56 protein-coding genes (2 of these 56 running past the window's edge) are annotated in these 55,105 nt (G+C 66.7%); 27 read left to right on the top strand and 29 right to left on the bottom strand.

All coding sequences use genetic code 11. The annotated features are described in order from the left end of the window. Both ACWIEX_RS14340 and ACWIEX_RS14335 read right to left on the bottom strand, forming a co-directional pair. A protein-coding gene (locus tag ACWIEX_RS14340; protein WP_454033707.1) for a hypothetical protein crosses the window boundary here: on the bottom strand, window positions 1-383 show its 5' portion. 649 nt of this gene lie to the left of the window's left edge; the window shows 383 of its 1,032 coding nt (coding positions 1-383); its start codon is at window positions 381-383; its stop codon lies off the left edge, out of view. Then, a complete protein-coding gene (locus ACWIEX_RS14335) occupies window positions 358-1,731 on the bottom strand; it encodes an MBOAT family O-acyltransferase (protein ID WP_454033706.1) in 1,374 nt (457 codons plus the stop codon). The genes ACWIEX_RS14340 and ACWIEX_RS14335 overlap by 26 nt, the downstream gene beginning before the upstream one ends. A gap of 173 nt (window positions 1,732-1,904) precedes the next feature. Between ACWIEX_RS14335 and ACWIEX_RS14330 the strand changes: the two genes are divergently transcribed. From ACWIEX_RS14330 to ACWIEX_RS14315, 4 genes are read left to right on the top strand one after another with little or no spacing between them, the layout of a single operon-like run. Continuing rightward, window positions 1,905-2,567, top strand: a complete 663-nt coding sequence (locus ACWIEX_RS14330) for a CerR family C-terminal domain-containing protein (protein ID WP_454033705.1) — start codon at window positions 1,905-1,907, stop codon at window positions 2,565-2,567. Next, window positions 2,564-3,523, top strand: coding sequence for an HlyD family secretion protein (locus ACWIEX_RS14325; protein ID WP_454033704.1), 960 nt, complete (start codon window positions 2,564-2,566; stop codon window positions 3,521-3,523). Before ACWIEX_RS14330 ends, ACWIEX_RS14325 begins: the two co-directional genes overlap by 4 nt. Before the next feature lie 29 nt (window positions 3,524-3,552). Next, the gene (locus ACWIEX_RS14320) at window positions 3,553-4,446 is read left to right on the top strand and encodes an ABC transporter ATP-binding protein (protein ID WP_454034794.1); all 894 of its coding nucleotides are present in this window, start codon (window positions 3,553-3,555) and stop codon (window positions 4,444-4,446) included. Beyond that, the gene (locus ACWIEX_RS14315) at window positions 4,443-5,585 is read left to right on the top strand and encodes an ABC transporter permease (RefSeq protein WP_454033703.1); all 1,143 of its coding nucleotides are present in this window, start codon (window positions 4,443-4,445) and stop codon (window positions 5,583-5,585) included. The genes ACWIEX_RS14320 and ACWIEX_RS14315 overlap by 4 nt, the downstream gene beginning before the upstream one ends. A 175-nt stretch (window positions 5,586-5,760) precedes the next feature. On the opposite strand, the gene ACWIEX_RS14310 is transcribed toward ACWIEX_RS14315, so the two are convergent. From ACWIEX_RS14310 to ACWIEX_RS14285, 6 genes are all read right to left on the bottom strand, one after another. Continuing rightward, window positions 5,761-7,290, bottom strand: a complete 1,530-nt coding sequence (locus ACWIEX_RS14310) for an acyl-CoA carboxylase subunit beta (RefSeq protein WP_336814338.1) — start codon at window positions 7,288-7,290, stop codon at window positions 5,761-5,763. Between the two features lie 99 nt (window positions 7,291-7,389). Continuing rightward, window positions 7,390-7,776, bottom strand: a complete 387-nt coding sequence (locus ACWIEX_RS14305; RefSeq protein ID WP_454033702.1) for a DUF1801 domain-containing protein — start codon at window positions 7,774-7,776, stop codon at window positions 7,390-7,392. Window positions 7,777-7,781: 5 nt separating this feature from the next. Further along, the gene (locus tag ACWIEX_RS14300; protein WP_454033701.1) at window positions 7,782-8,570 is read right to left on the bottom strand and encodes an ATP12 family chaperone protein; all 789 of its coding nucleotides are present in this window, start codon (window positions 8,568-8,570) and stop codon (window positions 7,782-7,784) included. A 43-nt stretch (window positions 8,571-8,613) separates the two neighbouring features. After that, entirely contained in the window at window positions 8,614-10,074 is a 1,461-nt protein-coding gene (locus ACWIEX_RS14295) for a methyl-accepting chemotaxis protein (protein ID WP_454033700.1), read from the bottom strand. Next, the gene (locus ACWIEX_RS14290; protein WP_454033699.1) at window positions 10,071-10,385 is read right to left on the bottom strand and encodes a hypothetical protein; all 315 of its coding nucleotides are present in this window, start codon (window positions 10,383-10,385) and stop codon (window positions 10,071-10,073) included. The genes ACWIEX_RS14295 and ACWIEX_RS14290 overlap by 4 nt, the downstream gene beginning before the upstream one ends. A 116-nt stretch (window positions 10,386-10,501) precedes the next feature. Further along, window positions 10,502-11,500: a P1 family peptidase gene (locus tag ACWIEX_RS14285; protein WP_454033698.1), complete on the bottom strand. Its 999-nt coding sequence runs from the start codon at window positions 11,498-11,500 to the stop codon at window positions 10,502-10,504. Window positions 11,501-11,673: 173 nt separating this feature from the next. Here ACWIEX_RS14285 and ACWIEX_RS14280 point away from each other — a divergent pair, with 173 nt between their 5' ends. After that, window positions 11,674-12,306 (top strand): Spy/CpxP family protein refolding chaperone, encoded by a 633-nt coding sequence (locus ACWIEX_RS14280; RefSeq protein WP_454033697.1) that lies wholly within the window; start codon window positions 11,674-11,676, stop codon window positions 12,304-12,306. 95 nt (window positions 12,307-12,401) lie between these two features. Here ACWIEX_RS14280 and ACWIEX_RS14275 read toward each other — a convergent pair whose 3' ends face one another. After that, complete coding sequence (locus ACWIEX_RS14275; RefSeq protein ID WP_454033696.1) at window positions 12,402-12,644, bottom strand: hypothetical protein; 243 nt, start codon at window positions 12,642-12,644, stop codon at window positions 12,402-12,404. A 200-nt stretch (window positions 12,645-12,844) separates the two neighbouring features. On the opposite strand from ACWIEX_RS14275, the gene ACWIEX_RS14270 reads away from it, so the two are divergent. Then, window positions 12,845-12,997, top strand: a complete 153-nt coding sequence (locus ACWIEX_RS14270; protein ID WP_199085883.1) for a hypothetical protein — start codon at window positions 12,845-12,847, stop codon at window positions 12,995-12,997. A 64-nt stretch (window positions 12,998-13,061) separates the two neighbouring features. On the opposite strand, the gene ACWIEX_RS14265 is transcribed toward ACWIEX_RS14270, so the two are convergent. The 4 genes from ACWIEX_RS14265 to murI all read right to left on the bottom strand — a co-directional run bounded on the left by ACWIEX_RS14265 (window position 13,062) and on the right by murI (window position 15,535). Next, the gene (locus ACWIEX_RS14265) at window positions 13,062-13,346 is read right to left on the bottom strand and encodes a hypothetical protein (RefSeq protein WP_454033695.1); all 285 of its coding nucleotides are present in this window, start codon (window positions 13,344-13,346) and stop codon (window positions 13,062-13,064) included. A 132-nt stretch (window positions 13,347-13,478) separates the two neighbouring features. Next, complete coding sequence (gene rpsD / locus ACWIEX_RS14260) at window positions 13,479-14,096, bottom strand: 30S ribosomal protein S4 (protein ID WP_061966947.1); 618 nt, start codon at window positions 14,094-14,096, stop codon at window positions 13,479-13,481. Between the two features lie 270 nt (window positions 14,097-14,366). Beyond that, window positions 14,367-14,606, bottom strand: a complete 240-nt coding sequence (locus ACWIEX_RS14255) for a hypothetical protein (RefSeq protein WP_454033694.1) — start codon at window positions 14,604-14,606, stop codon at window positions 14,367-14,369. Window positions 14,607-14,668: 62 nt separating this feature from the next. Further along, window positions 14,669-15,535 (bottom strand): glutamate racemase, encoded by an 867-nt coding sequence (gene murI, locus ACWIEX_RS14250; protein ID WP_454033693.1) that lies wholly within the window; start codon window positions 15,533-15,535, stop codon window positions 14,669-14,671. 237 nt (window positions 15,536-15,772) lie between these two features. Between murI and ACWIEX_RS14245 the strand changes: the two genes are divergently transcribed. Then, complete coding sequence (locus tag ACWIEX_RS14245) at window positions 15,773-16,711, top strand: bifunctional helix-turn-helix transcriptional regulator/GNAT family N-acetyltransferase (protein WP_454033692.1); 939 nt, start codon at window positions 15,773-15,775, stop codon at window positions 16,709-16,711. A gap of 6 nt (window positions 16,712-16,717) precedes the next feature. Here the strand turns inward: ACWIEX_RS14245 and ACWIEX_RS14240 are convergent, their stop codons facing one another. After that, window positions 16,718-17,995: a flavin monoamine oxidase family protein gene (locus ACWIEX_RS14240; protein ID WP_454033691.1), complete on the bottom strand. Its 1,278-nt coding sequence runs from the start codon at window positions 17,993-17,995 to the stop codon at window positions 16,718-16,720. Between the two features lie 388 nt (window positions 17,996-18,383). Here ACWIEX_RS14240 and ACWIEX_RS14235 point away from each other — a divergent pair, with 388 nt between their 5' ends. After that, entirely contained in the window at window positions 18,384-20,648 is a 2,265-nt protein-coding gene (locus tag ACWIEX_RS14235) for a TonB-dependent hemoglobin/transferrin/lactoferrin family receptor (protein ID WP_454033690.1), read from the top strand. Between the two features lie 211 nt (window positions 20,649-20,859). Here ACWIEX_RS14235 and ACWIEX_RS14230 read toward each other — a convergent pair whose 3' ends face one another. The 3 genes from ACWIEX_RS14230 to ACWIEX_RS14220 all read right to left on the bottom strand — a co-directional run bounded on the left by ACWIEX_RS14230 (window position 20,860) and on the right by ACWIEX_RS14220 (window position 24,627). Next, window positions 20,860-21,687: an RNA methyltransferase gene (locus ACWIEX_RS14230; protein ID WP_454033689.1), complete on the bottom strand. Its 828-nt coding sequence runs from the start codon at window positions 21,685-21,687 to the stop codon at window positions 20,860-20,862. A gap of 305 nt (window positions 21,688-21,992) precedes the next feature. Next, complete coding sequence (locus ACWIEX_RS14225) at window positions 21,993-23,132, bottom strand: dipeptidase (RefSeq protein WP_454033688.1); 1,140 nt, start codon at window positions 23,130-23,132, stop codon at window positions 21,993-21,995. A gap of 244 nt (window positions 23,133-23,376) precedes the next feature. Beyond that, entirely contained in the window at window positions 23,377-24,627 is a 1,251-nt protein-coding gene (locus tag ACWIEX_RS14220) for an NAD(P)/FAD-dependent oxidoreductase (protein WP_454033687.1), read from the bottom strand. A gap of 264 nt (window positions 24,628-24,891) precedes the next feature. Between ACWIEX_RS14220 and ACWIEX_RS14215 the strand changes: the two genes are divergently transcribed. From ACWIEX_RS14215 to ACWIEX_RS14195, 5 genes are all read left to right on the top strand, one after another. Then, window positions 24,892-25,863 (top strand): hypothetical protein, encoded by a 972-nt coding sequence (locus tag ACWIEX_RS14215; protein ID WP_454033686.1) that lies wholly within the window; start codon window positions 24,892-24,894, stop codon window positions 25,861-25,863. A gap of 44 nt (window positions 25,864-25,907) precedes the next feature. Continuing rightward, window positions 25,908-26,591 (top strand): glutathione S-transferase family protein, encoded by a 684-nt coding sequence (locus ACWIEX_RS14210; protein WP_454033685.1) that lies wholly within the window; start codon window positions 25,908-25,910, stop codon window positions 26,589-26,591. Window positions 26,592-26,627: 36 nt separating this feature from the next. Further along, window positions 26,628-27,311: a ribulose-phosphate 3-epimerase gene (rpe, locus tag ACWIEX_RS14205; protein WP_454033684.1), complete on the top strand. Its 684-nt coding sequence runs from the start codon at window positions 26,628-26,630 to the stop codon at window positions 27,309-27,311. A gap of 132 nt (window positions 27,312-27,443) precedes the next feature. Further along, window positions 27,444-28,751: an adenylosuccinate lyase gene (gene purB / locus ACWIEX_RS14200; protein WP_454033683.1), complete on the top strand. Its 1,308-nt coding sequence runs from the start codon at window positions 27,444-27,446 to the stop codon at window positions 28,749-28,751. Window positions 28,752-28,944: 193 nt separating this feature from the next. Beyond that, a complete protein-coding gene (locus ACWIEX_RS14195; RefSeq protein ID WP_454033682.1) occupies window positions 28,945-29,523 on the top strand; it encodes an RBBP9/YdeN family alpha/beta hydrolase in 579 nt (192 codons plus the stop codon). A gap of 155 nt (window positions 29,524-29,678) precedes the next feature. On the opposite strand, the gene ACWIEX_RS14190 is transcribed toward ACWIEX_RS14195, so the two are convergent. The 7 genes from ACWIEX_RS14190 to ACWIEX_RS14160 all read right to left on the bottom strand — a co-directional run bounded on the left by ACWIEX_RS14190 (window position 29,679) and on the right by ACWIEX_RS14160 (window position 36,064). Then, window positions 29,679-30,794 carry a branched-chain amino acid ABC transporter substrate-binding protein gene (locus tag ACWIEX_RS14190; protein ID WP_454033681.1) on the bottom strand — a complete coding sequence of 372 codons (1,116 nt, stop codon included), beginning with the start codon at window positions 30,792-30,794 and terminating at the stop codon, window positions 29,679-29,681. Window positions 30,795-30,924: 130 nt separating this feature from the next. Next, window positions 30,925-31,299 (bottom strand): DUF6867 family protein, encoded by a 375-nt coding sequence (locus tag ACWIEX_RS14185; protein WP_454033680.1) that lies wholly within the window; start codon window positions 31,297-31,299, stop codon window positions 30,925-30,927. Between the two features lie 127 nt (window positions 31,300-31,426). Continuing rightward, window positions 31,427-32,158: an ABC transporter ATP-binding protein gene (locus ACWIEX_RS14180; protein ID WP_454033679.1), complete on the bottom strand. Its 732-nt coding sequence runs from the start codon at window positions 32,156-32,158 to the stop codon at window positions 31,427-31,429. After that, complete coding sequence (locus ACWIEX_RS14175) at window positions 32,155-33,021, bottom strand: ABC transporter ATP-binding protein (protein ID WP_454033678.1); 867 nt, start codon at window positions 33,019-33,021, stop codon at window positions 32,155-32,157. The genes ACWIEX_RS14180 and ACWIEX_RS14175 overlap by 4 nt, the downstream gene beginning before the upstream one ends. Beyond that, on the bottom strand, window positions 33,021-34,406 hold the full coding sequence (gene livM, locus ACWIEX_RS14170; protein WP_454033677.1) for a high-affinity branched-chain amino acid ABC transporter permease LivM: 1,386 nt from the start codon (window positions 34,404-34,406) through the stop codon (window positions 33,021-33,023). Before livM ends, ACWIEX_RS14175 begins: the two co-directional genes overlap by 1 nt. A 4-nt stretch (window positions 34,407-34,410) precedes the next feature. Continuing rightward, the gene (locus tag ACWIEX_RS14165; RefSeq protein WP_061966965.1) at window positions 34,411-35,334 is read right to left on the bottom strand and encodes an ABC transporter permease subunit; all 924 of its coding nucleotides are present in this window, start codon (window positions 35,332-35,334) and stop codon (window positions 34,411-34,413) included. A 403-nt stretch (window positions 35,335-35,737) separates the two neighbouring features. After that, entirely contained in the window at window positions 35,738-36,064 is a 327-nt protein-coding gene (locus tag ACWIEX_RS14160) for a cupin domain-containing protein (protein WP_454033676.1), read from the bottom strand. Window positions 36,065-36,344: 280 nt separating this feature from the next. On the opposite strand from ACWIEX_RS14160, the gene ACWIEX_RS14155 reads away from it, so the two are divergent. Further along, window positions 36,345-36,860 carry a flavin reductase gene (locus tag ACWIEX_RS14155; RefSeq protein ID WP_113587597.1) on the top strand — a complete coding sequence of 172 codons (516 nt, stop codon included), beginning with the start codon at window positions 36,345-36,347 and terminating at the stop codon, window positions 36,858-36,860. Between the two features lie 185 nt (window positions 36,861-37,045). Here the strand turns inward: ACWIEX_RS14155 and ACWIEX_RS14150 are convergent, their stop codons facing one another. Together ACWIEX_RS14150 and ACWIEX_RS14145 are read right to left on the bottom strand one after the other, a co-directional pair. Further along, window positions 37,046-37,465: an aconitase X swivel domain-containing protein gene (locus tag ACWIEX_RS14150; protein WP_454033675.1), complete on the bottom strand. Its 420-nt coding sequence runs from the start codon at window positions 37,463-37,465 to the stop codon at window positions 37,046-37,048. Then, the gene (locus tag ACWIEX_RS14145; protein WP_454033674.1) at window positions 37,456-38,715 is read right to left on the bottom strand and encodes an aconitase X; all 1,260 of its coding nucleotides are present in this window, start codon (window positions 38,713-38,715) and stop codon (window positions 37,456-37,458) included. Before ACWIEX_RS14145 ends, ACWIEX_RS14150 begins: the two co-directional genes overlap by 10 nt. Before the next feature lie 147 nt (window positions 38,716-38,862). On the opposite strand from ACWIEX_RS14145, the gene ACWIEX_RS14140 reads away from it, so the two are divergent. Further along, on the top strand, window positions 38,863-39,315 hold the full coding sequence (locus ACWIEX_RS14140; RefSeq protein ID WP_091856569.1) for a CoxG family protein: 453 nt from the start codon (window positions 38,863-38,865) through the stop codon (window positions 39,313-39,315). 6 nt (window positions 39,316-39,321) lie between these two features. Here the strand turns inward: ACWIEX_RS14140 and ACWIEX_RS14135 are convergent, their stop codons facing one another. Further along, window positions 39,322-40,665, bottom strand: a complete 1,344-nt coding sequence (locus tag ACWIEX_RS14135; RefSeq protein ID WP_454033673.1) for a methyl-accepting chemotaxis protein — start codon at window positions 40,663-40,665, stop codon at window positions 39,322-39,324. A gap of 339 nt (window positions 40,666-41,004) precedes the next feature. Here ACWIEX_RS14135 and ACWIEX_RS14130 point away from each other — a divergent pair, with 339 nt between their 5' ends. The 10 genes from ACWIEX_RS14130 to ACWIEX_RS14085 all read left to right on the top strand — a co-directional run bounded on the left by ACWIEX_RS14130 (window position 41,005) and on the right by ACWIEX_RS14085 (window position 50,734). Beyond that, window positions 41,005-41,505: a (2Fe-2S)-binding protein gene (locus ACWIEX_RS14130; protein ID WP_454033672.1), complete on the top strand. Its 501-nt coding sequence runs from the start codon at window positions 41,005-41,007 to the stop codon at window positions 41,503-41,505. A gap of 96 nt (window positions 41,506-41,601) precedes the next feature. After that, window positions 41,602-43,965: a xanthine dehydrogenase family protein molybdopterin-binding subunit gene (locus ACWIEX_RS14125; RefSeq protein WP_454033671.1), complete on the top strand. Its 2,364-nt coding sequence runs from the start codon at window positions 41,602-41,604 to the stop codon at window positions 43,963-43,965. Between the two features lie 17 nt (window positions 43,966-43,982). Next, a complete protein-coding gene (locus ACWIEX_RS14120) occupies window positions 43,983-44,786 on the top strand; it encodes an FAD binding domain-containing protein (protein ID WP_454033670.1) in 804 nt (267 codons plus the stop codon). Window positions 44,787-44,906: 120 nt separating this feature from the next. Further along, a complete protein-coding gene (locus tag ACWIEX_RS14115; protein WP_454033669.1) occupies window positions 44,907-45,821 on the top strand; it encodes an AAA family ATPase in 915 nt (304 codons plus the stop codon). Window positions 45,822-45,853: 32 nt separating this feature from the next. Continuing rightward, entirely contained in the window at window positions 45,854-46,234 is a 381-nt protein-coding gene (locus ACWIEX_RS14110) for a nuclear transport factor 2 family protein (protein WP_454033668.1), read from the top strand. After that, complete coding sequence (locus ACWIEX_RS14105; RefSeq protein ID WP_454033667.1) at window positions 46,231-47,430, top strand: vWA domain-containing protein; 1,200 nt, start codon at window positions 46,231-46,233, stop codon at window positions 47,428-47,430. The genes ACWIEX_RS14110 and ACWIEX_RS14105 overlap by 4 nt, the downstream gene beginning before the upstream one ends. Before the next feature lie 41 nt (window positions 47,431-47,471). Beyond that, entirely contained in the window at window positions 47,472-47,795 is a 324-nt protein-coding gene (locus tag ACWIEX_RS14100) for an XdhC family protein (RefSeq protein WP_454033666.1), read from the top strand. Between the two features lies 1 nt (window position 47,796). Then, window positions 47,797-48,426, top strand: a complete 630-nt coding sequence (locus ACWIEX_RS14095) for a LysE family translocator (protein WP_454033665.1) — start codon at window positions 47,797-47,799, stop codon at window positions 48,424-48,426. 3 nt (window positions 48,427-48,429) lie between these two features. Then, window positions 48,430-49,122 (top strand): XdhC family protein, encoded by a 693-nt coding sequence (locus ACWIEX_RS14090; protein WP_454033664.1) that lies wholly within the window; start codon window positions 48,430-48,432, stop codon window positions 49,120-49,122. Window positions 49,123-49,132: 10 nt separating this feature from the next. Beyond that, window positions 49,133-50,734, top strand: coding sequence for an NTP transferase domain-containing protein (locus ACWIEX_RS14085; protein ID WP_454033663.1), 1,602 nt, complete (start codon window positions 49,133-49,135; stop codon window positions 50,732-50,734). Window positions 50,735-50,986: 252 nt separating this feature from the next. Here the strand turns inward: ACWIEX_RS14085 and bcsS are convergent, their stop codons facing one another. Further along, window positions 50,987-51,718, bottom strand: coding sequence for a cellulose biosynthesis protein BcsS (gene bcsS, locus ACWIEX_RS14080; RefSeq protein WP_454033662.1), 732 nt, complete (start codon window positions 51,716-51,718; stop codon window positions 50,987-50,989). Between the two features lie 159 nt (window positions 51,719-51,877). Between bcsS and ACWIEX_RS14075 the strand changes: the two genes are divergently transcribed. Both ACWIEX_RS14075 and ACWIEX_RS14070 read left to right on the top strand, forming a co-directional pair. Further along, window positions 51,878-52,147, top strand: coding sequence for an usg protein (locus ACWIEX_RS14075; protein ID WP_454033661.1), 270 nt, complete (start codon window positions 51,878-51,880; stop codon window positions 52,145-52,147). Between the two features lie 119 nt (window positions 52,148-52,266). Then, on the top strand, window positions 52,267-52,866 hold the full coding sequence (locus ACWIEX_RS14070; RefSeq protein ID WP_454033660.1) for an exopolysaccharide biosynthesis protein: 600 nt from the start codon (window positions 52,267-52,269) through the stop codon (window positions 52,864-52,866). Window positions 52,867-52,894: 28 nt separating this feature from the next. Here ACWIEX_RS14070 and ACWIEX_RS14065 read toward each other — a convergent pair whose 3' ends face one another. Next, window positions 52,895-55,105, bottom strand: the 3' portion of a protein-coding gene (locus ACWIEX_RS14065) for a putative bifunctional diguanylate cyclase/phosphodiesterase (RefSeq protein WP_454033659.1). Its footprint extends 21 nt past the window's final position; the window shows 2,211 of its 2,232 coding nt (coding positions 22-2,232); its start codon lies beyond the right edge, outside the window; the stop codon is at window positions 52,895-52,897.

The following is a 55,105-nucleotide window of genomic DNA, read 5'->3' as shown; positions in this document are numbered from 1 at the left end:
TGGCGCAGGAACCAGTCGATCGCCGCGAAGATCTCCTTGGGCTGGGTCGCCGGCGCGATCAACGAGACGAAGGGGATGCCGGTCTTCGCACGCAGCTCCTCCGGAGAGATCAGCTGGATATGCGAGTTTCCGAAGAGGGCGCCGGTGAAGCGCGGGTCGCGCCCGCGGCTCGCCAGCGCCGTGCGCGGGCCCTGCGGGCGTACGCCGTCCCCGAGCTTCAGCGGCGAGCGGCCGGAATCGTAGGGGTCGATCAGGAAGGCGGCCGCGAGGAAGGCGGCCGAGATCAGCACCGCCGCTGCCAGGAAGGTGCCGGTGAAGCCCGTCCATTTCGCCGCCCGGGCGGCCGTGCCGGCCGGCTCAGAACTGGAAGTAGATGAACTCATAATTGGCGTCTTCGCCGATCTTCAGCAGGATGATGACGAACAGGAGCCCGGCGAGGATCGCGAGCCAGCGGGCCGGCGGCAGCTTATGGACGAGGTTCCAGGCGGTGGGGCCGATGATGGCGAAGGCTGCCGCCGGCAGCAAAGCACGCCATTTGAAGCCGGTGCCGATCGGGCCGAGCCCGAACAGGCCCTTGTAGATCGCCAGCGCGGCCTCGAAATTCGTCGCCCGGAACAGCACCCAGCAGAGCATCACGAACAGGAAGGTCAGGATCCAGCCGAGCGCTGCCGGCATCGGCAGGCCGGCGCGGCGCCAGAACAGGGCGACGATCAGCGCCAGTCCATGCGCCACGCCCCAGGCGACGAAGGTGAGACCGGCGCCGTGCCAGAGCCCGCCCAGCGCCATGGTCGCGAACAGCGCCCAGATCTGGGTCGGCAGGCCGCTGCGCGAGCCGCCGAGCGGGATGTAGAGGTAATCGCGCAGGAAGCGCGACAACGTCATGTGCCAGCGGCGCCAGAAATCCTGGATCGAGAGCGAGCGATAGGGCGCTTCGAAATTCTGCGGCAGCACCACGCCGAAGAGCAAAGCGAGGCCCAGCGCCATGTCGGTGTAGCCGGAGAAGTCGAAATAGATCTGGAAGGTGAAGGCGAGCGTCGCCTGCCAGGCTTCCATCAGGCTGATGACCTTGCCGGCCGCCGCGGCCGCGAAGACCGGGTTGGCGTATTCGGCGAGGGGATCGCCGATCAGCACCTTCTTGGCGAGGCCGAAGGTCAGCAGCATCAGGCCGCGCGCGATCCGCTCGGCCGCGTCCGGGCGCTGATAGGGTCGCTCGTCGAGCTGGTGCATGATCTCGCGCCAGCGCACTAGGGGGCCGGCGAGCACCTGCGGGAAGAAGGCGATGTAGAGCGCATAGCGGACGAGATCGTAGCGCGGCGCCTGCCCGCGCCGCAGATCGGTCAGGTACATGATGTGGTGGAAGGTGAAGAAGGAGATGCCGAGCGGCAGCGCGATGTCGAATTTCGGCGCCGGCAATCCCGGAATCATTCCAGCGAGATCGGCGAAGAAGTTGAAGTACTTGAACACCGCGAGAACGGCGAGGTTCAGGACGATCGCAAGCGTGATCAGCGCGCCCGCCTTCGTCTTCTGGAAGGCCTCGGCAATCAGCCAGTTCAGCCCGATCGAGAGCGCCAGCAACGGCAGGAAGCGCCAGTCCCAATAGCCGTAGAAGGCGAAGGACAGCGCCACAAGCACCGGCAGCCTCAAGCGCGGCGCAAAGCGCTCCGCCGCCCAGTGGAGGGCGAGCGCCAGCGGCAGGAAGGCAAGCAGGAAGACGAAGGAGTTGAAAAGCATCGGGCGGGGAGCGGATCAAAGGATGGCTGCCGCCTTAGACCATTATCGGCGGCGAGTCATGTCGGGGCTGGTGCGGCGCGGGAGGGTGAAAGAAGGCAGACGCAGCGGGCTTCTTCCTCCGTTATTTCAATCAATCGATTGATTGAAATAACGGAGAGTGTTATGGAAGCGGCATGAAAGCTATTTCCGACAGCGATGCGGGGACGCGCGAGGCGCTGATTCGCGCTGGGCTCGATCTGTTCGGCCGGCACGGCTTCGAGGCGAGCTCGATCCGCCAGATCGCCCGGGCGGCGGGCGCCAACAGCGCCGGCATCGCCTATCATTTCGGCGGCAAGGACGGCCTGCGCCAGGCCTGTGCCGAGGCCGTGGTCGCGACGATGAAGCAGCGGGTCTTCGGGGCCGCTGCCGCGATGCCGCCATTCGACGGGCTCGCGCCTGAGATGGCGGTGGAGCTGCTGCTCGGCATCGTCGGGCGCGTCACCGCCTTCGCCACGCAGGCGCAGGAGAGCGAGACGATCGCCCGCTTCGTCCTGCGCGAGATGATGGAGCCGACCTCCGCCTTTGAGACGCTCTACGACGGGCTGGTCGGCCCGGTCCATGGGCAGGTCTGCCGGCTCTGGGCGGCGGCGACCGGGATGGAGCCGGAGGCCGAGGCAACCAGGCTCGCAGTCTTCGCGACGATCGGGCAGGTGCTCTATTTCCGATTGGCGCGGCCGGCCGTGATGCGGCGGATGGGCTGGAGCGCGATCGGCCCGGCTGAGAGCGAGGCGATCGCCGGAATCATCCGTGCCAATGTCCGCGCCAGCATCGCCAGCATGCGGGAGAACAGGTCATGATCCTCGGCTTCCTCTGTTCCTTCGGATTGATCGCGGCGAGCTTCTCGGCCTGCGGCGGCGATACGGTCCGGATCGCCGGCTATGTCGAGGGCGAATATGTCCGGCTCGGTCCGATCGACACCGCCCGGATCGAGCATGTCGATGTCCGCCGGGGCGATCGCGTCGAGGCCGGCAAGGTCGTCGCCGGACTGGAGACGACCGATGCGGAGAACGCGGTTCGGGAAAGCGAGGCGCGACTGGTCCAGGCTCAGGCGCAGCTCGACAATCTGCGCATCGGCAGGCGGCCGGAGGAAATCGCAGTGATCGAGGCCAATCTGGCCTCCGCCAAGGCGCAGCAGCGTGAGGCCGAGCGGGCTCTTGATCGCCGGCAGGACCTGCTGCGGCGCGGCGTCTCGACCCAGGCCGATTTCGACCAGGCGGAAACGGCGCGCGATGTCGCCGCGGCGAGCGTCCGCCAGAATGCCGCGAATCTCGATGTCGCGCGCCTGCCGGCACGGCCGGACGAGATCAAGGCGAGCGAGAACGCGGTCGAGCAGGCCAAGGCCGCCCTCGCACAGGCGCAGTGGCGCCTGTCGCAGCGCCAGCTCGTCACGCCCTCGGCCGGGCGGATCAGCGACGTGCTGCGCCGGGTCGGCGAACTCGCCGGGCCGAGCGCGCCGGTGCTGCTGATGCTGCCGGACGGCGCCGCCAAGCTGATGCTCTATGTGCCGGAGATCAGGATCTCGGGTGTGACCACGGGGATGAAACTCGATGTCCGCTGCGACGGCTGCGCCCCCGGGCTGACGGCGACCGTGACCTATGTCTCGCCCGAGCCGGAATTCACACCCCCGGTGATCTATTCGGCGCAGACGCGCCAGAAGCTGGTCTATCTGGTCGAGGCGCGGCCGGATGGCGGCCCGCAATCGGCCCTGCAACCCGGCCAGATCGTCGACGTCACGCTCAGGGGGCAGCGGTGAGCGCGCCGCTTGCCATCGACGTGCATGGGATGACCAAGCGCTTCGGCAAGCGCACGGTGGTCGACGATGTCAATCTCGCGGTGGCGACCGGTGAGATCGTCGGCTTCCTCGGCCCCAACGGCTCGGGCAAGACGACGACGATCCGGATGATCTGCGGCCTGCTCAGGCCCGATGCCGGGGAGGGCACCGTGCTCGGGCTCGACGTCCGCACGCAGAGCGCCGCGATCAAGCGCCAGGTCGGCTACATGACCCAGCGCTTCTCCTTCTACGAAGACCTGACCATCGCCGAGAACCTGACCTTCGTGGCGCGGCTCTACGAGCTCGATCCGGTCGACGAGGCGGTGGCGAAGACGCTCGACGGGCTGGGCCTGACCTCGCGCAAGGACCAGCTTGCCGGCACGCTCTCCGGCGGCTGGAAGCAGCGGCTGGCGCTCGCCGCCTGCATCATGCACCAGCCCAAGCTTTTGCTGCTCGACGAGCCGACCGCCGGCGTCGATCCCAAGGCGCGGCGCGAGTTCTGGGACGAGATCCATCGCCTCGCCGGCGATGGGCTGACCGTGCTCGTCTCGACCCATTACATGGATGAGGCTGAACGCTGCCATCGCATCGGCTACATCGCCTATGGCCGGATGCTGGCGACGGGGACGGTCGAGGAGGTGGTGAAGGGCTCCGGCCTTGTCACCTTCGTCGTCCATGGCGCGCTGAAGCCCGCCCAGATCCGGGCGCTGGAGGCGACTGAGGGCGTCGAGCAGGTGGCGCCCTTCGGCGCGACGCTCCACGTCGTCGGCACCGACCGGAGCAAGCTGGAGGCTGCGCTTGAACCGCTGAAGAGCGAGGCCGGCATCAAGGTCGAGCCCGGCGAGACCAGCCTCGAAGACGTCTTCATCAAGTTCATGACCGGCGCGCAGGAGCGGGCGGCGTGACCGGGCTGTTCTCGCCCCGCCGGCTCGGCGCGATCCTGGCCAAGGAGTTCGTGCAGATGCGGCGCGACCGCATCACCTTCGCGATGATGCTGGCGGTGCCGATCGTCCAGCTCCTGCTCTTCGGCTATGCGATCAACAACGATCCGCGCGGCCTGCCGGCGGCGGTCCTGGCGCTCGGGCAGGATCGCTATACCCGCGCCGTGGTCTCGGCGCTGGAGGTCTCGAACTATTACCGCTTCGGCGAGCGGCCGCAGAGCGCGGCCGAGGCCGAGAGCCTGATGGCGAAGGGCGAGATCTCCTTCCTCGTCACCATTCCCAGCGATTTCGGTGCCCGCGTCGAGCGCGCCGACGAGCCGCGCATCCTGGTCGAGGCCGACGCGACCGATCCGGCGGCGGCGAGCGGGGCGGTCTCGGCGCTCGGCACGATCGCAAGCCGGGCTCTGCTGCGGGCGCAGGGGCGCGAGCCGGTGACCGATCCGGCCGGTGGAGGGGGCGATACCCTCTCCTTCATCGTGCACCGGCGCTACAACCCGGAGAACATCACCCAGTACAACATCGTGCCCGGCCTGCTCGGCGTCATCCTGCAGATGACCATGGTGATGATGACGGCAATGGCGCTGACCCGCGAGATCGAGCGCGGCACGATGGAGAACCTGCTCGCCATGCCGGCGACGGCCGGCGAGATCATGCTCGGCAAGGTTTTACCTTATCTCGCCATCGGCGCGGTGCAGGTGGTGATCGTGCTGGGGGCGGCGAAGCTGCTCTTCGCCGTGCCATTCCTCGGCGGGCTCGGGCTGCTGCTCACCTGCGTGCTGGTCTTCGTGCTGGCGCTGGTGCTGCTCGGCTACACGATCTCGACGGTGGCGCGCACGCAGCTCCAGGCGATGCAGCTGACCTTCTTCTTCTTCCTGCCCTCGCTGATGCTGTCGGGCTTCATGTTCCCCTTCGCCGGCATGCCGGGCTGGGCGCAGACGCTGGGCGAGCTCTTCCCGCTGACGCATTTCCTGCGGATCATCCGCGCGATCATGCTGAAGGGCGCGGGCCTCGGCGATATCGGCGACGAGGTCGTCTATCTCGGCCTGTTCGTGCCGGTTTATGCGGGGCTGGCGCTGATGCGGTTCCGGAGCACGCTGGATTAGGGGCTTTCGTCCGTCGATCGCAATACACCCTTGTCATTCCGGGGCGTGCCGAAGGCACGAACCCGGAACCCACGACTGGGTGAGACATTTTATGCCGCCTTGCGAGCCGCTCACCCAGTCGTGGGTTCCGGGTTCTTCGCTGCGCGAAGCCCCGGAATGACAAGTTCTGCGGAGTTCAGAGCGGAATGTTGTCGTGCTTCCGCCAGGGTCGCTCGACGCTCTTGGTCCTGAGCATGGCGAGCGCGCGGGCGATGCGGCGGCGGGTCGAGTGCGGCATGATCACCTCGTCGATATAGCCGCGCTCGGCCGCGACGAAGGGCGACATGAAGCGGTCCTCGTATTCCTTGGTCTGGCGCGCGATCGTCTCGGCGTCGCCGCCGCGGAAGATGATCTCCACCGCGCCCTTGGCACCCATCACCGCGATCTGCGCCGTCGGCCAGGCATAGTTCACGTCGGCGCCGATATGCTTCGAGGCCATCACGTCATAGGCGCCGCCGAAGGCCTTGCGCGTGATGATCGTGACCAGCGGCACGGTGCATTCCGAATAGGCGAAGAGCAGCTTGGCGCCGTGCTTGATCAGGCCGCCATATTCCTGGGCCGTGCCGGGCAGGAAGCCGGGAACGTCGACGAGCGAGACGATCGGGATCTCGAAGGCGTCGCAATAGCGCACGAAACGGGCGGCCTTGCGCGAGGCGTCGGAGTCGAGCACGCCGGCGAGCACCATCGGCTGGTTGGCGACGATGCCGACGGTGCGGCCCTCGATGCGGCCGAAGCCGGTGACGATATTGCCGGCATAGGCTGCCTGGATCTCGAAGAAATCGCCCTCGTCGACCGTCTTCAGGATCAGCTCCTTGATGTCGTAGGGCTTGTTCGGATTGTCCGGGACGAGCGTGTCCAGGCTCATGTCGACGCGGTCGGGTACGTCGAAGGAGGGCCATTCCGGCACGCCGGCCGTGTTGTTGGCCGGCAGGAAGTCGAGCAGGCGGCGCACCTGCAGGAGTGCCTCGACATCGTTCTCGAAGGAGCCGTCGGCGACCGATGACTTGGAGGTATGGACCTTGGCGCCGCCGAGCTCCTCGGAGGTCACGGTCTCGTTGGTAACGGTCTTCACGACCTCAGGGCCGGTCACGAACATGTAGGAGGTGTCGCGGACCATGAAGATGAAGTCGGTCATCGCCGGGGAATAGACGTCGCCACCGGCGCAGGGCCCCATGATCACCGAGATCTGCGGGATCACGCCGGAAGCCTGGACGTTCCGCTTGAAGACCTCGCCATAGCCGCCGAGCGCCGCGACGCCTTCCTGGATGCGGGCGCCGCCGGCATCGAATAGGCCGACGATGGGCGCGCGCATCTTCAGCGCCATGTCCTGGATCTTGATGATCTTCTGGGCGTGCGTCTCGGAAAGCGAGCCGCCGAAGACGGTGAAGTCCTTCGAGAAGACGAAGACGGTGCGGCCGTTGACCGTGCCCCAGCCGGTGACGACGCCGTCGCCGGGGATCTTCTCAGCCTTGTCCATGCCGAAATCGACGGCGCGGTGCTGCACGAACATGTCGAACTCCTCGAAGGAGTCCTTGTCGAGCAGGAGCTCGATGCGCTCGCGGGCGGTGAGCTTGCCGCGCTTGTGCTGCGCCTCGATGCGGCGCTCGCCGCCGCCCTTGCGGGCGCCCTCGCGGCGGGTTTCGAGCTGTTCGAGGATGTCCTTCATGGCGGCAGGCTCCCGGCGGGCAAAACGCGTCTCGAAAGCCGGCTTAAGCGGCCATCGCGCATGAGTCCATTACGACGTTTGCTGAAGCGGGAACCGCAATCATGCGGAACGCGCGGCGGGATTGCCCACCTCGTCGTTCAGGCGAACCGCTTCCTGAACCAGCCTTGTCAGCAGTGCGGGGTCGACGCTGTCGCCCTCGCGCAATTCCCAGGTCGCCAGCTCGTATTTGCCGCCGGCCTTGAGGCGCGGCGCGAGCTCGCGCAGGCGCTTGCCGCGCCAGAAGCCGAAGAGGACGCGCTTCTCCTCGGCGCGGATGAGCAGAACCGGGCCGTTGGAGAAGTAGACGAGATGGGTCCATTTGATCCGCTCGTCGAGCGGGGCGGCGGCGCGGACCTCGTGTCGCAATTGCTCGACGAGGGCGCGCTGCCAGCCGGAGAGGGTTTCGACGTAAGCATCGGGAGATGTCGCCGCCGGCCCCATTTTCATCGCGCCTAGCCTTTCAGCAGCAACAGCACGGCCGCATCGAACTCGCGGCGGCGGATGACGCGGCGCTCGGCCGCCTCCTCGTCCTGGCCCCAGATGCCGATCTGGTAGTCCTCGTCGAGATGGGCGGCGTCCCAGGCGGCGTCCGGGTCGATCTGCCCGTTCGCCAGCGCCAGCGTCAGGATGGCCGAGCCGGTCAACGTCATGACGTTATGCGCGCCGGCCAGCGCCAGCGGAGCGGGGATCGTCTCGACCCGGCGGGCGATCGCCGCGAGCGTTTCGTGCGGCTGCTCGGCGAAGACGATGCCTTCCGCCAGGAGGAAGCGGGCGCCGATCAGTGCCTCGATGCCCCCGAGAATCGGCTGCCAGACCTGGTTTTGCCGTTCGACAAGCGCCTCGGGCTCGCCCGCGCGGTAGCAGAGCGCGTCGGAGCCGGCATAGCGGACGATCTCGGCGCGCACGGCCTCCTGCTGGTCCTCGACGCCGTCGAGCGCCGAGTTGACGAGGCGGGTCAGCGGCATCCGGGCGGGGTCGACCCGTTCGCCCTGCGCCTGCCATTCGGAGGCGAGGGCCTCGGCAACGGGGCGGGAGGTGACGGCGAGGGGCTTGCGGGCCGGGGTCCGCGCCGTCTTGCCGTCGAGGGCGACATGGAAAAGCCCGTCGCGCTCCAGCACGCCGGCCTCCTTATAGAAGCGGGCGGGCAGGGGATTGCGCATCGCCTGTTGGGCGGCGGCGACGGGGTCCGGCTGGCTGGCGCCGGGGGAGCCGAAACGGGCGAGGAAATCGTCGGTGGACATGGCTCCGCCATAGCGCATTCGCGCCCGGCTGGGAAACCGGGGCTCAGGCAGCGCGAATCCGACCGAGGAACTGAGCGACTTCGGTGTCGAGATGCACCGACTGGCGCGAGAGCTTGTCGGCGGATTCGGCGACATGGCTCGCGGCCTCGTCGGTTTCCGCGGCGATGCGGCTGACGATGTCGATATGGCCGGCGGCGAAGACGGTCTCGTCGGCGGCGCGCCGGATGATCTGGGCGATACCGGCCGCCGCGGCGTTCTGCTGTTCGACCACGGTCGCGACATTGCCCGAGATCTGGTTGAGCGAACCGACCGTCGCGTTCATGGCGTCGATCGCGTCGATCGCCTCCGTGCTGGATTCGCGGATGGCGCCGATCTGGCTCTGGATCTCCTCGGTTGCGCGCCAGGTCTGGTTGGCGAGCGACTTGATCTCCTGGGCGACGACGGTGAAGCCGCCGCCGGAATGGCCGAGCCGGGCGGCTTCGATCGAGGCGTTCAGCGCCAGCAGGTTGGTATGCTTGGCGATGGTGGAGATCGCATCGGTGATGTCGCCGACCTGGCCGGCCTTGCGCGACAATTCGCCGACGGTATCGAGCACGGCGCGGGCCTGCCGCGTGGTCTCTCCGACGACCCGCGTGGTTTCCGCGACCTGGCGGTCGACCTCGGCGAAGGAATGCGCCAGCTCCGCCGTGCCCTGTGTAACGGCGACGACGTTCGAGGAGGTCTGGCGCGAGGATTGCGATGCTGCGCTGGAGCGCTCCGAGACTTCGAGGGCGCCGGTCTTCATCTGCTGCGAGGCAATGCGCAGGGATTGCACGGATGCGATGACGTCGCGGGCGATACCGGCGATCTCGCGTTCGAAATCATCGGCCACGGCGTGCAGGACCTGACGGCGGACGAGGGCACCTCTTTCCATGGTTTCGGCCAGCTCGCGCCGTGCCTCATCGGCCGTCGTGCGGGCGGCATCGGCCTCATGGCGCTCGCGCTCCGAGATTTCGAGAGACTGGCGCAGCGACCAGACCACCCAGCTCAGCGCGACCGACTGCACGGCCACGATCGCGCCATGCAGCAGGACGCGATCGATCTGGTTGCCGTTGAGGAAGACGCCGCCCGGCAGCAACAGGCTGAAGGCGAGGTGGTGCAGGACGATGGCGAGGGTCGCCGGGATGAAGATGCGCCAGTCCAGCCAGCCGGCGAGCACGGCCAGCATGGCGAAGAAATACATGTGCATGTCGGACTGATAGGGATGCCCGGCATAGGCATAGACCAGCAGCATGACCTGGCCCATGGTCACGATGCTGGAAACCTCGCGGGTCACCCAGCCGGTGCGGTCGATGCGCCACACCATCGTTCCCAGCGCGGCCAGCGCGATGCCTGCCAGCGTGATCGCTGGGCCGTGCAGTGGCGAGGCGGCCGGCGTCCCGACTGCCAGCACGGCGGCATTCGCCCAGAGGATCGCGATCAGGAAACGGGAGAAGCGTTCACGAAAGCGTGCGACGGCATTCATCGGCTGCTCCCTGCGATGCTTCCCGTGCAGAGCCGGGCAAAGGCGGCGTCGATGACGAGCCAGGCTCCGGCGCCGTAGAGGGACGAGACGAAGCCGTCGCGCTCGCCCATGGTGAAGGCGACGGCGGCGTTGGTATCAATCTGCAGGAGGCTGCCGCTCGCCTCGGTAACCGCTTGTGCGATATCGGCCGACGCGGTTCCAGCAGGGAAAAAGGCGGCGATCGGCCGTCCTGGCACCGGCCAGGCTGCAATCAGGAGCGCGGCCACCGCCATCACGAGGCCGCAGACCAGGCCGAAGCCGATCTCGCGCATAGGGTCCCCCCGGTTGTCCGATCATGAAACGGAAACCTAGGCGGGCAGATTACGGAGGCTGGCTTTATGCTTGGTAAATTGCTTCGCTAACGTTGCGGCATGTTTCCGGGATCGGCTCAGTGTCCGAACCGATCCCGCCAGGCGGGCCTTGCGCCGTCAAAGGGCAGGGCCGTCGCCGCGTGGACGCCGCGCGCCACCGCGCGGGCCAGCACATCGGCGGCCGTGGCGCAAAGCTCCGTCATCGCGAAGGCGTCCGAGGGGGCGCCGCTGTAACCCGTTGCGGCGGCGAAGACGATGTCGCCGTCCAACGGGGCATGGGCAGGGCGCAAGGCACGGGCGAGGCCATCATGCGCGGCGAGCGCGAGGCGGCGGGCCTGCGGCTTGGTCAGGACGGCGTCGGTCGCGACCAGCGCGATCGTGGTGTTCTGACCGGTGCCGCCCTTGAAGCGCAAAGCGGTGTCGTCAGGCGTGATCGCGGCAGGCCAACCGATGCCGCCGAATTCACCATCCCGCTCATAGGGGGCCGCCCAGAAATGGGGGCCGTCGCCGATCGTGGCCGTGCCGACGGCGTTAACCGCAACCAGTGCGCCGACGATCTGCCCTGTCGCGGCCCGCGCACTGGCCGAGCCGAGACCGCCTTTCAAATTGGCGGTGGTCGCGCCGTAGCCGGCACCGGCGGTTCCGAGCGCGAATCTGGCGGAAGCTGCGGCGGCAGCCTCGGCTCCGAGCCGGGCATAAGGCGTCTCGCCTTCGCCACGGGCCCAGGGCTTCTCGCCGCCATTCATCAGGTCGAACAGGATCGCCTGCGGGACGATCGGTACGCGGAAGGCGCCGACCGGAAAGCCGCGGCCCTCCTTCGCCAACCAGCGCATCACACCATCGGTGGCGCCGAGCCCCCAGGCCGAGCCGCCGGAAAGCACGATGGCGTCGACATGCTCGACGGTCATTTCCGGATCGAGCAGCGCGGTATCGCGGGTGCCGGGCGCGCCGCCAAGCACGGCGGCCGAGGCGACGGTCGGGCGCTCGAAGATCGCGGCGGTGACGCCGGTTGCTGCCGCAGCATCATGCGCCTGGCCGACGAGCAGGCCGCGGACATCGGTGATGAGATTTTGCATTGAAAACCCGATGGCGAACCGAATCGCGCCGAAGGCGTTGTCGCTACATTACGATCTTTTCATCCGCTGGCCATTGCCGGGTCAGGCCGGCAGGATCAGGTTCACGCTATCGCCACTCGGCTTCGAGACCCGCTGCGCGACGCTTCGACTGGACTGTTCCAAGGAGATTGCCCGTGAAACCCATTGCCCTCATCGCCGCATCCTCGATCGCGATGCTCGCCGGCAGCTTCGCTCTGGCGCAGCCGCAGCCGGTTCCGCCCGCGGGCGGCAGCGACCAGAAGCAGGAACGCAGCGAAAGCCGCGAACAGCGCCGGGACGAATGGCGCGAGCGCCGGGCCGAGCGCGCCAGGGAGCGGATGGAAGAGCGCTTGTCCAGGGTACGCGCCGATCTCAAGCTCAGTCCGGAGCAGGCGGCTCTCTTCGACAAGGTCGAGGGGCTGATCAAGCAGCGCAGTTCCGAGCGCGGCGAGCGCTGGCGAGCGATGCGCGAGCGGCGCGAGGCGCTGCGCCATGCCGACCTGATGGAGCGCCTCGATGCCACTGCCAACCGGCAGGGCGAGCGTGCGGCCCGCTCCAAGGAACTGGCCGATGCCGTGCGCCCGCTCTGGACGACGCTCAGCGACGAGCAGAAGACGGTGCTGCGCCGCTCGGTGCGCGAGGCGATGGCGGAGGGGCGCGAGCGCTTCCGCGAGATGCGCGGCTGGCGTGGCGGATGGCATGACAACGATCGGGGCGACCGCTGGGAGCGTGGCGACCGGGGTGGACGCCGGCACTGGCAGGATCGCGACGACCAGAACGAGGATTGAGACCCGGCCTCAACCGATTTCCAGAACTGCACGTGAACAGAGCCGCGCCCTGTCTTGGGCGCGGCTCTTCGCTTATGGCTTGCCGGTGCCGGTCTTCAGGTGCCGACGGCGTCCGAGACGCATTTCTTGGTGAAGCTGTTCTTGGCGGCGCCGGCCAGCTTCCTGTCGGCGGCCTGCTTGTCGCAGGCGGCGCCCGCGTCCTTCTCGCATTTGGTCAGGAAGCTCGTCTTCGCCGCGCCGGCCAGCTTCTTGTCCGAGGCCTGAAGGTTGCAGCTTTGCGCCTGGGCCGCGCCGGCCATGCAGCACACAGCGAACGCGGTCAGCAGAAGTCTTTTCATGCGAATCTCCTCTCAGGGGAGGTGACGCTACGCCAGAGCGCGGCCGGGAGATACGGGGAAGAGCGCTGCCGCCCTGCTTTCGCCAAAAACCCTAACACACGGAATTCAATGGGAATTCAGGCGTTTACCATATCTATTCAGGTTGGATTCACGGCTCGCCATTTACGCTTTGTCAGTGATTGCGATGCGAGAGGTTAGCCATGAAGCAGACATGGTCATGCTGGGCGATGCGGGCCTTCATCGGGTCCGTCTTCATCGTCTGCCTGTTCGGGCCCTATGCGCTGTCGATCCTGATCGGCTGCCTGGGAGTGGGCTGCTATTTCTTCCGACACGAGGTCGGCTCGCATCTCTGAGCCGCCGCTCCGGTCAGGATATTCTCGACCAACACCCCATTAGCGGCCTTGACGCAGGCGGCCTCTACCTGATCCGACGCAGGTGACAGGTCTTCACCTTGCCGCCGCGACCATCCGAGCGCCAGACGCAGCCTGAACGGGCCGGGCTGCGATCGTAGAGATAGATCTCCGCGCGCCGCTTGCGGTCGAAGCGCTGGTTCGAAAAGTCGTGGCCGCCAACCCGGACATTGCGCCCGAAACGGACCTCGGCCGAGGCGGCTGACGGCAGCGCCACGCTCGATATGGCTGGCATTGCGAGCAGGAACGCGGCCGTCGCCAGCGTGCCGAATGCAGCCCTCAGAGCCCTCATCTCATTCTCCGGATCGCGACCAGCGGTCTCATCATGCCGCATCCGCCGTGCCTTCGCAGAACAAAAAAGGGGCGGCCCGAGGGCCGCCCCAAATTCCGGCTCCACCCCGAAGAGCGGAAGCGTTGTCGCCGATCAGCGCGAGTAGAACTCGATGACCAGGTTCGGCTCCATCTGCACCGCGTAGGGCACGTCCGACAGGGTCGGGGTGCGGGTGTAGGTGGCCGAGAACTTGGTGTGGTCGGCGTCGATGTAGTCGGGCACGTCACGCTCGGCCAGGGCGGCCGACTCGATGACGATGGCGAGCTGCTTCGAGCTATCCTTGACCGCGATCACGTCGCCCGGCTTCACCTGGTAGGAGGCGATGTTGACGCGCTTGCCGTTCACGGTGATGTGGCCGTGGTTGACGAACTGGCGGGCCGCGAAGACGGTCGGGACGAACTTGGCGCGGTAGATCACCGCGTCGAGACGACGCTCGAGCAGGCCGACGAGGTTCTCGCCCGAGTCGCCCTTCAGGCGGATCGCCTCGGCGTAGTAGCGGCGGAACTGCTTCTCGGAGATCGAGCCGTAGTAGCCCTTCAGCTTCTGCTTGGCGCGCAGCTGCGTGCCGAAGTCGGACGGCTTGCCCTTGCGGCGCTGGCCGTGCTGGCCGGGGCCGTATTCACGACGGTTGACCGGGGATTTCGGGCGGCCCCAGATGTTCTGACCGAGGCGGCGGTCAATCTTGTACTTCGCCTCATGACGCTTCGACATGTCGCGTGTCCTCTCAGGTTCGCGAGTTGAGGACCGCGCCCTCCTGTCCCAGGCAGCTTTCGCAAGCTGCCCTTTTCTCTGCATCGGATTCGCCCGAAAAGTGGAGGCCACTTTTCGGTCCGATGCACCGGGGCGACAGATCCAGCTTCCGAAGAAGAGCGGATCACGGGTGCGGAAAAAGCCACGCGGCCCCGTGAGGAGCCGCGCGACGAGAGGGCGTATGACGGAAAGCCGGCTTCGAGTCAATTCCGCGACCGCGGAAAGCCGGACTCAGCGCCAGTAACCGTAGGGACGGCTATAATAATGGTGGCGGCGCGGGCGGTGCTTGTACCAGCCATAGTGATGGCCGCGATTCCAGCCGTGATGCCGGCGCGGCCCGTGGCGGTAGAAGCCGTGCTGTCCATGGCCCTTGTGCCAACCATGGGGTTTCGCCTGCGCTTCCGTACTGGTCCCGGCACCGGCAAAGGCGAAGCCGGCGACAAGCGCGAACAGCAAGAGCAGCTTTCTCATGATCTGGTTCCTCTGCGATGGTCGCCTGCAGCGGAACGTTCAGGGCGGAGCCCGGGTTCCCGTCAGTTCGCCAAGGGCATGGGTTCGACGACGACCTGGGCCAGGCCGTAACCGGCCAGCGCGATCCGCAACGGGCCTGTCAGGCCGGAGCCGTTTGTAAAAACCGCCGTGGCGTCATGGCAGGCGAGGGCGGTCTGCCGGGCGCCGGACAGGAGATCGGCGACGCGGCGTGCGATCGCCGGAGCCGGGTCGATCCACTCGACCGGCCAGGGCGCGAGGCGCTTCATCCGCTCCAGCAGCAGGGGATAATGCGTGCAGGAGAGGGTGACGACATCGGTGCGGCGGCCATCCGCCTCGATGAAGCAGGGGGCGATCTCGGCAGCAAGGATCGCGTCGTCCACGGCTTCGCCCTTCAGCGCCTGCTCGGCAAGGCCGGCGAGCCGCGTCGCGCCGACGAGCGTGACGCGGTGGCTGGCCGCATAGGTCTCGATCAGCTCGCGGGTATAGTCGCGCGCCACGGTGCCGGGCGTGGCCAGCACCGAGATCATGCCGCTGCGGGTCGCGGCAGCGGCCGGCTTGATCGCGGGCACGGTGCCGACGAAGGGAATCGCGAAGCGCGCCCTGAGCGCCGGGAGCACCAGCGTCGAGGCCGTGTTGCAGGCGATGATGACGAGATCGGGATGGAAGCGCGCAATGAGGCGCTCCATCACGGCGAGCACGCGGGTGACGAGTTCGCCCTCACCCAGCCGGCCATAGGGAAAGCCGGCATCGTCTGCGGCGTAGACGATATGGGCGCCGGGGCAGGCCTGGGTGGTGCGCGAGAGCACGGTGAGGCCGCCGAGACCGGAATCGAAGACGAGGATCGTGGGCCGGGGCCGGGGGATCGCGAAGGGGCGGTGGCTCGCGCCGGCGAGGAGATCGACTTGCATTGAGAGTGCCGCAAACGCCAAAGCGCGACTCCGCCAGAGACCGGTTAAGGGACGGTCAACGGCAGGTTCAGCGGCTGTCTCGAATTTAGTTGACTCTGTCCACTAAATCGATTGGCATCTGGAGCAGTTCAGCAAAAGTGCGCAGCGGTTTTGCGCCCGGAACTGCGTCGAAACAAAGAGCTGGAGCTTTGGAGGCGAACTTGTGCTCGCCGGAAATGCTCTAGCTGGAGGTGCGCCATGGAAACCACCGAGACCGCCGTCGCCGCGATCCGCCGCTTCAACCGTTTCCATACCCGCTGGGTGGGGGCGCTCGGCGGGAGCCTGCACGGCTCCGGGCTCGCGCTCGCCGAGGCGCGCGTGCTTTACGAGCTGGCGCAGCGCGACGACTGGCAGGCGGCCGAGATGGCCAAGTCGCTCGATCTCGATCCGGCCTATCTCTCCCGCATCCTCAAGCGCTTCGCAGGGCAGGGCTGGCTCGAACGCAGCCGCTCGGCAGCCGATGGCCGGGCCTGGCGCCTGCGGTTGACAGCGAAGGGCAGGGCGGCCTTCCAGCCGCTCGACGCGGCTTCCAGCGTGCAAGCGGGGGCGATCCTGGGGCGGCTGGCACCGTTCGAGCAGGCGAGGCTCGTCGATGCGCTCGCCGATACCGAGCGGCTTCTGTCAGGAGATGTTCGCGATCGTTCGACTCCCGTCATTCGCGAACACCAGGCCGGCGACATGGGTTGGGTCGTCGGCGCTCATGGCCGGCTCTATGCCAAAGATTACGGCTGGGATCTGAGTTTCGAGGCGCTCGTTGCCGAGATTGCTGCGAAGTTCCTGCGCGAGTTCAAGCCGGGCCGTGAGCGCTGCTTCATCGCGGAGCTGGATGGCCGGCCCGTCGGTTCCGCCTTCGTCGTGCAAGAGGACGCGACGACAGCGAAGCTCAGGCTCGTGCTGGTCGAGAAGCGTGCGCACGGGCTCGGGCTGGGCAAGCGCCTCGTCCGCGAGGCGATCGGCTTCGCGCGCGCTGCGGGCTACGAGCGCATGGTGCTCTGGACCAACGACATCCTGCATGCGGCGCGTGGCATCTATGTCGGCGAGGGCTTCAGGCTGGTGGCGGAAGAGAAGCACCATTCCTTCGGGCAGGATCTCGTCGGTCAGAACTGGGAACTGGCGCTTCGGCCGAGCTCGGCCTGATACCCGTCAAGCCTTTAGGCGCGTCAGCGCCGCTGCCGCAGCGCGGCCGGCGAGAGTCGCGCCGCCGACCGTCATGGCGCCACCGCCCGCGGTCGCCTCGCCGGCGATGAAGAGGCGGTTGCCGATCGGCTGGGCGAGGGCGTCGCGCGCCGTCTCGTGGCCGGGGTCGCAGATCGAGTAGGAGCCGCGGGCGAAGGGGTCGGTCCACCAGGCCGGGAACGAGACCTGCTTCACCGTCTTGCGGAAATCGGCGCCGACCATCTTCGCCAGCAGGTCGACGAGATGGGCGCGAGCCTCCTCGGTGCCTGCCTCGGAGAGCTTGCGGGCATAATCGCCGCCACAATAGCCGATGACGATATCCTGGCCGCCGGGGAACATGTCGAGATTCATCAGGCGTTCGGGCGCGGCCGCTTCGAGAAAGCTCGCACCCGGCGTGATGCCGAAGCGATCGCCCTCGACCTTGAGGGCGATCTTGGTCAATGCGCCCATATGCAGGCCGGCAAGGGCGTCGCGCGTCGTTGTCGGCAATTCCGGGATGAAGCGGATCGTGCCGGCCTTCAGCACGCCGACCGGCACCGTCACGATGCAGGCATTAGCGCGCAGCGCGCCGGAGCGCGTGGTGACGGTGATGCCCGGACCATCCCAGCGGACCGTCTCGACCGGCTCGTTCAGGCGGATATCGAGCCCGGCGGCCGAGCGCGCGACGAGATTGCCGTAGCCGGAGGGGACGACGAGATCCTCTCCCGACCACAGGCGCTGATAGTCGCGGGCGGAGATGCGGCTCGATTCCTCGCCGATCGAGAGCAGCAGGCCGGATGCGGCGACGGGCGCGAGCTCCGGGCCGAGATCGCCCAGCAATTCTGCAATCGACATGTCGCGCTGCGTAAGATCGACCGTTTCCAGCCGACGGTCGATCTGGCCGAATGCGCTCCGGCGGCGATTGCGGTCGGAATCCGCCATCGGCTTGCCGTCGGCGAAGATCTTGAAACCGCTGCCCCAGGATTCGGCGGGCGTGGCGATGCCGAGATCGCGGGCGATCTGGACCCATGGGTTCCGCTCGGCCCAATGGATGAACATCGCGCCCGCATCATAGGCCGGGCCGAGCGAGGCATCGGTGAAGGCGCGCCCGCCGATCCGGCCGCGGGCTTCGAGCACGACGGTCTGGCGCCCGGCGGCGCGCAGGGCCTGCGCGGCGGCGATGCCGGCCGCGCCGGCGCCGATCACGACGACGTCAATATCAGCCGCGGCTGCCGTCCGGCCGGCGATGGCGAAGCTCGCGGCCAAGGCGCCTGTTCCCGTCAACATTGTCCGGCGGTCGAGCATCTCTGACGTCCCTTGATGCTGCGCATGTTGGAGCCCTGCCGCTGCATTGCAACGGGAAGCTGGCGGGCGAGGGGCCGGATGCGATCACGAGATCGGGAGCCGGCGCGCCACGGCTGCAGATTCCAGCTTAGAACGATGCGATCAAATATTATTCTTTAGAGAAGTTCTACTATTGTGTTCTTCCTGCATCGGAAGATGTCCTTCGTGTGGCAGGCAATTGACAGTCATCGAGTCGCTCAATATCCGAATATCGTCTTATCAGGGCGGGTAAGACCTTGTTTGTATTAATTTAAAACTATTGAGGCGCGGCGGTTCTGACCCGCAGCGTTCAGAAGGACGGGTCAAGGCCATGGGGATGCATTCCGGTACATTGCGCGAAGGGGTCGCGCTCGGCAGCTTGATGGTGGTTCTGCTGGCATCGCCCGCCATTGCGCAGCAGCAGGGCCGGACTCGCGCCGCGCCCGTCGCGCAGGCCGCCGAAGCCCCCGTTGTCCTCGACCAGATCAACGTGCAGGGCGAGGGGCAGCCGGGCGGCGCGCTGCTGGGCGGCCCGACGACGACGCGTACCACGCGCGAGGAGCTTGACCGCCAGCAGATCCAGAGCATCTCGGAGCTGTCGCAGCGGCTCGAGGCCGGCATCTCCTTCAACCGGGTGAACGGCTCGGTGAACATCCGTGGCCTGGACGGCGCGCGCGTGCTGACCACGGTCGACGGCATCCGCCAGCCCTTCATCCAGGACAACCGGATCGACCGCAGCATCGGCACGGCCTTCGATTTCGACTCGCTGTCGACGCTCGACCTCCTGCGCGGCGGCAGCGGCGGCAGCACGCTCGGCTCGGGCGCGCTCGGCGGTGCGCTGGCGGTGCGCACCCTCGATCCGGAAGACCTGATCCGTCCGGGCAAGACGATCGGCGGTCTTGCGAAGACCGGGTTCGATACGACCGACAAGGCCGTCTTCGGCAGCGGCGCGGTCGCCGGCCGGTTCCACAATACCTGGGTGCTGCTGCAGGGTGGCTTCCGGAAGGGCCACGAGACCGACAACCGCGGCTCGAATCCGACGATCGGCGCCGCTCGCACCGAGCCGAACCCGGCCGATTTCAATCAGTACAGCTTCCTCGCCAAGGTTCACCAGTATGTGAATGAGGTGCATCGCTTCGGGCTGACCGGCGAACTCTTCAAGCGCGACGAGAAGATCCAGACGCGGACGAGCGCGGTCTCGCTCACCGGGAACTACCGCCCCGGCGCGCACCAGACCCAGGAGGACGTTGAGCGCAAGCGCGTTTCGCTGACCTATGACTACAATCAGCCCGGCGGCTTCATCGACGAGGCGCACGCCAATCTCTACTGGCAGGGCGTGAAGCGGAACTCGATCCTCAACGCCTATCGCTACACCAGCGTGGTCGGCCCCTATGCCCGCGACAACGAGGTCGAGGAGAAGTCCTTCGGCTTCAACGGCCACCTGATCAAGAGCTTCATCACCGGTCCTGTCTCGCACAAGCTCACGCTCGGCACCGAACTGAGCTTATCGACGCTCGACCAGTATTCTGCGGGACTAGACAGCTGCCGCCGCCCCTATACCGGCGCTTTCACGGCCTGCAACAACCTGCATACCAACCAGTCCGACACGCCGCGCGTCGAGGGCAATATGGTGGCGTTCTACGCGCATCATCAGTTCGGCTTCCTCAACGACACGCTGCGCCTGACGCCGGGCGTCCGCTTCGATCGGTATGAGGAAAAGCCGAAGGCAACGGCGTCCTATCTCGCGAGCTCGTCCTATGCGGGAATGCCGGCCGCATCCAGCGACGACGCCTGGTCCCCGCGCGTCCGGCTGGAATACGACATCATCAGGAACGCGCCCTATCTGAAGGACGTCACCCTCTTCGCACAATGGTCGAAAGGCTTCCGGGCTCCGACTGCGAGCGAGCTCTATGCGAATTTCGGCGCGGTCGGCACCTATCTGCGCAAGGGCAACCCCGACCTGCGTCCGGAAACCAGCAACGGCATCGATGTCGGCTTCCGCTTCGGCGACAAGGCGTTCGGCGGTTCGGTGACCTTCTTCCACACAAACTACCGCAACTTCATCGAGACGGTGCAGATCGCGCCTCCGGGCGGGCTCTATCCGCAGGGCGGCATCCAGGGCCCGCAGAACGTCGCGCGCGTCGGGATTTCCGGCGTCGAGGCGAACATGCAATACGCTTTCGCGCCGAACTGGCTGGTGCGCGGCTCCTTCGCCTATACCGATGGCAAGAACAAGATCACCGGCATCGGCCTCAACTCGATCCCGCCGGTGCAGGGCATCTTCGCCATCGCCTATGGCAACGAGAGCTGGGGCGGCGAGGTGTCGACCAAGCTGGCCGGCGCCCGCAAGAGCGTCGCCACGACCGGCTCGACGCAGGGCTTCCAGGCGCCGGGTTATGCGATCTTCAACGCCATGGCCTGGTGGCGGCCGATGCCGCAGATCGCAGACCTTGAATTGCAGGTCGGCGTCTACAATATCTTCGACAGGAAATATTGGGATGCCGTGACGGTGCCGACGGGCGTTCTGGCCCAGGCCCGCGACTATTACAGCGAGCCGGGCCGCACCGTGAAGGCGACGCTGAAGTACCAATTCTGACCGGGCGTTTCGAGACCCCCCGACCAGACCAGCCGGCCCTTCAGGGCCGGCTTTTTTTCTTATGGGCCAAAGGCGCATCGTCATGGTCGGGCTTGTCCCGACCATCCACGTCTTTGCCGATCGAGGGCGGTGTTCAAGCCGTGGATGCTCGCCACAAGGGCGAGCATGACGGCGTGAGGCAGACGGAGTGCCTTCCCCGGCAGCGTTCCGGTCAGCTCTCGGCCTCTCCCGCCTCGCTGGCCTGCCGCGCCAGGAGCCGTGCCTTCTTCGGCCCCTCGACCAGCGACTTGAAGACGCCGCGCAGCGTCCGGGCCTCCTGCTCGGTCATGTCGAGCCGGTGCAGGACATCGCGCAGGTTGGCGGTCATCACCGGTTTCTTGCCGGGCGGGAAGAAGCCGCAAAGATCGAGCTCGCCCTCGAGATAGTCGAACATCGACAGGATCATCTCGCGCCTGGCCGGCGGCGAGGGGTTGTTTTCGCGGAAGGGCGGCTCGCCATGGGTCGTCTTGAACCACTCATAGCCGTTGAGCAGCACGGCCTGGGCGAGATTCAGCGAGGCGAAGGCGGGATTGACCGGGAAGGTCAGGATCGCGTCGGCGAGGCTGATCTCCTCGTTGGTCAGGCCGATGCGCTCGCGCCCGAACAGGATGCCGACGCGCTCGCCGGAGCCGATGCGGCCGGCGACCTCGGGCATCGCTTCAGCCGGTGTCAGCACGCGCTTCATCTGGCCACGTTCGCGCGCGGTCGTTGCCAGCACATGGTTGAGGTCGGCGATCGCCTCGGCCGCGCTGTCATAGAGCCGGGCGTTCTCCAGGATGTGCGTCGCGCCGGAGGCTGCCGCGGTTGCGCCCTTCTTGAGGCCGCCGCCGCTCGGCCAGCCATCGCGCGGAGCGACGAGGCGCATCTCGGAGAGGCCGAAATTCGCCATGGCGCGGGCGCACATGCCGATGTTCTCGGCGAGCTGCGGCTCGACCAGGATGACGATGGGGGCGGGGGCCTGGACGGCCGGGCGGGTGCGGTCGGTGCCGGAACCGGTCATGGAATGGGCTTCTGTTGGTGGGGCGCCGCTACCTCATCGGAGGGCTGTTACGCCATGCCATACGTCATGCCAGCGCTTGATGCGAGCCTCGCGATGAGACGGGAGGCTCGGGATCCCCTCTCCCATAGGGAGAGGGTAGGGGTGAGGTGTCGGCCCCTGGACCAGTGGAACCCTGATCCAACCGTAGCTGCGGTCAGGTCACGGCCAAAGCGTCCAGCGGCCGACCCCTCACCCTACCCTCTCCCTATGGGAGAGGGTTCTCTGTCGAGGTACCCACCGCTGGTCGATGACGTTATCGGGGGCCTTCAGCCCGCCGCCTTCTCGACCGCGCGCAGCACGCGCAGCGTGTTGCCGCCGGCGAGCTTGATCAGGTTCTCCTCCGACCAGCCGCGGCGGATCAGCTCGGCGATCACCGACGGGAAGGTCGTGGTGTCCTCGAGCCCGTCCGGATTGATCCAGCCGAAGAAGTCCGAGCCGATGCCGACATGGTCGTGGCCGATGCGCTTGGCGAGATAGTCGACATGATCGCAATACTCCGGCAGCGTCGCCTTCGGACGCGGGCCGGACTTGGCGGCGATCTCGGCCTCGACCTTGTCGTGGTCCACGCCTTCGGGGCTCTTGCCGTACTGGTCCTTGGCCGGGCGGTGCCAGTCGCGGGAAGCCTGGCTGATGAAATCCGGCACGAAGGTCGCCATCACGACGCCGCCATTGCCGGCGACGCGGTCGAGCACGTCGTCGGGGACGTTGCGCGGGTGGTCGCAGAGCGTGAAGGCGTTCGAATGCGACCAGACCAGCGGGGCGCTGGAAACGTCGAGCGCGTCATGCATCACCTTCGGCGCAACATGGGCGAGGTCGATCACCATGCCGAGCTTGTTCATCCGGCGCAGCACGTCCTTGCCGAAACCGGTGAGGCCGTTATGGCGCGGGGCGTCGGTGGCGGAATCACACCAGTCGGTGGTGTCGTTGTGGCAGAGCGTCATCAGGCGCACGCCGAGATCGTAATAGGCGTCGAGCGCGTCGAGCTCGCCATCGACCGCCGAGCCGTTCTCGATGGTCATGAACAGGGCGATGCGCCCCTCGGCCTTCGCGGCCTCGACATCGGCCGCGGACAGGCCCGGACGGAAGGCGTCGGCGTGGCGCTTGAGGATGCCGCGCATCAGCGCGATCTGAGCGAGCGCGAAGCCGGCGGGGTTGGGCTGCTTCGGCGGCACATAGGCCGCGAAGAACTGCGCCGCCATCTTGCCGGCCTGCATGCGCGGGATGTCGGTGTCGCCCTCGGCATGGACCTTGTCGAGGCCGTAGGTGGCGACGTCGCCCTTCGCCTTGGCGTCCTTGCGCATGACATAGGGCAGGTCGTTATGGCCGTCGATCAGCGGGACGCGGTCGAGCAAAGCGAGCGCGGCGGCATAGGCATTGTCCTGGACGGGCGGTTTGGCGAGGGCCATGGCAAGGTCTCGGTCGGGAATCGGGAGCCGGATCGTGGCAGGGAGTGGAGCGGGAGGCGAGGGGGCGGGACGCAGGTCGGTCATCCCGCACGCGCTACGTAGGCGTCATCCCGCACGCGCTGCGGCACGCAGTGCTGCTGCGCAGATGCGGGACCGTCCGCAGAAGGAGGCGCCTTCTCGTCATGCGGTCCCGTGTCTGCGCAGCAGCGTTGCACGCTGCGGCGCGCACGGGATGACAGGTGCTCTATGAAAAACGTGCCGGCGCGAACGGAGCCGGATCCACGAAGACCTTCTGGCCCGTCACCATTTCCGCGATCATGCGGCCGGTGACGGCGGCCAGCGTCAGGCCGTGATGGGCATGGCCGAAGGAGAACCACAGGCCCTTGTGCTTCGGTGCCGGGCCGATGATCGGCATCATATCGGGCGTGCAGGGGCGACGGCCGAGCCAGGGCTCGGCATCGAGACGCTCGCCGAGCGGGAACAGGGCCTTGGCGATCGGCTCGGCGCGGGCGAGCTGCACCGGGGTCTTCGGCGCATCGCGGTCGGCGAACTCGGCGCCGGTGGTCAGGCGCACACCCTGCAGCATCGGGGCGAGGAAATAGCCGCGCTCGGTGTCGAGTACCGGGTGGTTGAGCACGGCGTTGCCCTGCGGCTTGTAATGCATGTGGTAGCCGCGTTTGACCGCGAGCGGCAGCCGATAGCCGAGCTTGTTGCTGAGCACATCGGCCCAGGGGCCGAGCGCGACGACGACGTCCTTGGCCTCGGCCGTGGTGCCGTCGGCGAGCGTGACGGTCCAGCCCGTGCCGGTCTGCTGGAGCGTGCCGGCATCGCCGATGGCGAGCTTCCCGCCGAGCTTCTCGAACAGCGCGACATAGGCCTTGGACAGGCCGAGCGGATCGACGACGGTCGTCGGGTCGGTCCAGTGCAGGCCGCCGATCAGACTGCCATGGTCGAGATGCGGCTCCTCGGCCTTGAGGGTCGCCATGTCGAGCGCACGATAGTTCAGGCCGAACTCCCCGTTCCAGCGGGCGGCCTCGGCGAGGCGGGTGTCGCGCTCCTTCTCGGTGCGGAAGACCTTCATCCAGCCGTCGCGGCGCAGCAGGTTGGTGGCGCCGGCTTCCTGCGCCAGCGCGTCATGCTCGGTGACGCAGTGCTCGATCAGCTTGGCGTATTTATGGGCGATCGCCTCGTGCTGGGAGGCGCGCGAATGCATCCAGTAGGAGAACAGGAACGGGGCGAGCTTCGGGATCGCACTCCAGTGGTAGTGCGCGTCGATGGTGTTGTTCATCGCGTAGCGGATGAGCGCACCGAAATCATGCGGGAAGCCGTAGGGGTAGACGCCTTCGCGCTGGATCAGGCCGGCATTGCCGTAGCTGGTTTCCTCGCCCGGCCCGCGACGGTCGACCAGCAAGGTGGCGCGCCCGGCCTTCTGGAGATGAAGCGCGACCGAAATGCCGACGACACCGGCGCCGAGAACGATCGTATCCACCTTCATGACCTGCTCCTGCCAGCCCCTTTTCCCACAAGGATACCGGTTTGCGCGGGCTTGTCAGCGTCGCGACCGGATTTTGCGCGGAATAGCGCAATCTTTCGCAATTTCTGCGCCTGCTTTCGCGATCTGCCCATGGCGGCTCATGCCTGGCTGTGCAGTGCGCAATTTTATGCCGGCGCAGGACCGGGCTGCCTTCCCCGCAGGTGACGCTGCGCGCGCCTTCAGCCAGTGTGGGTCTGTCTCGCGCGTGATTCCAGAGCCCAATCGATGCATCCTGCCGCCTTCCTCGCTGCCGCGCTCGCGTGGCTCGGCCGTCACGGCACGCAAGGCTTCGCGCTCTCGATCTTCCTCGGTCTGGCGCTGCCGCAATTCTCGGCGATGGCGCGGCCGGCGCTGCCGATCACGATCTTCTGCTTCACCACGGTCGTGTTCATGCGCCTCGACATGCGCGTGACGCTCGGGTTGCTCCGGCGCCCGGCCAAGCTCGCAGTGAGCTGCCTCTGGCTCATCGCCGGCCCGGTGCTGCTGATCGGTGGGGCGCTCCTGCTGGTCGGGCGCGAGAACCTCGATCCGGGCATCGTGCTGGGTCTCGCGATCATGGGCGCGGCGCCGCCGATCATGTCCTCGCCTGCGGTCGCGATCCTCTACGGCTTCGAGCCCTCGCTGATTATTGCCAGCGTCATCCTGACCACGATCGTCAGCCCGATCGTCGCGCCGATCATGGTCGAACTGCTCGCCGGGGGTGCAGTCCCTCTCGATCGCTGGGCGCTGACGCTGCGCCTGCTGATCTTCATCGGCGGCGGCATGGCGGTGGCGAGCGCGATCCGGATGTGGCTTGGCCTCGCGCGCGTCAAGGCGATGAAGGCCAATCTCGATGGCTTCGGCGTGCTGATGTATTTCATCTTCGCCATCGCCGCGATGGACGGCGTGACGAAAGCCGCGCTCGACGATCCCAGGCTCGTACTGTTCGTGCTGGGTTGCGTCTTCGCGGTTTCGGCCGCCGGCCTGATCTCGAGCTGGATTATTCTGCGGCTGCTGCCGGCTTCCGAGCGCTTCATGATCGGCTACGGCGCCGGGCAGCGGAACATGGGCCTGCTGGTCGCCGCGCTGGGGGCGGGCGTTTCGCCGAAGACCTTCCTCTACTTTGCCCTGGCGCAGTTCCCGATCTACCTGCTGCCCTGGCTACTCGGCGGCATCGCGGCCCGCATCCGGCGCCGGGAGGCTGCTGACGGGCGCTGACGCGGGGGCTTGCGAGGCTTTCCCCGTCGCAGGAGAGCCGCGCCATGATCACCCTCTATTCCGGGCCGTTGAGCCTATTCTCACGCAAGGTCGAGATCGCGCTGACCGAGAAGGGGCTGGCTTTCCAGCGTATCGTGGTGCCGTTCAACCAGACGACGGGCTACGATCCCCGGCATCCCGAGGTCTTGGCGCTCAACCCGAAGCGACAAGTGCCGGTGCTGACCGATTGCGGGCTCGTTCTCTACGATTCCACCGTGATCAACGAATATCTCGACGAGGCTTATCCCGAGCCGAAGCTGATGCCGGATTCACCCGTCGAGCGGGCGCGCTGCCGGCTCGACGAGCTCTATGGCGACGAGATCCTGTTCCAGGCCCTGAAGCCGCTGATGCACCGCACGGAGCCGCCCTCGCCGGATCGCGACCGCCGCATCGCGCAGGAGGCCGACGCCCTGATCGCCGAGGAGGGGCTTTTACGCCATTACGACGTGCTGGAGCAGAAGCTGGCGGGTCGTCCGTTCTTCGGTGGCCGGCTTTCGGTGGCGGATATCGCGCTGTTCATGAGCATGCTCTTCATCCGCCGGCTCGGAGGACCGTCGCTCGACGGCTATCCGGGGCTGGCGGAGTGGTATGCGCGGCTGAAGCTGCGTCCGGCCTTCGCGCAGGTGGTGGCGGAAATGGCGGAAGCCGACCGCAGGCTGTCCTTTCCGGTGAAACTGCGCTCCGCCTGATTGCGGCTGGCGGCGTGGGGCGCTAAACCCCCGGCCATGACCAGCCCTATCCGCATCGCCCCGTCGATCCTCTCGGCCGATTTCGCCAAGCTCGGCGAGGAGGTGCGCGCGGTTGATGCCGCCGGTGCCGACTGGATTCATTGCGACGTGATGGACGGGCATTTCGTGCCGAACATCACCTTCGGGCCGGATGTGCTGAAGGCGATCCGCCCGCACAGCAAGAAGTTCTTCGACGTGCATCTGATGATCGCGCCCGTCGATCCCTACATCGAAGCCTTCGCCAAGGCCGGCGCCGACCTGATCTCGTTCCATGTCGAGGCGGGTCCGCATCCGCACCGCACGATCCAGGCGATCAAGGCGCAAGGGAAACAAGCCGGCATCGTGCTCAATCCCGGTACGCCGGCGAGCGCTGCCGAAGCGCTGATTCAGGATGTCGACCTCATCCTGCTGATGACCGTCAATCCCGGCTTCGGCGGGCAGAGCTTCATCCATTCGGTGGTCGAGAAGGTCGCGCAGGTGAAGGCGCTGATCGGCGACCGGCCGATCGCGCTGGAGATCGATGGCGGCATGACGCCCGAGACAGCGCCGCTGGTCGTGAAGGCCGGCGCCAACGCGCTAGTCGCCGGTTCGGCTGTGTTCAAGGGCGGGCCTTCGGCCTATGCCGGCAATATCGAAGCGATCCGCAAGGCGGCTGAAGCCGCGCGCGGGGAATGGGTGTAGTTTCTAACGCGCCGTCATCCCGGACGACCGCAGGGAGACCCGGGATCCATTCCGGAACGGTTCAGGCATGGATCCCGGGTCTGCGCTTCGCTCCGCCCGGGATGACGTTGAGAATGTAGTGAAAGGCTTGCGATGATCCCGCGCTATTCCCGCCCCGAGATGGTCGCCATCTGGGAGCCGCAGACCCGGTTCCGCATCTGGTTCGAGATCGAGGCGCATGCGACCGACAAGCTCGCCGAGCTCGGCGTCGTGCCGAAGGAGGCCGCCGCGACGATCTGGGCCAAGGCCAGGGACGCGGTCTTCGACGTCGCCCGCATCGACGAGATCGAGCGCGTCACCAAGCATGACGTCATCGCCTTCCTGACGCATCTGGCCGAGATCGTCGGACCGGAGGCGCGCTTCGTCCACCAGGGCATGACCTCGTCGGACATTCTCGACACCACGCTCTCGGTCCAGCTCGCGCGCGCCACCGACATTCTGATCGCCGATGTCGATGCGCTGCTCGCGGCGATCAAGCGCCGTGCCTTCGAGCACAAGCTCACCCCGACCATCGGCCGCTCGCACGGCATCCATGCCGAGCCGGTGACTTTCGGGCTCAAGCTGGCGCAGGCCTATGCCGAGTTCGACCGCTGCCGCGCCCGCCTCGTCGCGGCCCGCGCGGAGATCGCAACCTGCGCGATCTCGGGCGCCGTCGGTACCTTCGCCAATATCGACCCGAGCGTGGAAGAATATGTCGCCGCCAAGATGGGGCTGACCGTCGAGCCGGTCTCGACCCAGGTGATCCCGCGCGACCGGCACGCGATGTATTTCGCGACGCTGGGCGTCGTCGCCTCCAGCGTGGAGCGGCTGGCGATCGAGATCCGGCATCTGCAGCGCACCGAGGTCTACGAAGCCGAAGAGTTTTTCTCGCCGGGCCAGAAGGGCTCCTCGGCGATGCCGCACAAGCGCAATCCGGTGCTCACCGAGAACCTGACCGGGCTTGCCCGCCTCGTGCGCGGCATGGTCACGCCGGCGCTGGAGAACGTCGCGCTCTGGCACGAGCGCGACATCTCGCATTCCTCGGTCGAGCGCATGATCGGCCCCGATGCCACCGTGACGCTCGATTTCGCGCTGGCGCGGCTCACGGGCGTCGTCGACAAGCTGCTGGTCTACCCGCAGAACATGCGCAAGAACCTCGACCGGCTCGGCGGGCTGCACAATTCGCAGCGCGTGCTGCTGGCCCTGACGCAGGCCGGCGCCAGCCGCGAGGAAAGCTACTCCCTGGTCCAGCGCAACGCGATGCGGACCTGGGAACATGGCGAGGACTTCCTGACCAACCTGATGGCCGACAAGGACGTCGCGGAAAAGCTCTCGGCCTCGGAGCTCAAGGCGATGTTCGACGAGGGCTATCACTTCAAGCATGTCGACACGATCTTCCGCCGGGTGTTCGGGGACGCTTGAACCGATTGGTCGGCCAACTTACTTTGGCTCGGTATTCAGTGTGTCATCCCGTGCGCGCCGCAGCGTGAAACGCTGCTGCGCAGACACGGGACCGTCTCACGAAGAAGCCGCCTTCCCGCCGCGCGGTCCCGCATCTGCGCCGCAGCACTGACGTGCTGCGGCGCAGATGCGGGATGACAGCCCATGATCCATCATGAAATCCTCCGACGTCGATATCCTCATCGTTCCCGGCTGGTCGGGCTCCGGGCCCGACCATTGGCAGAGCCGCTGGGAGACCCGCCTCAAGACCGCGCGCCGCGTCGAGCAGGCGGACTGGTACAAGCCCTCCCGCCATGTCTGGGCCGATGAGATCGTGAAGGCCGTGCGCAGCGCCACGCGCCCCGTGGTGCTGGTTGGACACTCGGCCGGTTGCAGCGCGATCGCATTCGCCGCCGAGCACCTGCATCCCGGCGAGGTCGCCGGCGCCTTCCTGGTCGCGCCGGCTTCCGAGCGGGCAAAGGGCGCGGTGCCCGGCATGGGACCGGATTTCATCCCGCATCGCCGCGAGAAGCTGCCATTCCCCTCGGTGCTGATCGCCAGCGCCAGCGATCCCTATTGCACGCCGGACGAGGCGAAGGCGCTCGCCGAAGCCTGGGGCTCTGAATTCGTCGATGCCGGCGATAGCGGCCATCTCAATACCGAATCCGGGCATGGTCCCTGGCCGGACGGACTTCTGCGTTTTGCGGGGTTTCTCAAGAGCTTGAGCGTGGTTCCGCAGAAAGTGAATCACTAGCCGGCCTGCGATTTGGCCGTCATCGCGGCTACCTGCCGGGACAACAGCCGGGGGCGGACCGATTTTCCCGCCATGGCGGGTTCGCCAACGAAAAGCCCGCCCCGGACGATCCGGGGCGGGCTCTTTCGTTCGGGAGGCCCGATCAGCCGCCGAGATCAATTCTCGACATAGGTGATCTTGCCGTCGGCCTGCTTCTTCCAGGTGTAGACGGTGTAGTCCGGACGGGTGATGTCGCCCTTCTTGTCGAAGCCGATATCGCCGATCACCGTCTTGACCGGCTGGCCGCCATGCAGCGCGGCGGCGATCTTCTTCGGATCGACCGAGTTCGCGCGCTTGGCGCCTTCCGCCATGATCTGGACCGCGGCGTAGCTGTAGAGCGTGTAGGCTTCCGGCTTGAAGTTCTTGGACGCGAACTTCTTGATGACAGCGGCAGCCTCCGGGCGCTTCTGCGGGTCCGGCGGGAAGGTCATCAGCGTGCCTTCGACGCCGGGGCCGCCGATCGTGGCGAACTCGTCGGTGGTGATGCCGTCGCCGGAGACGAGGATCGTCTTGAGGCCCTGGTCACGCATCTGGCGCACGATCAGGCCGCCTTCGGTGTGCAGGCCGCCCCAGTAGAGGTACTCGGCGCCGGAGGCCTTGATCTTCGAGACGAGGGCCGAGAAATCCTTCTCGCCGGCATTGATGCCTTCGTAGAGCACTTCCTTGACGCCGCCGGCGTTGAGGCCCTTCTTGGTCTCGTCGGCGAGGCCCTGGCCATAGGTCGTCTTGTCGTGGACGACGGCGATCTTCTTGTCCTTGAAGTTTTTCAGCAGATAGGCCGACGCAACGCCGCCCTGCTGGTCGTCACGACCGCAGACACGGAAGGTGTTCCACAGGCCGCGCTCGGTGATCTTCGGGTTGGTGGCCGAAGGCGAGATCATCAGGATGCCGTTCTCGGCATAGACTTCGGACGCCGGCATGGTGACGCCGGAGTTGAAGTGGCCGACCACCCATTTCACGCCGTCGCCGACGAACTTGTTGGCGACCGAGACGCCCTGCTTCGGATCGGAGACGTCGTCGCCGACGCTGACCGCGATCTTCTGGCCGAGGACGCCGCCGGCGGCGTTGATGTCCTCGGCGGCCTGCTCGGCGCCGTTCTTGAGCTGCGCGCCGAACGCGGCGTTCGGGCCGGTGATCGGACCGCCGACGCCGAGCTTGATCTGCGCATTGGCCATGCCGGAGAAGGCGAGGACCGCGCCGAGTGCAATGCCGCCCAACAGCAGTTTCTTCATGTGATGCAACTCCCCTGTATTGATTGATCAACGGGCTGGACGGGCCGCCCGTCTCGGCGCGTTCTGGCCATCGTGAGCCGCAGTCTTGCGCTTTTCCGATGGTCTGTCACGCGACAAGCTCGCAAAGTTCCTAGAGCAGTTCGGGCCGGATCACGGCGCCGGCGCGGGGCTTCCAGCCGAAGGGGCCGGCAGGCTCGAACAGCCAGTGATATTGCCGCGTCATCTGCTTGGCGCGGGTGTAACGCCAGCCGGCATAGCCGAAGGCGACAAGCACGATCGTGTCGACGACGTAGTAGTGGAGGGTCAGCAGCGTCGCCTCGAACAGCGCGAAATGGATGAAGCGCACGAACAGGCCGAGAACCAGCATGTAGACGATGAGCTGCCAGGTCGGCCGCCAGGTCAGCGCGATGGCGCGGCCGGCCATCCAGGCGAGCCAGCCGCCCATGACGACGGTCACCAGCAGGAAGAGCCAGATCGTCGGTTCTTCGTAGAGGATGCCCTGCATCTCGTGCTCCCGGCTTCAGGCGGCTTTGGAAGCGGCTGACATCACCACAGCGATGACATGGGTGGCGTGCGGCCGTCTCTCATCAAAAAGTTGCAGCGGAGGAGAGGTGGTCCTCCGCCGTCTCATGTCAGTGCCGGCCGCCTTCGAGATAGGCGGCGCGCACCTGCGGATTGGCGAGCAGTTCCTTGCCGGTGCCGCTCATCGTGACGACGCCGTTGACCATCACATAGCCGCGATGGGCGAGCTTCAGCGCGTGGAAGGCGTTCTGCTCGACCAGGAAGACGGTCAATCCTTGCGTCTTGTTGAGCTCGCGGATCGCCTCGAAGATCTGCTTCACGATCAGCGGCGCAAGACCGAGCGAGGGCTCGTCCAGCAGCAGGAGCTTGGGGCGCGCCATCAGGGCGCGCGCGATCGCGACCATCTGCTGTTCGCCGCCCGAGAGCGTGCCGCCGCGCTGCTGCAAGCGCTCCTTGATGCGCGGGAAGAGCACGCAGATCTTTTCGAGGTCCTCTTCGAAGTTCTCGAAATTGCGGACGGCGGCGCCCATCTGCAGGTTCTCGTACACCGTCATGCGCGGGAAGATGCGTCTTCCTTCTGGTGATTGAGCGATACCCAGGCGCGCGATCTCATGGCTCGGCATCCGTGTGATGTCACGGCCCTCATAGGTGACCGAGCCTTCGCGGGCCTGCGGATTGCCGAAGATCGTCATCATCAGCGTCGATTTGCCGGCGCCGTTGGCGCCGATCATGGTGACGATCTCGCCGGGATTGACGTCGATGTCGACACCCTTCAGCGCGATGATCTTGCCGTAATAGGTCTTGACGCCGCGGACGGCCAGAAGAGGCTGGGCTTGAGTCACGAGATGCCGACCTCCGCTTCGACCTCTTCGACCTCTTCGTCGTCGACGCCGAGATAGGCGGCGATGACCTTGGGGTCGGCTTGTACTTCGGCCGGCGTGCCGTCGGCGATCTTGGTGCCGTAGTCGAGGACCACGACGTGGTCCGAGATTTCCATGACGACCGACATGTCGTGCTCGATCAGCAGCAGCGCCGTGCCCAGGTCCTTGCGGATCGAGAGCAGGAGATTGTTGAGGTCGAGGCTTTCGCGCGGGTTGAGGCCCGCGGCAGGCTCGTCGAGGCAGAGCAGGACCGGGTCGGTGCACATGGCCCGCGCGATCTCCAGCCGGCGCTGGTCGCCATAGGGCAGATCGGCGGCGGGATCGTCGGCGCGATGGGTCAGGTTGATTTTGTCGAGCCAGAACTTGGCCTTCTCGATCGCCTGCTTCTCGCTGGCCTTGTAGTTGCCGATGCCGAGCACGCCGAGGAAGGTGAAGCCCGAGGCCAGCATCAGCGGGTTGTGCTGGGCGACGAGCAGGTTCTCCAGCACCGTCATGCCGCCGAACAGGCGGATGTTCTGGAAGGTGCGGGCGACCTTGGCCTTCCAGGAGATGCGGAAGTCCGGCATGCGCTCGAGCAGGTAGCTCGTGCCGTCGTCATGGTTGAGCGAGACCATGCCCTGCGTCGGCTTGTAGAAGCCGGTGATGCAGTTGAAGCAGGTGGTCTTGCCGGCGCCGTTGGGGCCGATCAGCGCGGTGATCTCGCCCTTATGGGCCTGGAAGGAGAGGGCGTTGACGGCGGTGAGGCCGCCGAAGCGCATGGTGACCTGCTCGATCTCGAGCAGGGCGCGGCCCTGCGGCGTCGTCCGGGGAGCGATCGGGCCCATCAGCCGTGTCCCTCCTGCACCATGTCGGCGGAGATCGCCTTCTTCTCCTTGAGGAAGGCGGTGGGCTCGCGGGTCGAGATCAGGCCGCGCGGCTTCCAGATCATGATCACCACCATGGCGAAGCCGAAGATCAGCATGCGGTACTTCGTCGGATCGAAGTCGTTGCCGAAAATCTGCTTCATCCATTCGAGCTCGCGCAGGAGCTCGGTGCCCCCGATCATCGCGATCGCCGCGATGGCGCAGCCCCAGAGCGAGCCCATGCCGCCGAGCACGACGATGGCGAGGATCACAGCCGATTCCATGAAGACGAAGGATTCAGGCGAGATGAAGCCCTGCCGCGCCGAGAAGAAGGCGCCGGCGAAGCCGCCGAACATGGCGCCGATCGAGAAGGCGGTGAGCTTGGTGTTGGTGGTGTTGATGCCGAGCGAGCGGCAGGCGATCTCATCCTCGCGCAGCGCCTCCCAGGCGCGCCCGACCGGCAGCCGCCGCAGGCGCAGCGTCACGAAGGCGGTCAGCAACGCCAGACACAGGATGAGATAGTAGAGGAAGATCGTTCGGTAGAGCGGCGTGAACTCCAGACCGAAAACGGCGGCGAACCCATCGTCCGCCGCCGTGAAGGGGATGCCGAAGAAGGTGGGGCGCGGAATGCCGGAAATGCCGGCATAGCCGTTCGAGAAGTCGGTCCAGTTGATCAGGACGAGGCGGATGATCTCGCCGAAGGCCAGCGTCACGATGGCGAGATAGTCGCCACGCAGGCGCAGCACCGGGAAGCCGAGCAGCATGCCCCAGAAGGCGGCGAGGATGCCGGCGAGCGGCAGCAGGAGCCAGAAGGACAGGCCGAAATTCTTGGCCAGCAGCGCGTAGGAATAGGCGCCGACTGCGTAGAAGGCGACATAGCCGAGATCGAGCAGCCCGGCGAGGCCGACGACGATGTTCAGGCCCCAGCCGAGCATGACGTAGATCAGGATCTGGACGCCGAAATTGTCGATCCATTTCAGCGCGCCGCCCCAGCCGGCGAGCCCGATCGCGATCGCCGGGAAGGTGGCGAGGAAGCCGAGCCCGAACAGCGAGAAGACGCGGGAATGGCGCTGGAAGAAAGCGATGGTGCCGTGCGGCAGGAGGCGCACCGCGGCCTTGCCTTCCTGCCGGCCCTGCTTGCGCAGCGCGACCAGGAAGCGGCCGATGAAGACGATGCCCACCGCCCAGGCGACGGCGTCCCAGCGCGGATCCAGAACCAGGACGTTGTCCATGTTCTGGCGCGTGCCCCAGGCGATGATCGGGATGCAGAGGCCGAGCGTCACGAAGGCGGCAAAGCCCGCCTCCTTGAAGGCCGCCTTCAGGTCGCGGCCGGGAGCGGCCGGGTTTGCGGTCGGATTGTTCGCCATGGTCTCAGACCTTCTCGACTTCCGGGCGACCGAGCAGGCCGGAGGGCATGAAGACCAGCACGATCGCCAGGATGGCGAAGGCGGCGACGTCTTTGTAGTCGATGGTGAAATAGGCCGACCACATCACCTCGATCAGGCCGATCAGCAATCCGCCGATCACCGCGCCGGGCAGGGAGCCGATGCCGCCGAGCACCGCTGCCGTGAAGGCCTTCACGCCGGGCACGAAGCCGTCGGCGAAGTTCACGACGCCGTAGAGCACGAGGTACATGACACCGGCCACCGCTGCGAGCGCCGCGCCCATGACGAAGGTGATCGAGATCGTGCGGTCGACGTCGATGCCGAGCAGCGCTGCCATCTTGCGATCCTGCTCGCAGGCGCGCTGGGCCCGGCCGAGCGGCGTCTTCTGCACGATGTACCAGAAGGCCGCGAGCAGCACCGCCGTCGTCAGGATGATGACGATCTGCTTGTACGAGATCTGGACCGAATAGGTCGTGCTCTCGATCAGCGTGATCGACTTGTTGAGCAGCGGCGGGATCGATTTGTTGCGCGGGCCCTGCACGACCTGCACGAAGTTCATCAGGAAGATCGACATGCCGATCGCCGAGATCAGCGGCGCCAGGCGGAAGGAGCCGCGCAAGGGCCGGTAGGCCACCCGCTCGATCGTCCAGTTCCACAGCGAGGTGACGAACATCGCCAGGCCGAGCACCACGACCAGCGCCAGCATCACCATGCCGGCGCCGGTGCCGACCACCGCCGTGATCAGCATGAAGAAGATCAGCGCGATGAAGGCGGAGAGCATGAAAATGTCGCCATGGGCGAAGTTCACCATGCCGATGATGCCGAAGACCATCGTATACCCGATGGCGATGAGACCGTAGATCGATCCCAGTGTCAGCCCGTTGATGAGCTGCTGCAGGAAGACTTCCATTGAAAAACGCCGACCCCTCGAACCAGCTCCCGTTCTCGTCACCGGCATGACGCCGGCGCATGCGGGATGCGATTGCCGTGCAGAGCTACCAACGGCTCGTGCCGGGGACAATCGCTCCGCGCCAAATTTCTGTCAAAAGCAATTACGAACGACGTGCCCTGAAAATGTGCAGAATACTCTGCGGAGAAGCGGCTGTTATGCGCATGATGATTGCGTTGCAGGCTGTGAAAACTCGGCCGGGCAGCACTTTCTGCCGCTGCGGTGATGGCCGGGCGTCATACGTCCGGGGGCAGATCATCCAAAAGACGAATACGAAAAGCCGATCGCTGGATTGGAAAAATGCATGGAATTGCGCCGCGCGCCGCGAGCCCCAGTGGTGCGTGAGGTCGTCATGCGATGGCCATCACGGCACCGAGAGTTCCTTGAGGGCGCCGGGCTGCTTCACCTCGATCTCGACGAAGGCGATCGGATGATCCGAGCCGTTCATGACGTCATGGCGGATGCCGGCCGGGCGCATATAAGCCTGTCCCTGTGCCAGCGGCACGTCGGAGACATCCGTTCCGTTATGGATACGCAGCGTTCCGGCGGTCAGCATGATGACGAAATAGGGCCAGCCATGTTCGTGCCAGCCGGTCACGGCGCCGGCCTCGAAATCCCAGCGGGTGATCCTGATCGTCTCGTCGTCCTGCTGGACGGTCGGCGTGGCGGGAATCGTGCAGGTAAAGGCCATCGGGGTCTCCATGGACGGAACGCCGACATGCCACGTTCCCGATCCGGCTCCGGCCCGGCCGCTGGCAGCCGACATCGCCCCAGCCTGATGGATCGCCATCGCGATATCAAGTTGCAGCGGTGCGGCCGGTTGTGGCGCCCGGCCCGTTAACGGAAGGGTGCTATATCCGGTGGCGTGCTGGAGCGAGGCCGGCTTCGCCCCTGGGTGGCGCCGGCGGTCTCAAGTCTCTACATGGACTGCTGTTCCGCCCGATACCCGGGACATCGAACCGATCGAGCCGATGACGAAGACCGTTCACCCCCTGCCGCCTCTGGACCATCCGGACGCCCATGCGTTCCGCGATGCCATGGCGCGAGTCGCGAGCGCCGTGCATGTCGTGACCACCGACGGGCCAGGCGGGCGCATCGGGCTGACGGCGACGGCCGTTGCCTCCGTCTCCGATTCGCCGCCGACGGTGCTGGTCTGCATCGCCCGCGGCAGCCGCACGCTGGCGGCGATCGAGGCGAGCGGGGTGTTCTGCGTCAACACGTTGCCGGAAAAGCTCGTCGATCTCGCGGAAATCTTCGCCAGCCGGCGCGGCATCGAGGGCGAGGCACGCTTCGACACGGCCCGCTGGGGCCGGCTCGTCACCGGGGCGCCTGTCCTGCTCGACGCGATCTCTGCCTTCGACTGCCGGCTGGTCGCGACGCATGACGCCGCCAGCCATCGCATCGTGATCGGTGAGGTCGCCGGCCTGGGTGGGGCCGGGCACGGGGCGGGGCTGATCTATCGCCACCGCCGCTTCAGCGCGGTGTAGCGGCGCTGCCCGAGCTTCACCCTTGTCATTCCGGGGCTTCGCACAGCGAAGAACCCGGAACCCACGACCGGGTGAGCCATTCGCAACCGAATACTTCGCGCCCCACCCGGTCGTGGGTTCCGGGTTCGCACCTTCGGCGCGCCCCGGAATGACAAAGGGGCGCCTCAGAGTGATCCCGCCATCATTCACATCGTCCAAGCCGCCGTGATCAGACCCGCTGCCGAGATCGTGATCTCGCGATCGGCGAGCCCCTTCTGATCGGCGGCCGGCAGGCGGAAGGCCGGCGGCGCCGGCCAGCCCATCTCGCGGGCGACGACGAGGCCGAGCAGGAGGATGGCGTCCGGCGCATCCATCAGCAGGGCGGCCGGCGCCTTGCCGGCATGGACCAGTTCCAGCAGCACGGCCGAGGCCGAGGACGAGCCGATCGTGCCCGGCAGGGCGAGGACGCGGCCGGCGACGGTCTGCCCGCGCTCGGGATGGCGGGCATCGATGATCGCGCCGCTCGTGGGATCGACGCCACCCCAGAAGCTGATCGGGGCGGTCAGGGCGAGGCAGATGCCGGTGACGGCGTCACCGGGCAGGAGGATCTCCGCTTTCAGCGCCATGCGCGGGCTTCCCTGACGAGCCGGCCGGCGACCGCGCTCTCGACGCATTCGAAAAGCGAGCCATAGGTCACGGCGTAGCCGGTATTGCCCGGCGCGTAATGGGCGAACTTGCCGGAATTGGTCATCAGAACGGCGCCATCCAGTTCCGGCAGGATCGGGGTGACGACGACGCAGGTATCGACGACGAAGATCACGCCGGCCGCTTCGAGCGTTGCGCGCCGGCCCTGTGCTTCGAGCGGGCCGAGGACGTGCCGGCCGGTATTGGCGTAGAGCGGCACGCTCAGCCTGCGTCCGGCCATGAGGCGTTCGAGCACGTCGATCTCGGCGAGCGACAGATGCGGCGAGCCGATGGCGATCGCATCGATGCGCTCCGTCGGCCCGGCTGTCGAGAGGCGGGCGAGGGCGGTCGCGATGTCGGCAGGCGTCAGCACGATCGTCTCGCACGGAGCGATGCCGCCCAGCGCGGTTGGGGCGTCCGGAGCCTCGGGCGTGACACCCGCGACATGGAACAATCCGACGCCGCCCGCCGAGGCGGCGGCGGCGCCGAGCGCCTTGAGGCGGTCCTCGGTGGTGCAGCCTTGCAGGCCGTCGATCACGGCGACGTCGCTGCCGGCGCAGCGGCCGAGAATGGTGCCGAGCACGGGATAGAACACGTCCGATGAACGCAATTCGCGGGAAAGGCCGCCGACATCGATCAGCAGGGTTGCGACCCGGTTCTCCGGGCGGTGCAGGCCGTAATCCGGGGCCCGGCCGCTGATCGCGCAGGCGATGTCGAGGAAGTCGCCATAGCGGTTGGTCCGGGCGCCCAGCACCGAATTGCAGAACACGACCGCGTTGGATTCGCCCCAGGCGACGTCGCTGCCCTGCGCCGGGCGGTGGCCGGCCTGATAGGGCGCGCAGGTCCAGCTCGGCTCGCAGCCCATCGCCTCATAGGCCCGCATCATCCGCCGGGCCATGTCCCGCTCATGCGGCGGCAAACGGATCGCGGCGCAGCCCGCGGGGGCGAGCGAGCCGACATTCAGGCTGGCGCGCACGCCGACGCGGGCACCGCCTGAAACCAGTTTCTCCGCGAAAAGCGTGCCGGAATCGCCATGGTAGAGCGCCCCGTCGATATGGGCGGAGGCGATCGGGATCAGGCGCGGCGCGCCCATCAGGCGGGCGGCTTCGGCGACGATCCGCATCGCCATGGCTGCGCCTTCACCAGCAGAGCCGCCGGCGATCGTCCGTTCGTCTTGGGTGAGTTCCAGCATCGGTCCTCCCGGAAGGGCGCATGTTCCATGCCGGGCGCCTCTTGTGCAGGCGGGGGCTTTGCGACCATGGATAGGGAACTGGATAACCTTCGAACCGCGCCGGCTGCAATCGCCCGCGCCGCGGTCGTGCTGCTCGGGAGATGCGCCATGGCGATGACGATGAACGGCGAGGCGACATTGCCGGCCGCCAAGGACGTGGTCTGGGCCAAGCTGAACGATCCCGAGGTGCTGAAGGCCTGCATCCCCGGCTGCGAGCAGCTCACCATGGACGACGCCACCCATCTCTCGGCCATCGTGAAGGTCAAGCTCGGGCCGGTGAAGGCGACCTTCAAGGGCAAGGTCGAGCTCAGCGAGCTCGATCCGCCGAACGGCTATCGCATCTCCGGTGAGGGCGAGGGCGGCATCGCCGGCTTCGCCAAGGGCGGCGCGCGGGTCCATCTGAGCGACGCGGAAGGCGGCCAGACCCTCTTGCGCTACGAGGTCGAGGCGCAGGTCGGCGGTAAGCTGATGCAGCTCGGCTCGCGTCTGATCGATTCGGTTTCGAAGAAGCTTGCCGACGAGTTCTTCGCCAATTTCGCCAAGGCGGTCAGCGAAGGCTGAGCAACCTCAGGACGCTTCGCGCAGCGTGGCGAGCGCCTGGGTGACGGCGGCCTCGGCCGCCCCGACCTGAAGGGCGATATTGGCCGCGGCGGCGTTGGCCTGCTCCAACGCCGTCTGCGTCATGTCGAGGCTGCCATTGACGGCATTGGCGCTTTCGATCGCTTCGTCCGAGCTATCAGCAACCAGCGCGGCGTCATGCGCGATCGTGGCGGTGACCTTGCTCTGCTGGGTGACGGCTTCCGAGATCGCCTCGGAATCGAGGCGGATGGCATCGACGGTTGCGGCGATGGCGGCGGCGTGCGTGCCGCAGGCCTCGGCGCTCGCCGCGAGTTCGGCGATCTGGCCGGCGATGTCCTGTGTCGCGCTCGCGGTCTGGGTCGCCAGCGACTTCACCTCGGCGGCGACGACGGCGAAGCCGCGCCCCGCCTCACCGGCGCGGGCGGCCTCGATCGTGGCGTTGAGCGCCAGCAGATTGGTCTGCGCGGCGATGTCGGCGATCATCCCGACGACCTTGCCGATATTGCCGGTGGCCTCCCGCAGCCGAACGACGGCCTCGTTCATCTGGCCGGCATCAAGCACGGCCTGATGGGTGATCGACAGGCTTTGCCGGGCGCGCTGGCCGATATCGGCGATATTGGCCGACATCTCCTCGGTCGCGGCGGCGGTCTGCAGCGATTTCTCGCGCACGACCACCGAAGCGCTGGCCACTTTCCCGACGGTGTCCTTGATGAAGCTGGTGGTCTGCCCGGTCTGGTCGGCGGTCGCCACGAATTGCTCGACGGCGTCGCTGATGGTGTGGTCGAGATGGCCGATCCGGGTCCTGAGCTTGACCGCCGCCTCGTCGAGGGTGGAGGTGCGCCGGCGGGCATCAGCTTCCTCGATCTGCTGATTGATCGTGATCGCCGTATTGATATCCATCACCAAGAGGTTCTCGATGATCTCCATGTCGCTTGCGAAACGGCTGGGCGACAGCAGGGTGGTCAGGCGCGGCTTCGTTGCGATCGCCCGAAAAAGAGCGCCAGCAATCGATACGCGCGATCGGGTGCCGACCTTGATCGCGCGCTCCAGCGTGCACACGCGCTCCATCGACTTGTAGTAACGGTCGTCGAAATCGCCTTCAAAGATCAGCCGGAAATGCTGCTCCGTGTCTTCGTAGATGCTCTCGGTCAACGGGCTGATGTTGTCTTTCAGACCGGGATGGATCTGACGGCCGTAAGCGAAGGCATTGGCGACGATCTGTTTGATGACGAGATCGACATGCTTGCGATAACCGCGCAACGCGGCGCGCTTCTGCTCACCGTAGCTCGTCGAGCGCAGGCGTCGCTCGACCTGTTCGGAAATCGACGTCAAGAACGGCTCCCGTGCAGCCGGCAAACAGCGCTCCGCCGCGACATCACCGTGAACGGGCTCGGTTAAAATTTCGGCAATGCGAGGGCAGCCGCGCGGTTTTGCAAATTTTTGGCCACGCTCCAGCCAAACGTGACGAAACGCCCGCAAAACGGTGCAAATTAGCCTAGCTTGTCTTGGTGCCTCCGGCTTGACCCCGGAAAAACGCGGGTCCACATTCATTTTTGAGCTGTTCCAAGGAAAGCCTGCCTGATGAGGCTGGCCGCTCCTTAGGCTTCAGCACGGTCCAGTCCCGGGGAGGGGATGGGCCGGCGTCGGAGACGGGTCACAGGAGATATGCTCATGGCCACTGTTTCGCTGACGGTGAACGGCAAAGCCGTCACCGCCAACATCGACCCGCGCACCCTTCTGGTGCAGTTCCTGCGAGAGAACCTGCGGCTGACCGGAACCCATGTCGGCTGCGACACCAGCCAATGCGGCGCCTGCCTCGTGCATCTCGATGGCAAGGCGGTGAAATCCTGCACCACGCTCGCCGTTTCCGTGGACGGCGCGTCGGTGACGACGATCGAGGGGCTCGCCAACGGCGACACGCTGCATCCGATGCAGGAAGCCTTCCGCGAGCATCACGGCCTGCAATGCGGCTTCTGCACGCCGGGCATGATCATGTCCGCCGTCGACATGGTGAACCGCCGCGGCCACGACCTCGACGAGAAGACGATCCGCGAGGACCTCGACGGCAATATCTGTCGCTGCACCGGCTACCACAACATCGTCAAGGCGATCGCCGCCGGGGCGGAGGCCATGGGCAAGGGCGCTGTGCCGGCTCGCCAGGCCGCCGAATGAGGCGCTCGCCCGCGCCAATCGGTGCGGGCTTTTCATCCTTCATGCGTTCCATGCAGTGAGGCGTCCGCGAGAGGCGCCGTGCGAGGAGGGAACACCATGTCCGCCACCGGAATCGGCGCCGCAGTCCGCCGCAAGGAAGATCACCGTTTCATCACCGGCCAGGGGCGCTATACCGACGATGTCAACCGGCCTGGCCAGGCCCATGCTTATTTCCTGCGCTCGCCGCATGCGCATGCCACGATCAGGTCGATCGACACCAAGGCGGCCGTCGGCATGCCGGGCGTGCTCGGCATCTTCACCGGCGACGATCTCGCCACCGACAAGATCGGCGGTTTGATCTGCGGCTGGATGATCCACAACAAGGACGGCTCGCCGATGCGCGCCGGCCCGCATCCGGCGCTGGCCCAGGGCAAGGTTCGCTATGTCGGCGACCATGTCGCCGTGGTGGTGGCGGAGACGCTGGCGCAGGCTCGCGATGCGGCCGAGGCGATCGCGGTGGATTATCAGGAGCTGCCGGCGGCGGTCGACACGGCCAAGGCGATCGGTGCCAAGACCGTGGTCCATGACGAGGCGCCGGACAACAGCGTGTTCAACTGGCATCTCGGCGACAAGGACGCGACCGAGAAGGCCTTCAAGGCGGCCAGGCACGTCACCAAGATCGATCTCGTCAACAACCGGCTCGTGCCGAACGCGATGGAGCCGCGCGCGGCCGTCGGCGATTACGATGCGGGTGACGGCATCTTCACGCTCTATACCACCAGCCAGAATCCGCATGTGGCGCGGCTCGTGCTCTCCGCCTTCATCGGCATCGCGCCGGAGAACAAGCTGCGCGTGATCGCGCCGGATGTCGGCGGCGGCTTCGGTTCAAAGATCTTCATCTATGCCGAGGAGACGGTCTGCGTCTGGGCGGCGAAGAAGGTCGGGCGGCCGGTGAAATGGACCGCCGACCGGACGGAGGCCTTCCTCTCCGACGCGCACGGCCGCGACCATGTCACCCATGCGGAACTCGCGACCGACGCCGAGGGCAAGATCCTCGGCATGAAGGTGCACACCACCGCCAATCTCGGCGCCTATCTCTCGACCTTCTCCTCCTCGGTGCCGACCTATCTCTACGCGCCGCTGCTGTCGGGCCAGTACGATATCCCGGCGATCTATTGCGAGGTCGATGCGGTCTACACCAATACCGCGCCGGTCGATGCCTATCGCGGTGCCGGACGGCCCGAGGCGACCTTCGTGGTCGAGCGCCTGATCGAGATCACCGCCCGCCAGCTCGGCAAGGACCCGGCCAAGTTCCGGATGCAGAACTACATCAAGAAGTTCCCGCACCAGACGCCGGTCATCATGATGTACGACACCGGCAATTACGGCGCCTCGATGAAGAAGGCGCTGGAGATGATCGACTACAAGGGGCTGGGCAAGCGCAAGCGCGACTCGGCGCGGGCCGGCAAGCTGCGTGGCATCGGCTTCTCCTCCTATATCGAAGCTTGCGGCATCGCGCCTTCGGCCGCGGTGGGATCGCTCGGCGCCGGCGTCGGCTTGTGGGAATCGGCCGAGGTCCGGGTCAATCCGGTCGGCACGGTCGAGGTGCTCACGGGTTCGCATAGCCACGGCCAGGGCCATGAGACGACCTTTGCCCAGCTCGTCAGCGACCGGCTCGGCATCCCCATCGACAATGTCTCGATCATCCATGGCGATACCGACAAGGTGCAGATGGGCATGGGCACCTATGGCTCGCGCTCCGGCGCGGTCGGCATGTCCGCGATCTTCAAGGCGCTCGACAAGGTGATCGCCAAGGGCAAGAAGGTCGCCGCCCATGTGCTGGAGGCCGACGAGGCCGATATCGACTTCGCGGACGGGCATTTCTCGGTGAAGGGCACCGACCGCAAGCTCGATTTCGGCTCCTGCGCCCTGCAGGCCTATGTCGCGCACAAGTTCAACGGGCAGGAGCTGGAGCCGGGGCTGAAGGAAGGGGCGTTCTACGACCCGACCAATTTCACCTTCCCGGCCGGCGTCCATATCTGCGAGGTCGAGATCGATCCCGATACTGGCGTGACCAGGATCGAGCGCTGGGCTGCGGTCGACGATTTCGGCAATGTCATCAACCCGATGATCGTCGAGGGACAGGTCCATGGCGGCATCGCCCAGGGGGTCGGACAGGCGCTGCTGGAAGGCGCCCGCTACAATGCCGACGGCCAGCTCGTGACCGCGAGCTTCATGGATTACACCATGCCGCGCGCCGACGACCTGCCGTCCTTCGATGTGGGCATGACCGTGACGCCGTGCCCGTCGAACCCGCTCGGCATCAAGGGTTGCGGCGAGGCAGGAGCCATCGCCTCGCCGCCCGCCGTCATCAACGCCATCACCGACGCGCTCGGCCATGAGGACATCGCGATGCCGGCGACGCCGCAGGCGGTGTGGCGCGCGGCACAGAAGTCGATCAGCCGCCAGGCGGCCGAGTGAGCTGAAAGGACAAGTCGATGTACGCTTTCACCTATCACAAGCCCACCAGCGCCCGGCAGGCGGCGACGCTGCTCGCCAAGAAGGAGGACGCCAAGCTTCTGGCCGGCGGCCATACCCTGTTGCCGACGATGAAGCAGCGGCTGGCCTCGCCGACCGCGCTGGTCGATCTTGGCGCCTGCCCCGATCTCAAGGGCGTCAGCCGCAAGGGCCGCAACCTTGTCATCGGCGCGATGACGACCCATGCCGAGGTCGCCGCTTCCGCCGAAGTGCAGGAAGCAATCCCCGCGCTCGCCTTCCTCGCCGGCAGCATCGGCGATCCGCATGTGCGCCATCGCGGCACGATCGGCGGCTCGGTCGCCAATAACGATCCGGCCGCGGATTATCCGGCGGCCCTGCTGGCACTCGGCGCCACGGTCGTCACCAACAAGCGCAAGCTGACGGTGGAAGAGTTCTTCACCGGGCTCTACGAGACCGCGCTGGACGAGGGCGAGATCATCACCAAGGTCTCGTTCCCGCTGGTCTCGAAGGCGGGCTATGCCAAGTTCCGCAACCCGGCCTCGCGCTATGCGATGGTCGGTGTCTTCGTCGCCAAGCGCGGCAGCGATATCCGGGTCACGGTGACCGGCGCGGGCGAGGGCGGTGTCTTCCGCTGGCCGGAAGCGGAGGCCGCGCTGAAGGCGCGCTTCGCGCCGAAATCGCTGGACGGGCTGAAGCACACGGCCAAGGGCATCAATGGCGATATCCATGCCGATGCCGAGTACCGCGCCCATCTGATCGGCGTGATGGCCAGGCAGGCCGTGGCGCAGGCGACGGGGAAGTAGGCGAGGCGCTTTGACTTCGCGTACGTCATGGCCGGGCTTGACCCGGCCATCTCGTTCAGGACCTTACTTGCCTTCGATCAAGAGATGCCCGGGACATGCCCGGGCATGACGCGGGTTGTCATGTCTTCTCCTCTGCCTTCCTCCATCGATGCCACGCTCGCACTCCTGCAGGGCCAAGGCTATGTTGCCGACCGTGCGCTCGCGACGGTGCTGTTCCTGGCGCTTCGGATGAAGCGGCCGCTGCTGCTGGAGGGGGAGGCTGGCACCGGCAAGACCGAGATCGCCAAGGTTCTGGCGGCAGGGCTCGGCCGCCGGCTGATCCGTTTGCAGTGCTATGAGGGGCTCGACCTCGCCTCCGCCGTCTACGAATGGAACTATGCCGGGCAGATGATGGCGATCCGGCTGGCGGAGGCTGGCGGCGCGGCCGGTGATCGCGAGCGGCTGGAAGGCGACATCTTTTCCGAGAAATATCTGGTGAAGCGGCCTCTCCTGCAGGCGCTGGAGCCGCAGGAGGGCGGAGCGCCGATCCTGCTGATCGACGAGCTCGACCGCACCGACGAAGCGTTTGAGGCCTTCCTGCTCGAGGTGCTGGCCGATGCACAGGTGACGATCCCCGAGCTCGGCACGATCCGGGCGGCCGAGCCGCCGATCGTGATCCTGACCTCGAACCGCACCCGCGAGATCCATGACGCGCTGAAGCGCCGCTGCCTCTATCACTGGGTCGGCTATCCCGATGCGGTGCGCGAGCTGGCGATCCTCAAGGCGAAGGTGCCGGATGCCCCGGCCAAGCTCTCGAAGCAGCTCGTCGCCTTCGTGCAGGCGATCCGCAAGGAGGAGTTGTTCAAGGCGCCCGGCGTCGCCGAGACGCTGGACTGGGCGACGGCCCTGGTCGAACTCGATGCCGTCGCGCTCGATCCGGCCATCGTTTCGGATACGCTGGGGGCGTTGCTGAAGTATCAGGACGATATCCAGGCGATGCAGGGCTCGCAGGTGAAGGAGCTTCTGGATCGGGCCAGGGCGGAGGCGGGGCGCTAGTTTCCTGCGCCGCGAAGCGAGAGGGTGCTGCCATGAACGCCGATATCAAGGCCGTCGAGGCGACGGTCCGGACCTATCTCGACGGGCTCTACGAGGGCGATGCCGGGAAGCTCGCCCATGTCTTCCATCCGACCAGCGCGTTGACCACGGCCCGCGACGACGGCGCGATCCAGATCGTTGAGCGCGACGCCTGGCTGGAGGCGGTGCGCAACCGGCCGGCACCGCAGGCGGCGGGTATGCAGCGCGACGACCATATCCTGACTATCGATCTCGTCGGGCCGACGCTGGCGCTGGTCAAGGTGAAGTGCCAGATGCCGCCACGCTATTTCACCGACCTGCTCTCGCTCCTGAAGATCGAGAGCCGCTGGCAGATCGTCCAGAAGGTGTTCATGACGGAGACGCGGGGCGCGTGAGCGGCAAGCTCGCCGAGAACGTCGCCTATTTCGCTCGCGCCTTGCGCGCGGCGGGGCTTCCGGTCGGGCCGGGCGCCGTGGTCGAGGCGATCGCGGCTCTGGAAGGCGGCGCGCTCGGCGGGCGCGACGACGTCTATTGGGCGCTGCACGCGATCTTCGTGAAGAAGCATGAGGATAGCCCGGTCTACGATCAGGCCTTCCGGCTGTTCTGGCGCCGGCGCAACCTGATCGAGAAGATCATGGCGCAGATGTCGCCGGTCTCGCCCCGCGCCGACAGCCAGCCGGAGAAGGCTGAGGCCGGGGCGCTGCGCGTGGCGGAAGCTTTCGCGCCGCCGCCGCGCGAGGACGAGCCGCCCAAGGAGCTGACCGAACTGACGGCGCGGCTGACCGTCTCCGATCGCGAGATGCTGAAATCGCGCGATTTCGCCCAGATGAGCGCGGCCGAGATCGCCCGCGCCAAGCAGTTGATCGCCGAGCTGAGATTGCCCGACGACAGCATCGTGACGCGCCGCTTCCGGCCGGCGCATCGCGGCACGCGTATCGATCCACGCCGGACGTTTCGCCAGTCGCTACGCGGTGGCGGAGCATCGATCGATCTCGCCTTCCGCGAACCGCGCGAGGTGCACCCGCCGATCGTGGCACTGGTCGATATCTCCGGCTCGATGGCCGAATATTCGCGCATCTTCCTGCATTTCCTGCATGCGCTGACCGAGAAGCGCCGGCGCGTGCATTCCTTCGTCTTCGGCACGCGCCTGACCAATGTCACGCGGATGCTGCGGGCGCGCGATCCCGACGACGCGCTGGCGCTCGCCGGCAAGGCTGCGCCGGACTGGGAGGGCGGCACGCGGATCGCGACGGCCCTGCACGATTTCAACCGCATCTGGTCGCGGCGTGTTTTGGCGGGCGGGGCGATCGTGCTGCTCTTCACCGACGGGCTGGAGCGGCATCTCGACGACAGCCTCGGCTTCGAGATGGACCGGTTGCACCGTTCCTGCCGACAACTCGTCTGGCTCAATCCGCTCCTGCGCTATGACGCCTTTGCGGCACGGGCGAGCGGCATCCGGGCGATGCTGCCCCATGTCGACTCGTTCCGGCCGATCCACAATCTCGCGGCGATGGCCGATCTCTGCGCCGCGCTTTCGCTGGATGCAGGGCGGGAGAGCGATCCGCGCCTGTGGTTGAAGAAAGCCGGTTGAGGCATGATGTCTGGTGCCAGATTCAGGCGTAAGGTGACATCATGATCAGCACCGAAACCGACATCCTGCGCGCGGCCGAGGATTGGGCGCGCGGCGGCCGCGGTGTCGCCATTGCGACCGTGGTCGAGACCTGGGGCTCGGCGCCGCGCCCCGTCGGCTCGCATCTCGTCATCGACCGTGACGGGAATTTCCTCGGCTCGGTCTCGGGCGGCTGCGTCGAGGGCGCCGTGGTGGCGGAGGCCGCCGACGTCATCGCCGACGGCAAGGCGCGCATGCTGGAATTCGGCGTCGCCGACGAGGCCGCCTGGCAGGTGGGCTTGTCCTGCGGCGGGCGCATCAAGGTCTATGTCGAGAAGGTGAACTGAGATGGCCTCCTGGGAAACTCTTGTCGCCTTCGCGACGGTGACGATTCTCGTCGCCTATTTTCCGGGGCCGGCGCTGCTCTACACCGCCGCCCAGACGATCAGCCACGGCCGCAGGGCCGGGCTGATGGCGATGCTCGGCATCCATCTCGGCTGCTACTTGCATGTCTTCGCCGCTGCCTTCGGGCTTTCCGCGGTGTTCAAGCATGTGCCGGAACTCTACATGGCCGTGAAGATCGCGGGTGCGCTCTACCTGATCTGGATCGGCATCGGCATGATCCGCTCGCGCATGGGCTCACCCGATCAGCCGGTCGCGCCGCCGAAGACGGTGAAGCGGGCGCTGCTCGATTCCTTCATCGTCGAGATCCTGAACCCGAAGGTCGCGCTGTTCTTCATCGCGCTCTTGCCGCAGTTCGTCGATCCCGCTGCGTCGCTCCCGGTCTGGGCGCAGTTCCTGATCCTTGGCACGATCGTGAATTTCGCCTTCTCCTCGGCCGATCTCGTCACCGTCTTTGGGGCTTCGCTCGTCGTCGGCGCGATGAAGAAGACCAAGGCGAGCTTCGCCTTCGGGCGCTGGATCGGCGGTTCGCTGATGATCGCGCTCGGCCTGAAGCTCGCGACGGACAGGGGCTGAGCGGTGGAGCTTTCGACCCTCGCCGCGCTCAACGAAGAGCGGCAGGCGCGCCGCGCCGCCGTATTGGTGAGCAATCTCGCCACGGGCACGCAGAGGCTGGTGAAGCAGGCCGCGATCGCCGGCGATCCGCTGGCCGAGCTGCTGGAGCGGCAACTGCGCTCCGGCAAGAGCGGCATGATCGAGGCGGAGGGGATCTCCTATTTCCTGACCGTGCAGGCGCCGCACCCGCGGGTGGTCGTGACCGGCGCGGTCCATATCTCGCAGGCGATGGCGCCGATGGCCCGGGCGCTCGATCTCGATCTCGTGGTCATCGATCCGCGCACTGCCTTCGCCACGCCCGAGCGCTTTCCGGAAGTCACGCTGCTCGCCGAATGGCCGGAGGAGGCGCTTCCGCGGATCGGGTTCGATGCCTATACCGCCTTCGTCGCGCTGACCCATGATCCCAAGATCGACGATCCAGGCCTTGTCGCAGCTTTGCGGTCCGACTGCTTCTATGTCGGCGCGCTCGGCAGCCGGAAGACGCATGGCCGGCGGCTGGAGCGATTGACGGAAGCAGGCTTCGATACGACTGCCACGGACCGTATCCATGCGCCGATCGGGCTCGATATCGGCGCGGTTTCGCCAGCGGAGATCGCGCTCGCGATCCTGGCCGAGATCGTCGCGACGCTGCGCGGTCCGCGCCGCAAGCCGGCCTGAGGATCGCGCGATGAAATTCGGACCGGTCGCCATCGCGGATTCTGTCGGCTGCATCGCGGCGCATACGATCCGCGCCGACGGGACCATCGTGAAGAAGGGCGCGACCGTGACGGTTGAGCTGGCCGCGAAGCTCGCGGAGGCCGGCGTCGCCGAGATCGTCGCGGTTCGGCTGGAGCCGGGCGATATCGACGAGAATGCTGCGGCTGCCCGGCTGGCCGAGCGGATGGTCGGCGAGGCGATTGCGGCGGAGTTGCCCTTCACGGGGCGGGTCAACATGTTTGCGACCCAGGCGGGGGTGCTGCGCATCGATATCGCGGCGATCGATGCCTTCAACGGGGTCGACGAGGCGATCACGGTCGCGACCCTGCCGGCGCTGAAGGCAGTCGTGGCGGGAGAGCTCGTCGCGACCGTGAAGATCATTCCCTATGCGGTGCCGCAGGCGCTGGTGGAGCAGGCGCTCGATGCGCTCGGCAACACGCCGCCGGTCTCGGTCGCGGCCTACCGTCCGTCGAGCGTCGCGGTGATCTCGACCTTGCTGCCGGGGCTGAAGCCGAACGTCGTCGACAAGACCTTGCGCATCATGCGCGATCGGCTGGAGCCGGCCGAGGCGACGCTGGCCGCCGACCAGCGCGTGCCCCATGAGGCCGAGCCCCTGGCCGTGGCCATCGCCGAGCAAGCAGCGGGGGAGGCGGATATCATCGTCGTCTTCGGTGCCTCCGCCATCACCGACAGGCGCGACGTGATCCCGCAGGCGCTGGTGGAAGCCGGCGGCGAGGTCGAGCATCTTGGCATGCCGGTCGATCCCGGCAACCTGCTGATGCTCGGCCGCATCGCCGGCAAGCCGGTGATCGGAGCGCCCGGTTGCGCTCGCTCGCCGAAGGAGAACAGCTTCGACTGGGTGCTGCAGCGCTATCTCGCAGGCGTCCCCGTCGGGCGCAGCGACGTCCAGAAGATGGGGGTCGGTGGCCTGCTGATGGAGATCGTCTCGCGGCCGCAGCCGCGCGCTCCGGGGTCTCCCGAGCGTGGTCCGCTGGCGGGGATCGTGCTGGCGGCGGGGCAATCGACGCGGATGGGTGCGCAGAACAAGCTGCTGCAACCCCTGCGCGGCAAGCCGATCCTGCGCCATGCGGTGGAGGCGCAGGTCGAAGCGGGCTTAAGCCCGGTCATTGTCGTGACCGGCCATCAGCGCGCGGAGGTCGAGGCTGTTCTGTCGGACCTGCCGGTGCAGCTCGTGCATAATTCCGGCTATGTCTCCGGCCTCGCCAGCTCGCTCAAGGCAGGTGTTGCGGCATTGCCACCAGAGGTCCCGGCAGCGGTGATCTCGCTTGGCGACATGCCGAATGTCGCGCCGGCGGTGATCGAGCGCCTGGTCGAGGCGCATCGCGCACAGCCCGAGGCGCTTGCGGCCGTACCGACCCTGTTCGGCCAGCGTGGCAATCCGGTGCTGCTCGCACGCGCTATCTTTCCCGCGGTCTCGCTGCTGAGCGGTGATCGTGGCGCACGGCGGCTGCTCGACGAAGCCGGGGAGCGCGTCATCGACGTGGCCTTCGAGGACCCCGCCATCGCCATCGATGTCGATACGCCGGAGGCGTTGCGCGCGCTGCGGGGCTGATAGCAGCGCGCTGTGAGGGTTCGAAACCTTCATTACGAGATGTCGATGTTCAGTTTCTGCGGCTTTGCACCACGCCTTTGTCATTCCGGGGCACGCCGCAGGCGTGAACCCGGAACCCACGACTAGGTGAGACATTGGATGTGGCGTTCCGGGCGCAGTACCCAGTCGTGGGTTCCGGGTTCTTCGCTGCGCGAAGCCCCGGAATGACAAAGGTGGTTCTGATCAAAGGCGATCGGCCGTTCTCCACGCTGTTCAGCGCTGCCAGTGCAGCCCGAGCGTGCCGTAATAGGCGGAAGGTCGGTCGCTGGTCTTCTGCAGGCCGCCTGAGAGGCGCCATTCCAGCCCGAGGAAGCGCAGCCCGGTGAGATGCAGGCCCAGCCGGAGCTTGCGATAATCGCGTTCGCGATAGGCTTCGAATTCCGGGCCGAGATAGAATCCGGCCGGGACCTGCCAGCCCGGCGCGAGACGCGCCCAGAGGCGCCCGTTCAGGGATGATGCGTAGGCGTTGGCCTGCACGACCATTCCGGGCGCGGGAACGATCCAGAGATCAGCCTGCAGCCGGGCACCGTAGCGGGTGCCGGTGAAGGACGGGCCAAAGGCTTCGATCCGCTGTTCGCTTTCGGTATCCGAGCCGGCATAGAGCGCGAGGAAGCTGTCGCCGACGCGCCATTCATAGCCAAGCAGGGCCTGCGTTTCGCTCTTGTAGGTCACGCCGTGCGGCCGGTGGCGGTGGGTCTGCTCCTGCGCGCCGCCGGCCTTGACGAAGAGACGGAAGCCGCTCTCAGAGAGGCCGCCGGCGATGGCGCGCTTCATTCCGACCGAGAGGAAGGTTTTGGTCGGCCCGGCTTCCATCGAACCGAAGATGACCATCGAGAGCGGCGCCCGCTCGGGCTCTTCTTCATCGACGCTGGCCGCAGAGGTCGGGGCGGCGGCGACGAACATCGCCAGCCCGGCCAGTCCGGCCCTGCCCACCCGGTACGCCACGCAAGCCCCCGCGCCCGCTGTCGCGCACGCTGCCATGCCCGGCAGCCTGCCTCAGGATTGCACCAGTTTGGCAGTAGGCTGGCAAGCCTTTGTTAACCAGGCGGGAGCAGGCTCGACCTATCCGGCAAAGCTTTCAGTCCGTAACGGAGGGAGGTGGCGATGGTTTCGACCGATTTCATCCGGCAACTCGAAGGCTATGGCCTGACCACGGCGACGATTCTTTATCGCATGCCGGATCATCTCAGCGTCCTGCAAACCTATGTCTGGCAGCAGTACGATCTGGCGCCGCGCTTTCCTGTCCTGCAGGACTTCCTGACCTTCTGGGAGCGGGAGCTTGAAGGACCGCTCCACTCCGTCACCGTTGCGCATTCGCGGTTGATCCGGCCGGCGGAGATCCGCAACGTGAACGGTGTGTTCACCCTGCATTAAGCGCTTCGCCGGCCTGCCGGCCCCGTGCCAGGGGCATTGAAAACCTGCGTCCGGCTCGCTTGTTGGTGGACGCCGGAGCGTGCTAGGCGGGCATTTCCGCTTCGGCACGGCCTGCTCCTTTGTCATCTCCTCTGCGTACATCCGGACTTCTGACGGCGCTGGCGGGTCTGCCCGGGGAGCGCATCGCCGTCGGCACGATCGTCGCCGCGTTGCAGGACCGGGCCTATGCCCTGCTCGTCGTGCTGCTCGGCCTGCCGAACTGCCTGCCGATGCCGCCGCCTATCCCGCTGGTCTGCGGCCTGGTGCTCGCTTTCGTCGCCGTGCAGATGCTGACCGGGCGGCGGATGCCGTGGCTACCGCAGGCGCTGCTCAAGCGCAGCATCGGCAAGCCTGAACTCAGCCGGGCGGTGGCGCGGGCGCTGCCTGCCCTGACCTGGCTTGAACGTTTCTCGCGGCCGCGCCTGACGATGCTGGGAGGGGCTTATGCCATTCCGGTGCTGGGTCTCGTGATCCTGATTCTGGCGCTCGGCCTGATCGTGGCGGCGCCCTTCATCGGCCAGATTCCGCTCGGGCTTGCCGTCTGCCTCGTCGGGCTCGGCCTCGTCGAGCGGGACGGGGTCTTGATCATCATCGGCGCCGTGGTCGGTGCCATCGGCCTGCTGCTCAGCGCGGGCTTCGCCTACGCGATCTTCAGCGGCATCCACGAGCTGTTCTTCTGAAGGTCCGCCGCGCGCCCGGCTCGTGGTTTCAGGCGGCGGCGAGGATTTCGGCGAAAGGATTGTCCAGGCCGAGCAGGCGGTCGATCTCGGTTGCTGGCACGGCCTTGGAGAACAGGAAACCCTGCAGTTCGTGGCAGCCGATCGCCTGCAGGAAGCGATGCTGCTCTGCGGTCTCGACACCCTCGGCACAGACGCGCAGGCCGAGCGCCCGCCCGAGATGAGCCATCGAATGGACGAGGATCGCCGATTCGCCGGTCGATTCCATGTATTCGAGGAAGGTGCGGTCGATCTTGATCTTGTCGAAGGCGAAGCGCCGCAGATAGATCAGGCTCGAATAGCCGGTGCCGAAATCGTCGAGCGCGAGGCCGACGCCATGCGCGCGGATGTCCATCATCGCGGCTTCGGCGGCGTCGGCATCCTCGATCAGCACGCCTTCGGTCAGTTCCAGCTCGAGCTGGGCCGGGTCGAAATCCGTCTCCGCGATGGTGCGGATGACGTTGGCGACGAAGTCCTTGTGGCGGAACTGGATCGGCGAGACGTTGACCGCAAGGCGGATGCCCTTCCAGCGCCTGGCCTCGGTGCAGGCGCGGCGCAGCACCCATTCGCTCAGCGGCACGATCAGGCCGCGTTCCTCGGCGATCGCGATGAAGTCCGAGGGCGGGATCATGCCATGGGCCGGGTGCTGCCAGCGCACCAGGGCCTCGACACCGACGATGGTCGATCCGTCGACGGAGACCTGCGGCTGGTAGTGCAGCGTGAGCTGGTCGTTGTCGATGGCATGGCGCAGGTCGTCCTCGACCATGCGCTTCAATTGCATCGAGCGGTTCATCTGCGCTTCGAAGAAGGCATAGCGGTTGCGGCCGCTGTTCTTGGCTTCGTAGAGCGCGGTATCGGCGAGCTTGAGCAGGGCTTCGCGGCTGGTGCCGTCGCGCGGGGCCATGGCGATGCCGATCGAGGAGCCGATGGTGACTTCGGCGCCGGTGATGGTGAACGGCTCGCTGAGGGTGGCGAGGATGCGCTCGCCGAGCGCGGCGCAGCCGGCCGGCGTCGCGGAATGGGTCTGGATGATGCCGAATTCGTCGCCGCCGAGGCGCGCGACGGTGTCGCCGACCTGGACCGCGCCAGACAGGCGAACCGCGACCTGGCGGATGAGTTCGTCGCCGGCAGTATGGCCATAGGTGTCGTTGACGGCCTTGAAGCGGTCGAGATCGATCAGCAGCATCGCGAGGCTCGGGCCGTCATCGTGCTGGATATGAGCCAGGGTCTGATCGAGCGTCAGGTCGAAGCTGCGGCGGTTCGGCAGCAGGGATAGCTCATCCTGGCCGGCGAGGCGCTGGATCTGCCGCTCGCGCAGCTCGATCTGCTCGGCCGAGGCACGCAGGCGCTGGACGACGAAGATGAAGATCGCGGAAAACAGCAGGGCAACTGCAATCAGCGCCCAGAGGAAGCGGCGCAGCATGACGTCGCCCGGGCGAGCCGGCGACCAGGTCAGCCAGGCGCCGATCTTGCCGTCGGCGGTGCGCAGGCTCAGATTCGACAGCGGGTCGGCAGGCGGCACGGTCACGAGCTGGACATCGGTGACGCGATTGCGCTCGGCCAGGTCCGCAAGCAGGGCGCTGGACAGGTGCCGGTAGGCGACGAAGGACAGCGGCATCGAGCCGCCTTCGGAGCTGAAGGAGGCGATGCGCGACAGGTCGATCACCGTCAGCATCAAGGTTTCGTTGCCGTCCGCGACGAGGGTGGAGCGGGCCGCGCCGAACTGGGGCGTGACCTCGTCTGCGATGACGGTGGCGACGAAGGAACTCTTCGCGCCTCGCTGCAACGCGTCGATATGATGCGGGCGCTCCTGATCCGCATGATCCATCGTGGTCGGGTTCTCGACCCAGGCCAGCACGGTTCCGCCGGTTCCGCCGATATAGGCGCCGTCGAAATCCATCAGCTGGTTGCCCAGACGCTTGAGCGCGGCCTTGAGCATGGCCGGTGAGCCGGGCTGCTGCAGGGCTTCGGGCAGGTCGCCGGCAGCGACGAGCCGCTCCAGCCTCAGTTCGTTCAGCTTGATCTGGGCGTTGACGGCGGCCTCGATGCGCTCGCCCTGACGCTGCGCCTCGAGGCGATTGGCTTCGCGGGTGATCGCGACGACGACGCCGATCCCTGCAGCCATCAGCAGCAGGAAGGCGCAGCCCAGCGTCACCACCGTGCTCGCGAACATGCGAGCGGAGGAGCCCGCATTCGTCATCTT

It is taken from the genome of Allobosea sp. NPDC055353 (assembly GCF_053644975.1).
This window is presented reverse-complemented; position numbering and strand designations above follow the sequence as displayed.

Coding starts and splice junctions, on each gene's coding strand:
- ACWIEX_RS14285 (WP_454033698.1), bottom strand. CDS start 11,500: ATGCAAAATCTCATCACCGATGTCCGCGGCCTGCTCGTCGGCCAGGCG.
- murI (WP_454033693.1), bottom strand. CDS start 15,535: ATGCAAGTCGATCTCCTCGCCGGCGCGAGCCACCGCCCCTTCGCGATC.
- ACWIEX_RS14275 (WP_454033696.1), bottom strand. CDS start 12,644: ATGAAAAGACTTCTGCTGACCGCGTTCGCTGTGTGCTGCATGGCCGGC.
- ACWIEX_RS14150 (WP_454033675.1), bottom strand. CDS start 37,465: ATGGCGCTGAAAGCGGAGATCCTCCTGCCCGGTGACGCCGTCACCGGC.
- ACWIEX_RS14255 (WP_454033694.1), bottom strand. CDS start 14,606: ATGAGAAAGCTGCTCTTGCTGTTCGCGCTTGTCGCCGGCTTCGCCTTT.
- ACWIEX_RS14165 (WP_061966965.1), bottom strand. CDS start 35,334: ATGGAAGTCTTCCTGCAGCAGCTCATCAACGGGCTGACACTGGGATCG.
- ACWIEX_RS14310 (WP_336814338.1), bottom strand. CDS start 7,290: ATGAAGGACATCCTCGAACAGCTCGAAACCCGCCGCGAGGGCGCCCGC.
- ACWIEX_RS14085 (WP_454033663.1), top strand. CDS start 49,133: ATGAAATTCGGACCGGTCGCCATCGCGGATTCTGTCGGCTGCATCGCG.
- ACWIEX_RS14300 (WP_454033701.1), bottom strand. CDS start 8,570: ATGTCCACCGACGATTTCCTCGCCCGTTTCGGCTCCCCCGGCGCCAGC.
- ACWIEX_RS14320 (WP_454034794.1), top strand. CDS start 3,553: ATGACCAAGCGCTTCGGCAAGCGCACGGTGGTCGACGATGTCAATCTC.
- ACWIEX_RS14270 (WP_199085883.1), top strand. CDS start 12,845: ATGAAGCAGACATGGTCATGCTGGGCGATGCGGGCCTTCATCGGGTCC.
- ACWIEX_RS14145 (WP_454033674.1), bottom strand. CDS start 38,715: ATGCTGGAACTCACCCAAGACGAACGGACGATCGCCGGCGGCTCTGCT.
- ACWIEX_RS14295 (WP_454033700.1), bottom strand. CDS start 10,074: ATGAATGCCGTCGCACGCTTTCGTGAACGCTTCTCCCGTTTCCTGATC.
- ACWIEX_RS14185 (WP_454033680.1), bottom strand. CDS start 31,299: ATGCAGGGCATCCTCTACGAAGAACCGACGATCTGGCTCTTCCTGCTG.
- ACWIEX_RS14225 (WP_454033688.1), bottom strand. CDS start 23,132: ATGGCCCTCGCCAAACCGCCCGTCCAGGACAATGCCTATGCCGCCGCG.
- ACWIEX_RS14215 (WP_454033686.1), top strand. CDS start 24,892: ATGCATCCTGCCGCCTTCCTCGCTGCCGCGCTCGCGTGGCTCGGCCGT.
- ACWIEX_RS14210 (WP_454033685.1), top strand. CDS start 25,908: ATGATCACCCTCTATTCCGGGCCGTTGAGCCTATTCTCACGCAAGGTC.
- ACWIEX_RS14175 (WP_454033678.1), bottom strand. CDS start 33,021: ATGGGCCCGATCGCTCCCCGGACGACGCCGCAGGGCCGCGCCCTGCTC.
- ACWIEX_RS14235 (WP_454033690.1), top strand. CDS start 18,384: ATGGGGATGCATTCCGGTACATTGCGCGAAGGGGTCGCGCTCGGCAGC.
- ACWIEX_RS14095 (WP_454033665.1), top strand. CDS start 47,797: ATGGCCTCCTGGGAAACTCTTGTCGCCTTCGCGACGGTGACGATTCTC.
- purB (WP_454033683.1), top strand. CDS start 27,444: ATGATCCCGCGCTATTCCCGCCCCGAGATGGTCGCCATCTGGGAGCCG.
- livM (WP_454033677.1), bottom strand. CDS start 34,406: ATGGCGAACAATCCGACCGCAAACCCGGCCGCTCCCGGCCGCGACCTG.
- ACWIEX_RS14115 (WP_454033669.1), top strand. CDS start 44,907: ATGTCTTCTCCTCTGCCTTCCTCCATCGATGCCACGCTCGCACTCCTG.
- ACWIEX_RS14290 (WP_454033699.1), bottom strand. CDS start 10,385: ATGCGCGAGATCGGCTTCGGCCTGGTCTGCGGCCTCGTGATGGCGGTG.
- ACWIEX_RS14155 (WP_113587597.1), top strand. CDS start 36,345: ATGACGAAGACCGTTCACCCCCTGCCGCCTCTGGACCATCCGGACGCC.
- ACWIEX_RS14160 (WP_454033676.1), bottom strand. CDS start 36,064: ATGGCCTTTACCTGCACGATTCCCGCCACGCCGACCGTCCAGCAGGAC.
- ACWIEX_RS14195 (WP_454033682.1), top strand. CDS start 28,945: ATGAAATCCTCCGACGTCGATATCCTCATCGTTCCCGGCTGGTCGGGC.
- ACWIEX_RS14325 (WP_454033704.1), top strand. CDS start 2,564: ATGATCCTCGGCTTCCTCTGTTCCTTCGGATTGATCGCGGCGAGCTTC.
- rpe (WP_454033684.1), top strand. CDS start 26,628: ATGACCAGCCCTATCCGCATCGCCCCGTCGATCCTCTCGGCCGATTTC.
- ACWIEX_RS14130 (WP_454033672.1), top strand. CDS start 41,005: ATGGCCACTGTTTCGCTGACGGTGAACGGCAAAGCCGTCACCGCCAAC.
- ACWIEX_RS14190 (WP_454033681.1), bottom strand. CDS start 30,794: ATGAAGAAACTGCTGTTGGGCGGCATTGCACTCGGCGCGGTCCTCGCC.
- ACWIEX_RS14245 (WP_454033692.1), top strand. CDS start 15,773: ATGGAAACCACCGAGACCGCCGTCGCCGCGATCCGCCGCTTCAACCGT.
- ACWIEX_RS14330 (WP_454033705.1), top strand. CDS start 1,905: ATGAAAGCTATTTCCGACAGCGATGCGGGGACGCGCGAGGCGCTGATT.
- ACWIEX_RS14220 (WP_454033687.1), bottom strand. CDS start 24,627: ATGAAGGTGGATACGATCGTTCTCGGCGCCGGTGTCGTCGGCATTTCG.
- ACWIEX_RS14120 (WP_454033670.1), top strand. CDS start 43,983: ATGTACGCTTTCACCTATCACAAGCCCACCAGCGCCCGGCAGGCGGCG.
- ACWIEX_RS14125 (WP_454033671.1), top strand. CDS start 41,602: ATGTCCGCCACCGGAATCGGCGCCGCAGTCCGCCGCAAGGAAGATCAC.
- ACWIEX_RS14230 (WP_454033689.1), bottom strand. CDS start 21,687: ATGACCGGTTCCGGCACCGACCGCACCCGCCCGGCCGTCCAGGCCCCC.
- ACWIEX_RS14305 (WP_454033702.1), bottom strand. CDS start 7,776: ATGAAAATGGGGCCGGCGGCGACATCTCCCGATGCTTACGTCGAAACC.
- ACWIEX_RS14110 (WP_454033668.1), top strand. CDS start 45,854: ATGAACGCCGATATCAAGGCCGTCGAGGCGACGGTCCGGACCTATCTC.
- ACWIEX_RS14075 (WP_454033661.1), top strand. CDS start 51,878: ATGGTTTCGACCGATTTCATCCGGCAACTCGAAGGCTATGGCCTGACC.
- ACWIEX_RS14140 (WP_091856569.1), top strand. CDS start 38,863: ATGGCGATGACGATGAACGGCGAGGCGACATTGCCGGCCGCCAAGGAC.
- ACWIEX_RS14335 (WP_454033706.1), bottom strand. CDS start 1,731: ATGCTTTTCAACTCCTTCGTCTTCCTGCTTGCCTTCCTGCCGCTGGCG.
- ACWIEX_RS14265 (WP_454033695.1), bottom strand. CDS start 13,346: ATGAGGGCTCTGAGGGCTGCATTCGGCACGCTGGCGACGGCCGCGTTC.
- rpsD (WP_061966947.1), bottom strand. CDS start 14,096: ATGTCGAAGCGTCATGAGGCGAAGTACAAGATTGACCGCCGCCTCGGT.
- ACWIEX_RS14100 (WP_454033666.1), top strand. CDS start 47,472: ATGATCAGCACCGAAACCGACATCCTGCGCGCGGCCGAGGATTGGGCG.